40 protein-coding genes (2 of these 40 running past the window's edge) are annotated in these 57,671 nt (G+C 72.7%); 22 read left to right on the forward strand and 18 right to left on the reverse strand.

Annotated elements, in window-relative coordinates:
* Window positions 1–2,507: the 3' portion of a type VII secretion protein EccCa gene (gene eccCa / locus ACZ5DC_RS28800; RefSeq protein ID WP_468657424.1), read on the forward strand. It extends 1,528 nt beyond the left edge of the window; only the last 2,507 of its 4,035 coding nucleotides appear in the window; the start codon falls outside the window, past its left edge; the stop codon is at window positions 2,505–2,507.
* Window positions 2,508–2,770: 263 nt separating this feature from the next.
* On the opposite strand, the gene ACZ5DC_RS28805 is transcribed toward eccCa, so the two are convergent.
* Window positions 2,771–4,075, reverse strand: a complete 1,305-nt coding sequence (locus tag ACZ5DC_RS28805) for a S8 family serine peptidase (RefSeq protein WP_468657426.1) — start codon at window positions 4,073–4,075, stop codon at window positions 2,771–2,773.
* 500 nt (window positions 4,076–4,575) lie between these two features.
* On the opposite strand from ACZ5DC_RS28805, the gene ACZ5DC_RS28810 reads away from it, so the two are divergent.
* Genes ACZ5DC_RS28810 through ACZ5DC_RS28820 form a run of 3 tightly spaced genes read left to right on the forward strand, consistent with a single transcriptional unit; the run spans window position 4,576 to window position 12,785 of the window.
* Window positions 4,576–7,485 carry a hypothetical protein gene (locus ACZ5DC_RS28810; protein WP_468657428.1) on the forward strand — a complete coding sequence of 970 codons (2,910 nt, stop codon included), beginning with the start codon at window positions 4,576–4,578 and terminating at the stop codon, window positions 7,483–7,485.
* On the forward strand, window positions 7,482–9,398 hold the full coding sequence (locus tag ACZ5DC_RS28815) for a hypothetical protein (protein ID WP_468657430.1): 1,917 nt from the start codon (window positions 7,482–7,484) through the stop codon (window positions 9,396–9,398). The genes ACZ5DC_RS28810 and ACZ5DC_RS28815 overlap by 4 nt, the downstream gene beginning before the upstream one ends.
* Before the next feature lie 36 nt (window positions 9,399–9,434).
* On the forward strand, window positions 9,435–12,785 hold the full coding sequence (locus ACZ5DC_RS28820; RefSeq protein ID WP_468657432.1) for a right-handed parallel beta-helix repeat-containing protein: 3,351 nt from the start codon (window positions 9,435–9,437) through the stop codon (window positions 12,783–12,785).
* Window positions 12,786–12,911: 126 nt separating this feature from the next.
* Here ACZ5DC_RS28820 and ACZ5DC_RS28825 read toward each other — a convergent pair whose 3' ends face one another.
* On the reverse strand, window positions 12,912–13,085 hold the full coding sequence (locus ACZ5DC_RS28825; RefSeq protein WP_468657434.1) for a hypothetical protein: 174 nt from the start codon (window positions 13,083–13,085) through the stop codon (window positions 12,912–12,914).
* A complete protein-coding gene (locus tag ACZ5DC_RS28830; protein ID WP_468657676.1) occupies window positions 13,082–14,611 on the reverse strand; it encodes a hypothetical protein in 1,530 nt (509 codons plus the stop codon). Before ACZ5DC_RS28830 ends, ACZ5DC_RS28825 begins: the two co-directional genes overlap by 4 nt.
* 238 nt (window positions 14,612–14,849) lie before the next feature.
* Between ACZ5DC_RS28830 and ACZ5DC_RS28835 the strand changes: the two genes are divergently transcribed.
* Both ACZ5DC_RS28835 and ACZ5DC_RS28840 read left to right on the forward strand, forming a co-directional pair.
* On the forward strand, window positions 14,850–15,452 hold the full coding sequence (locus tag ACZ5DC_RS28835) for a VOC family protein (protein ID WP_468657436.1): 603 nt from the start codon (window positions 14,850–14,852) through the stop codon (window positions 15,450–15,452).
* Between the two features lie 146 nt (window positions 15,453–15,598).
* A complete protein-coding gene (locus ACZ5DC_RS28840; protein ID WP_468657438.1) occupies window positions 15,599–16,081 on the forward strand; it encodes an SRPBCC family protein in 483 nt (160 codons plus the stop codon).
* A gap of 99 nt (window positions 16,082–16,180) precedes the next feature.
* Here ACZ5DC_RS28840 and ACZ5DC_RS28845 read toward each other — a convergent pair whose 3' ends face one another.
* Window positions 16,181–16,957, reverse strand: coding sequence for a GNAT family N-acetyltransferase (locus tag ACZ5DC_RS28845; RefSeq protein WP_468657440.1), 777 nt, complete (start codon window positions 16,955–16,957; stop codon window positions 16,181–16,183).
* 351 nt (window positions 16,958–17,308) lie between these two features.
* Here ACZ5DC_RS28845 and ACZ5DC_RS28850 point away from each other — a divergent pair, with 351 nt between their 5' ends.
* From ACZ5DC_RS28850 to ACZ5DC_RS28860, 3 genes are read left to right on the forward strand one after another with little or no spacing between them, the layout of a single operon-like run.
* Window positions 17,309–18,934 (forward strand): PP2C family protein-serine/threonine phosphatase, encoded by a 1,626-nt coding sequence (locus ACZ5DC_RS28850; protein ID WP_468657678.1) that lies wholly within the window; start codon window positions 17,309–17,311, stop codon window positions 18,932–18,934.
* Window positions 18,935–18,983: 49 nt separating this feature from the next.
* Window positions 18,984–20,069 carry a cobalamin B12-binding domain-containing protein gene (locus ACZ5DC_RS28855; protein WP_468657442.1) on the forward strand — a complete coding sequence of 362 codons (1,086 nt, stop codon included), beginning with the start codon at window positions 18,984–18,986 and terminating at the stop codon, window positions 20,067–20,069.
* A gap of 5 nt (window positions 20,070–20,074) precedes the next feature.
* Entirely contained in the window at window positions 20,075–20,413 is a 339-nt protein-coding gene (locus tag ACZ5DC_RS28860; protein ID WP_468657444.1) for an STAS domain-containing protein, read from the forward strand.
* Between the two features lie 678 nt (window positions 20,414–21,091).
* On the opposite strand, the gene ACZ5DC_RS28865 is transcribed toward ACZ5DC_RS28860, so the two are convergent.
* The 10 genes from ACZ5DC_RS28865 to ACZ5DC_RS28910 all read right to left on the reverse strand — a co-directional run bounded on the left by ACZ5DC_RS28865 (window position 21,092) and on the right by ACZ5DC_RS28910 (window position 35,911).
* On the reverse strand, window positions 21,092–23,347 hold the full coding sequence (locus ACZ5DC_RS28865; RefSeq protein ID WP_468657446.1) for an ATP-binding protein: 2,256 nt from the start codon (window positions 23,345–23,347) through the stop codon (window positions 21,092–21,094).
* A 259-nt stretch (window positions 23,348–23,606) separates the two neighbouring features.
* Entirely contained in the window at window positions 23,607–24,476 is an 870-nt protein-coding gene (locus ACZ5DC_RS28870; RefSeq protein WP_468657448.1) for a class II glutamine amidotransferase, read from the reverse strand.
* A 54-nt stretch (window positions 24,477–24,530) separates the two neighbouring features.
* On the reverse strand, window positions 24,531–26,519 hold the full coding sequence (locus ACZ5DC_RS28875) for an NHL repeat-containing protein (protein ID WP_468657450.1): 1,989 nt from the start codon (window positions 26,517–26,519) through the stop codon (window positions 24,531–24,533).
* A 147-nt stretch (window positions 26,520–26,666) separates the two neighbouring features.
* Entirely contained in the window at window positions 26,667–27,113 is a 447-nt protein-coding gene (locus ACZ5DC_RS28880) for a hypothetical protein (RefSeq protein WP_468657452.1), read from the reverse strand.
* Between the two features lie 765 nt (window positions 27,114–27,878).
* Window positions 27,879–28,712, reverse strand: a complete 834-nt coding sequence (locus ACZ5DC_RS28885) for an SDR family NAD(P)-dependent oxidoreductase (protein ID WP_468657454.1) — start codon at window positions 28,710–28,712, stop codon at window positions 27,879–27,881.
* A gap of 70 nt (window positions 28,713–28,782) precedes the next feature.
* On the reverse strand, window positions 28,783–31,716 hold the full coding sequence (locus tag ACZ5DC_RS28890) for a glycoside hydrolase family 2 TIM barrel-domain containing protein (protein WP_468657456.1): 2,934 nt from the start codon (window positions 31,714–31,716) through the stop codon (window positions 28,783–28,785).
* Window positions 31,713–32,576 (reverse strand): carbohydrate ABC transporter permease, encoded by an 864-nt coding sequence (locus ACZ5DC_RS28895; RefSeq protein ID WP_366753332.1) that lies wholly within the window; start codon window positions 32,574–32,576, stop codon window positions 31,713–31,715. Before ACZ5DC_RS28895 ends, ACZ5DC_RS28890 begins: the two co-directional genes overlap by 4 nt.
* Window positions 32,577–32,590: 14 nt before the next feature.
* Window positions 32,591–33,547, reverse strand: a complete 957-nt coding sequence (locus ACZ5DC_RS28900; protein WP_468657458.1) for a carbohydrate ABC transporter permease — start codon at window positions 33,545–33,547, stop codon at window positions 32,591–32,593.
* Window positions 33,547–34,833, reverse strand: coding sequence for an ABC transporter substrate-binding protein (locus ACZ5DC_RS28905; RefSeq protein ID WP_468657460.1), 1,287 nt, complete (start codon window positions 34,831–34,833; stop codon window positions 33,547–33,549). The genes ACZ5DC_RS28900 and ACZ5DC_RS28905 overlap by 1 nt, the downstream gene beginning before the upstream one ends.
* 55 nt (window positions 34,834–34,888) lie before the next feature.
* Window positions 34,889–35,911 carry a carbohydrate kinase family protein gene (locus tag ACZ5DC_RS28910; protein WP_468657462.1) on the reverse strand — a complete coding sequence of 341 codons (1,023 nt, stop codon included), beginning with the start codon at window positions 35,909–35,911 and terminating at the stop codon, window positions 34,889–34,891.
* 127 nt (window positions 35,912–36,038) lie between these two features.
* Here ACZ5DC_RS28910 and ACZ5DC_RS28915 point away from each other — a divergent pair, with 127 nt between their 5' ends.
* The 4 genes from ACZ5DC_RS28915 to ACZ5DC_RS28930 all read left to right on the forward strand — a co-directional run bounded on the left by ACZ5DC_RS28915 (window position 36,039) and on the right by ACZ5DC_RS28930 (window position 42,551).
* A complete protein-coding gene (locus tag ACZ5DC_RS28915; RefSeq protein WP_366753336.1) occupies window positions 36,039–36,809 on the forward strand; it encodes a DeoR/GlpR family DNA-binding transcription regulator in 771 nt (256 codons plus the stop codon).
* Window positions 36,806–38,143, forward strand: coding sequence for a 6-phospho-beta-glucosidase (locus ACZ5DC_RS28920; RefSeq protein ID WP_468657464.1), 1,338 nt, complete (start codon window positions 36,806–36,808; stop codon window positions 38,141–38,143). Before ACZ5DC_RS28915 ends, ACZ5DC_RS28920 begins: the two co-directional genes overlap by 4 nt.
* A gap of 106 nt (window positions 38,144–38,249) precedes the next feature.
* Window positions 38,250–41,297 carry an alpha-mannosidase gene (locus tag ACZ5DC_RS28925; protein ID WP_468657466.1) on the forward strand — a complete coding sequence of 1,016 codons (3,048 nt, stop codon included), beginning with the start codon at window positions 38,250–38,252 and terminating at the stop codon, window positions 41,295–41,297.
* A 3-nt stretch (window positions 41,298–41,300) separates the two neighbouring features.
* On the forward strand, window positions 41,301–42,551 hold the full coding sequence (locus tag ACZ5DC_RS28930) for an alpha-L-fucosidase (RefSeq protein ID WP_468657468.1): 1,251 nt from the start codon (window positions 41,301–41,303) through the stop codon (window positions 42,549–42,551).
* Window positions 42,552–42,590: 39 nt separating this feature from the next.
* Here the strand turns inward: ACZ5DC_RS28930 and ACZ5DC_RS28935 are convergent, their stop codons facing one another.
* Entirely contained in the window at window positions 42,591–43,277 is a 687-nt protein-coding gene (locus ACZ5DC_RS28935) for an SDR family oxidoreductase (protein WP_468657470.1), read from the reverse strand.
* Window positions 43,278–43,808: 531 nt separating this feature from the next.
* Here ACZ5DC_RS28935 and ACZ5DC_RS28940 point away from each other — a divergent pair.
* A complete protein-coding gene (locus tag ACZ5DC_RS28940) occupies window positions 43,809–44,075 on the forward strand; it encodes a hypothetical protein (RefSeq protein ID WP_468657472.1) in 267 nt (88 codons plus the stop codon).
* Between the two features lie 320 nt (window positions 44,076–44,395).
* Here the strand turns inward: ACZ5DC_RS28940 and ACZ5DC_RS28945 are convergent, their stop codons facing one another.
* On the reverse strand, window positions 44,396–45,421 hold the full coding sequence (locus tag ACZ5DC_RS28945; RefSeq protein ID WP_468657474.1) for an SLAC1 family transporter: 1,026 nt from the start codon (window positions 45,419–45,421) through the stop codon (window positions 44,396–44,398).
* Window positions 45,422–45,731: 310 nt separating this feature from the next.
* Here ACZ5DC_RS28945 and ACZ5DC_RS28950 point away from each other — a divergent pair, with 310 nt between their 5' ends.
* Entirely contained in the window at window positions 45,732–47,843 is a 2,112-nt protein-coding gene (locus ACZ5DC_RS28950; protein WP_468657680.1) for a LamG domain-containing protein, read from the forward strand.
* Between the two features lie 292 nt (window positions 47,844–48,135).
* Here ACZ5DC_RS28950 and ACZ5DC_RS28955 read toward each other — a convergent pair whose 3' ends face one another.
* A complete protein-coding gene (locus ACZ5DC_RS28955; RefSeq protein ID WP_468657476.1) occupies window positions 48,136–49,077 on the reverse strand; it encodes a ScbA/BarX family gamma-butyrolactone biosynthesis protein in 942 nt (313 codons plus the stop codon).
* A gap of 115 nt (window positions 49,078–49,192) precedes the next feature.
* On the opposite strand from ACZ5DC_RS28955, the gene ACZ5DC_RS28960 reads away from it, so the two are divergent.
* On the forward strand, window positions 49,193–49,837 hold the full coding sequence (locus ACZ5DC_RS28960) for a ScbR family autoregulator-binding transcription factor (protein ID WP_468657682.1): 645 nt from the start codon (window positions 49,193–49,195) through the stop codon (window positions 49,835–49,837).
* A gap of 178 nt (window positions 49,838–50,015) precedes the next feature.
* A complete protein-coding gene (locus ACZ5DC_RS28965) occupies window positions 50,016–50,768 on the forward strand; it encodes an SDR family NAD(P)-dependent oxidoreductase (RefSeq protein WP_366753365.1) in 753 nt (250 codons plus the stop codon).
* 83 nt (window positions 50,769–50,851) lie between these two features.
* Here the strand turns inward: ACZ5DC_RS28965 and ACZ5DC_RS28970 are convergent, their stop codons facing one another.
* On the reverse strand, window positions 50,852–52,036 hold the full coding sequence (locus ACZ5DC_RS28970; protein ID WP_468657479.1) for an IS701 family transposase: 1,185 nt from the start codon (window positions 52,034–52,036) through the stop codon (window positions 50,852–50,854).
* 359 nt (window positions 52,037–52,395) lie between these two features.
* Between ACZ5DC_RS28970 and ACZ5DC_RS28975 the strand changes: the two genes are divergently transcribed.
* The 5 genes from ACZ5DC_RS28975 to panD form a co-directional block, all read left to right on the forward strand.
* Window positions 52,396–52,974 (forward strand): ScbR family autoregulator-binding transcription factor, encoded by a 579-nt coding sequence (locus ACZ5DC_RS28975; protein ID WP_468657481.1) that lies wholly within the window; start codon window positions 52,396–52,398, stop codon window positions 52,972–52,974.
* Window positions 52,975–54,337: 1,363 nt separating this feature from the next.
* Window positions 54,338–55,582, forward strand: a complete 1,245-nt coding sequence (locus ACZ5DC_RS28980; RefSeq protein WP_468657483.1) for an FAD-dependent oxidoreductase — start codon at window positions 54,338–54,340, stop codon at window positions 55,580–55,582.
* A 43-nt stretch (window positions 55,583–55,625) separates the two neighbouring features.
* Window positions 55,626–55,964, forward strand: a complete 339-nt coding sequence (locus tag ACZ5DC_RS28985; RefSeq protein ID WP_468657485.1) for a cupin domain-containing protein — start codon at window positions 55,626–55,628, stop codon at window positions 55,962–55,964.
* 14 nt (window positions 55,965–55,978) lie between these two features.
* Window positions 55,979–57,550 (forward strand): class I tRNA ligase family protein, encoded by a 1,572-nt coding sequence (locus ACZ5DC_RS28990; RefSeq protein WP_468657487.1) that lies wholly within the window; start codon window positions 55,979–55,981, stop codon window positions 57,548–57,550.
* Between the two features lie 98 nt (window positions 57,551–57,648).
* On the forward strand, window positions 57,649–57,671 hold the 5' portion of the coding sequence (gene panD / locus ACZ5DC_RS28995) for an aspartate 1-decarboxylase (RefSeq protein WP_366753371.1). The gene runs 355 nt beyond the window's last position; 23 of the gene's 378 nt are visible here — the first part of the coding sequence; it begins with the start codon at window positions 57,649–57,651; its stop codon lies off the right edge, out of view.

The following is a 57,671-nucleotide window of genomic DNA, read 5'->3' on the forward strand; positions in this document are numbered from 1 at the left end:
TGGGGCTCGCCCTGGCCCACTCGTCCGAGACGCTGAACTTCGTCCTCGTCGACTTCAAGGGCGGCGCGACCTTCCTCGGCTTCGACGCCCTCCCGCACACCTCCGCGGTCATCACCAACCTCGCCGACGAGGCCGCGCTGGTGGACCGCATGCAGGACGCGCTGCGCGGCGAGATGCAGCGGCGCCAGGAACTGCTGCGCGCCGCGGGCAACTACACCTCCGCCCTGGACTACGAGAAGGCGCGCGCCGCCGGAGCGGACCTGGAGCCGCTGCCCAGCCTGCTGGTGGTCGTCGACGAGTTCAGCGAACTGCTCTCGGCGCACCGCGAGTTCATGGACCTGTTCGTGGCCATCGGCCGGCTCGGCCGCTCGCTGGGCGTCCATCTGCTGCTCGCCTCGCAGCGTCTGGACGAGGGCCGTATGCACCAGCTGGAGAGCCATCTGTCGTACCGGATCGGCCTGCGCACGTTCTCCGCGATGGAGAGCCGGGGTGTGCTCGGCGTGCCGGACGCCTACGAACTGCCCTCCCAGCCGGGCGCCGGATACCTCAAGAGCGGCGTGGAACCGCTCACCCGCTTCCGTGCCGCCTATGTGTCGGGACCGTACCGGCAGCGGGTCGGCGCGCTCGCCCAGGAGAAGATCGCCGGCCAGGTGATGCCCTGGACCGGGGACTGGGTGAACGCGCGGGAGGAACCGGCGGCCGAGGAGCCGGAGAAGGCCGCCGGCGCGCAGGGGGACGACGAGGACGACACCAGCCTGATGGCGGTGGCCATCGACAAGCTGCGTGACGCGGGACCGCCGGCCTACCAGGTGTGGCTGCCGCCGCTCGGCGCACCGCCCACCCTCGACGCGCTGCTGCCGCCGCTGGTCCCGGACCCCGCACTGGGGCTCACCACCGCCGACTGGGAGGGCCGCGGCAAGCTGCGGGTTCCGCTCGGCATCGTGGACAAGCCGTTCGAGCAGGTGCGTGAGCCGATGATGGTGGACCTCAGCGGTTCCGGCGGCCACGTGGCCATCGGCGGCGGGCCGCAGAGCGGCAAGTCCACCCTCGTACGCGACCTGATCACCGCGCTGGCGCTCACCCACACCCCGCGCGAAGTGCAGTTTTACTGCCTGGACTTCGGCGGTGGCTCGCTCGCCTCGCTGGCCGGCCTGCCGCACGTCGGCGGCGTCGCCGGCCGGCTGGAGGGTGAGCGCGTGGGACGGACCCTGGCCGAGATGATGACGCTGCTCGCCCACCGCGAGCGGCTCTTCCTGGAGCACGGCATCGACTCGATGGCCACGCTGCGCCGCCGCCGGGCGGCGGGCGATTTCCCCGAGGAGCGGCACGGCGACGTGTTCCTGGTCGTCGACGGATGGCAGACCGTCCGGCAGGACTTCCAGGACCACGTCCAGGTGATCGGCCAGCTCGCCACGACCGGCCTCAACTACGGCATCCACGTGGTGACCACCACCACCCGCTGGGTGGAACTGACCGCCGCGATCCGCGACCAGTCGGCCACCAAGCTGGAGCTGCGGATGGGCGACCCGCTGGACTCCATGATCGACATCCGGCAGGCCAAGAGCATCCCGCGCATTCCCGGCCGGGGCCTGACGGTCGACTCGAAGCTGCACTTCCTCACCGCGCTGCCGCGCATCGACGGCGTCGACGACCCCGCCGACCTCGGCGACGGTGTCGCCGACCTGGTCCAGGCCGTGACCGAGAGCTGGCAGGGTCCCACGGCGCCCCCCGTGCGGATGCTCCCGACGCTCTTCGACGCCCGCGACCTCGCCCCCGCGCCCGAGGGGCGGCCCTTGCGGATCGCGCTCGGTATCGAGGAGAACCAACTGGCGCCCGCCTGGCACAACTTCGCGGAGACCCCGCACCTGGTGGCCTTCGGCGACACCGAGTCGGGCAAGACGAACCTGCTGCGCGTGGTCGCCAAGGCGGTGACCGAGCGGTTCACCCCGGCCGAGGCACGGATCCTCGCGGTCGACTTCCGCCGCGAACTCGTCGAGTCGGTCCCCGAGGCGTACCGGCTGGGACACGCGGTGTCGGTGGACCAGCTGGAGGAGTACGTGCAGGGTGTGGCACGGGCCCTGAAGACCCGTACGCCCGGTCCGGAGATCACACCTGCCCGGATGCGGCTGGCCGACTGGTGGGCGGGGCCCCGGCTGTTCATCCTCGTGGACGACTACGACCTGGTCGCCGCCCCCATGCGGACCGTCTTCGAGCCGTTGCTGGAACACCTTCCCCTGGGCTACGAAGTGGGTCTGCACATGGTCGTCACCCGGTCCGCGGCGGGCGCGGTGCGCGGCGTCAACGACCCGCTCGTGCGGCGCATGCTGGAGGTGAACGCCCCGGGCCTGCTGCTGTCCTGCCCGCCCAGCGAGGGATACGTGTTCGGCAACGTCAAGCCGCGCGTACTGCCGCCGGGCCGCGGCAACTACATCACGCGCCGCAGCGTGACGCAGATCCAGACGGCGTTCCTGGAGGACGGGACGGCGGAGGCGCCGACGGGCCGCTGACCACGGCGGCCCCCACCCGGGTGTCGAGGTGGGGGCCGGGCCGCCGGGGGAGGGACCGCGATGGCCGGGGTGCGGTCGTGTGCCCGGTGGGCAGGGCGCGGAGGCGGAGGCCGCCGAAGGGTGGATGCCGGAGCCGGGCGGGGTGAAGGGTCGGGTGTCGGACGGTCCTCGGTGGCGGTTTCGGCACCAGTGGCGGGGGCGCGCAGGGGCCGGGTTCGGCGGGAAGCGTCCGGCCCGGCCCCCGCGTCGCCGGCCCCGGTGGCTCAGGCCCGTCGTTGCCCGGCCGTCCGCCGGGACAGGCGGACCCGGGCCACCGTTATGGCCCCGGCCGCCAGGACGCCCAGCAGCAGGCACGCTCCCGCCAGCGCCCAGGCCCGGGGGACGACACCGCTCGTCGGCGCCGCCTCGGGCAGGTGCAGCGCGGCGTCCGGCTCGCTGGACGGTGCCGCCCCCGTGGGCAGCACCGTGCTCAGCGCGCCGGAGGGATCGAGCAGCGGCACCTCGGCGTGCGCTGCGGTGGCCTTGAGCCGGGCAGCGGTCTGGGCCGCGGTGAGGTGCGGCAGATGGGCCCGCACCAGGGCGGCGGTCCCGGCCGCGAAGGCGGTGGCCACGGACGCGCCGCTCGCGACGTAGTTCCCGGTGCCCTTCGGGCCGATCCCGGTGATGCCGACGCCGGGCGCGGCCAGGTCCGCGTGTTCCGGCTGCGGTGTTCCGTCGGGGCGTTGACCGTTGACGTCCACGTCCATGACCGAGAGCACACCGTCCGAGGCGGCCGGCCAGTAGGAGGCGGGCGGGGGAGCCGAGGACTGTCCGGAACCGGTCCGCGGCGCGGTGTCGGGTGCGGCCGGAGCCACCACGAGGACGTCCGCGGCGGCGGCGTGCTTGACGGCGGCCCGCAGCCGGGCGGTGTTCGCGGGCAGGGCCGCCGAGACGTCCACCACCTTCGCGCCGGCCGCGATGCCCGCCTCGATGCCGTCGGCGACCATGTCGGCGCTCGGCCGGCCCCACTGGTCCGTGCCCCGTTCCGCGACGATACGGGCCTTGGGCGCGACGCCCGCGAAACCGCTCCCGGGCACCGCCGAGCCGGCGATCACCCCGGCCAGGAACGTGCCGTGACCCACGCAGTCCTGAGCGGCGGCACCGTCCGCCCGCACGCGCCCGGCGAGCCCGGCGGCCTGCGGAGCCACACCCGTGTCCACCACGGCGACCAGAACGCCGCCGCCCTGGGTATAACGGTTGGCCTGCGCCAGGTTCAGGCTCAGCTGCGCCCAGGGTGTGGCGGCCACCTGGGTCGGCGAGGCCTTGGTGCAGGTGCCGGACTCCGGGTCGAGCGAAGGGGGTATCAACCGCAGTTCGGGCCCGGCCGACGCCGAGGCGACCGGCGTCGGCGTGGCGTCGCCGGCGGCCTCGGCGCTCACCGCCGGGACCACGGCGAGTGCCGCGCCGAGCAGCGGGGCCAGCACCGACAGACGCGGCGCACCGGGCCCGCGTCCCGGCCGGACCACCCGGACGTCTCGTCTCCGGGTTCCGTGTGTGAGACGGTGCGGGGACAGGCTGTCGTCGGTCATGTCATCGAATTCCCTGGCCCTGGCGACCGGTTGGCATGCCACCGGCCGCGGCTGAGGTGTCCCGCTGGATGTGGGCATGAGGACATGCTAGTCAGCTCGCGGTGCGGGCTCGGAACACATGTGACGATCGCGTCCCAGACACGGTGCCTGGCCCGACCGTTGCCGACAGCGGGTAAGCTGCCCATGAGAAACACGTGTGGCAGTGGGCCGACGCCGACCAGCCGTATGTGGCCTCGCAAGGGGCGAACCGTAGAACACCGTTTCTTCGTTCGGTTTCGGCTCGGCACCGGCCGGCCGTCATCGACGGGTCACTTCCCGCGCCGGGCGGCTGCGATGCCACCCCTGCCGGATGTGACCGCGGACTGTGAGGACCGCGTGGCCGCCGTCCTCGTGAGGAGTGTGTGATGATCCGGCGCGGCACCGGTAGGCGAGGCGGGCAGGCCGACCGGCACCCGGCCCCCCGCCTGACAGTGTCGCGCGCCGGTGAACGGGTGCACCTGGTGCACACGGGCAGCGCACCGCCACGGCGGCTCGCGGACATCGCCGACTGGCTCGGGCCCGCCCGCCCCGAGGAGGCCGCGGTGCTCGTCGGCGCCCCTCTCGGCGAGGACGGTGTCGAGGGACTGTGCGACCTGCTCGCCCCGGTGCTCCAGCGGTTCAAGGACGACGACGTACGGCTGCTGCGGCTGGTGATGTCGGCGGGAGCCGACGAGGCGGAAGGCCGCTCCTCCACGGCCAGGCTCATCTGCGAGCGGTGGGAACTCGACGTACTGGCGACCGCCGGGCCCGCGGTCGTCGTCCCGGACGGCACGCTCTTCTCACCCGACCTCCCCGATGCCCCCGGCGGCTGGTGGCACTTCTCCTTCCGCGAGGTACCGCGGCCCGTCGGCAGCCGGCTGCCCATCCCCGACTGGGAAGCCGGGCTGCGGCGGATGGACCGGAGCCTGGTCGCCGACCACGTCGTCGAGCCGGTACCGGCCGGCCTGCTGATCCGGCACGCGGGCGTGGCCCCCGCCGCCGTGCACACCCTGCCGTACGCCGTGCCTCCGGACCCCGACCGGCCGCACCTGCTCGTCGACGCGGCGGACGTGCCCGCCGCGGGACTGGCGACCGTGATCGCCGCGCTGCCGGGACGGGTGCGCAAGGACATCCGGCTGCTGTCCCTGGACGGACGCTCCCTGCTGGAGACCGGGCAGCAGGTGGCGGACCTGCTCGGCACCGACGTGCACGTGGCCAACGGGATACCCGTGGTGGTCGACGCTGACGACCCGGAGACGGACGAGGCGGGCGGGGCATCGACGGAGCTGTACATGGTCGACGCCGACGGCACGCCTGCCTGGCGGCCGTTCGCGCAGACGCTCACCTGCGCGCCGGCGGCGGACGGCCGCGGGGGGCGCGCCCGGGTCAGTTCCTGGCACAGCCCGGCTCCGCTGCTCAAGGGTGCCCGGCCCGACGCCCTGCCCTTCGACCCGACCTGGAAGGTGGCGCTCACCCCCGCCGGTCTGTGGGCCGGCCCGCGCAGCAGCGAGCCCCCGCTCACCGCGGTGACCCGTACGGCGGACGCCGACACCGTGGCCATCGAGCTCGGTGCCCCGCGCCGGGCCCTCGACGACGCGCTGTGGCCGAGCCTCGATCGCCTGTTCGGGGAGCTCGACCCCGAGGTGCGGGAACGGGCCGTCGTCCACGTCCACGGTGTCCTCGGCAGCAAGGGCATGGAGCACCTGCGGCGGCTGACGGTCCGGCACAACTTCTCCCTGATGCCACTGGCACGGGAGGAGGCCGATGCCGGAGGGGCGGCGGCGTCCGTGCCGTCCATCGCCGAGCCCTTCCCGTCCTCCGGCCCGACATCCGATTCGGAGCGGGAGGAGGAAGCCCCCGAGACGGAAGAGACCGAAGAGACCGAGTTTCCCGAGAGCGGGAGCCGGGCCGAGACGCCGGGGGTTCCTCGGGAGCTTCCCACGCAGACCGGGTCCACGAGCGCGGTGCGCGCCCCCGGGCCGTCCCCGGCACGGGCACGGGTGCGTCCGCAGGAGCAGACGCAGCCGTCGGCCACGGTCCGTCCGCCGTCCGGCTCCTCCCCGGAGCCCGCGGCCGGCGCACCCGCGGCGTCGACCGGCGCCACCGCCGCGTCCGCCCCCTCGGCGCCGTCCGGTCCGCGTACGACGGCGGCGGGGGATGTCTCCGCGTCCGGCACCGGCACGCCGGGGAAGCCGCCGAACACGTCCCCGACGCCGGCAGGCACCCCTTCCGCGCCCGCCGCAGGCACTCGTTCCGTCCCCGCGCCGGGCATCCCTTCCGCGCCGCCTGCCTCGGGCACCCCTTCCGCACCTGCCCCGGGCAGTCCTTCTGTCCCCGCCCCGGGCATCGCTTCCGCGCCGCCTGCCTCGGGCATCGCTTCCGCACCTGCCCCGGGCAGTCCTCCTGTCCCCGCGCCGGGCATCGCTTCCGCGCCGCCCGCCGCAGGCGCGTCGGCGCGGGAGGCCGCCGTACCGCCTCAGGTGGGGGAGAGCCCGGCCGGGCCGTCGGCGCCGCAGCCCCCGTCCGCGGGCGTCGGTTCCCCCTCCGAGCCGTCGCGTCGTGCGACCGGCCGCGCCGGCGTGCCGGACACGTCACCGGAGCGCGGCGCCTCGGACAGCGACCACAAGAAGCTCCGCGCCTATCTCGGCCCCTTCTGGAAGCAGCACCGCACGGCCGCCTCACAGATCGTCGAGCGCCTGTTCCCCGCTTCCTCGCGTGAGCAGTCGGACGCCCTGATCGCGGAACTGGTCGCCGTCCACGTCTATATGACGGCGGTGGACGACGCGCAGCTGCGCGTCGCGCTCGCGCAGGGCGACGACCAGAGCCGGACCCTGCTGCGCTGTCTGCGGTCCGGCATGCGCCGACTGCCCTCGTACCGGGGCGCCGCGGTGAGCACCGCCGAGGAATTCGTCGCGCGCCTCGCTCCGGAGGCCGTCGGCGACGAGTGGGAGGGGAAGCTGCCGGTCCGCGCGGTCTCGGTCGGGCGCACCTATCCGGGGCCGTCCACCGATCACCTCCTCATCTGGTCGGTCACCGGGCGCCGCAGCGGAACCCGCGCCGGCGACGACGGCCAGGACGTCCTCTTCGCCCGGGAATCACGCTTCCGCGTCCTGGGGGTCGCCCGCCGTGGCCCGGCCACCGTCGGGCTCCTGCAAGAGGTGCCGCGACACGCGCACGCCTCGCTGCCGCACCTGGACGCGGCCCTCCTCAACCGCCTGCGGACCGTACTCGACCTCCCCTCCGCGGCGCCCGAGCGGTACACCGGACCACCCGCCCCGCCCGCCGGGACGTCGCCCGTCCCCGACACGGGTGACCTGGCGACCGGTCCCGCGGACAGCAGTCTCTCCCGACCAGCCCCCACCTCCAGCGTCCCGCCCCGAGGAGCGTCATGACCCCCAGAACGCCGAGGCCCGCCGCCGAACCGATCGCCACGAGCGGCAGTGCGTCCGCCGACCGGCGGATCCGTCGCGCCGCGGCGCTGCCCATGCCCGACGGAGCGAGCATGAGCCCCCTCGCACCGGCGGATCCGCTGGGTGCCGGACCGGACGAGAGCACGCTGCGGTCCCTGGCCTCGGCGCTGGCCGCGTCCCGCACGGCGCAGGACGAGCCCGAGACGGACCCGGCCGCATGGCGCCCGCGCGGCACGGAGGAGGCCGGCCAGGAGGCCGCGGCCACCGGCGCCGACGGCGCGGCGACCGCCCCGGCGGGCTCGCCGCCGCGCCGTGCGGGCGGTGGCCGGCTGACGTCGAAGGTGGCCGAGCGGCCGTTCCTGGTCGCCGCCGCCCTGGCCGGGGCGGTCGTCGCGGCCACCCCGTTCATGACGTCCAACGGCAAGGGCCACACGACGACGTACGAGGGCCTCGGGCAGGCGGACCCGGTGGCGGTGGGGTCCGGGGGCACCTCCGACCGGCACCCCGACGCCTATCCCAGCCAGGTACCGTTGCAGGACCCGGGTACCGGTGGGGGGACGACGTCCGCGGACAACCTGCTGGACCCCGACGTCGGTGCCTGGCACGGCTCGACGGACACCTCCGCGGAGGGTGGCTCGCCGACGGGGCAGTCGCCGGTGGTGCCCGGCGTGCTGGCGGCGGACACCCCCGGCGCCCATAAGCCCACGCCCTCCACCGGCACCACGGTGGCCGCCGCGCGGCCGGCGCAGGACGCCGACGCACCGGGTCCGGTGGTGGTCGCCGCGTCCTCGAAGAACGCCGCCGCCCACGGCACCGGCGCGTCCAAGCCCGCGGCGACGGGTTCGAAACCGGCGCGGACGACTGCCGCCGACGCTCCCGCCAAGGCCGCGACCACGACGGCGGCGGCCCGAACCGCGGGCACGGCGGCCACCGGCACCGCCGTGAAGTCCGGCGGCGCGGCCGGTACGGCCGTTGCCGCGCGGACCGCCTCGCCGGCGTCCACCGGTGCCGCCACCACGACGAAGGCCGCAGACACGAAGGCCGCGGACACGAAGGCTGCGGACACCGGCGCGGCGGATACCAAGGCCGCTGATGCGAAGGCCCCGGACACGAAGGCCGCTGACACCAAGCCCACGGACACCGGTGCGACGGACACGAAGGCCACGGACGCCAAGCCCACGGACACCGGTGCGACGGACACCAAGGCCGCTGATGCGAAGGCCCCGGACACGAAGGCCGCTGACGCCAAGCCCACGGACACCGGCGCGACGGACACCAAGACCGCTGACACCAAGCCCACGGACACCGGTGCGACGGACACGAAGGCCGCTGACACCAAGCCCACCGACACCAAGCCCACCGACATCAAGCCCACGGACACGAAGGCCGCCGACGCCACGCCCACCGGTACGACGGACACCAAGGCCGCGGACAGCACCCCGGCGTCCGACCCTCAGCAGGCGACGTCCACCCAGGCGGCCGGCACCTCGGCCGACACCCCCGCCGACCAGGCCGCCGATCCGTCACCCGCTCCGGCCGAGGCGGCCCCCGCACCGCAGTGGAGCACCAAGGTCTTCACCTCCACGCTGACCCTGCGCCCCGGCGAGTCGGTGCACTCCAACCGGATGCGCATCACCATGCGTGCCGGCGGCGACCTCGTCATCTCCGACGAGAACGGCGCCGTCCGCTGGTCGTCGGGCACCACCGGACAGAACAACTACGCCACCTTCAAGGCGGACGGCGAACTCGTCGTCCGGTCCGCCTACCAGCACACCCTGTGGTCCTCCCGGACGGGTGGTCACACCGGCGCCAAGCTGGTCATCCAGAACGACGGCAACGTCACGATCCTGAGCTCCGGCGATCAGACCCTCTGGGCCGCCGGCACCCAGCACTGAGCCCACCGCGAACACCGCGAACACGAAGGAGCAGGCGTGGCCCGCCATCTGATCACCGTCGGCCAGGAGAACGGGTGCGACCACACCACCATCGGCGCGGCACTCGCCAACGCCCGGCCGGGAGCCGTCATCAGCGTCCGGCCGGGCAGCTACCGGGAGACCCTGGTGGTGAACAACCGGGTGACCATCGTCGCCGACGGCCCGCGCGGCAGCGTCGAGATCGCCCCGGACAAGGGCGCCGCCGTCACGCTCGCCGCCGACGCCGTGATGCTCACCGACCTGCTCCTGCGCGGAGGCGCGGGCGAGCTGCCGGTGATCGACGCGGTCCGCGGCCAGGTCGCCCTGGACGGCTGCGAGGTCCTCGGAGCGGGCTGGACGGCCCTGCTCAGCCGCGGTAGCGGCTCCCTCGCCATACGGTCCTGCCGGATCACCAACCCCGTCGGAGCGGGCGTGGTGGAGGCCGGCACGACCGGCAGCGTCATCGCGGACTGCCTGATCGAGAACCTGGGCACCTCCGGTGTGGTGATCAGCGAGCAGGGCCGCGCCGATGTGCGCAACTGCCGTATCCGGGACGCGCGTGGCAACGGCGTGCTGGCCAACGGCCAGTCCCGGGGCGTCGTGGAGGACTGCGAGATCACCGCCGTGGAGAAGCCCGGACTCGCCCTGGAGGGCGGTACGTCGCTGCGGGTGGTGCGCACGACGCTGCGCGAGTGCTCGGTGGGCGTGCATCTCGCGAGTTCCGTGCGCACCGAGCTGTCCCATGTGCAGGTGTACGACTCCGGCAGTCACGGCTTCGTGGTCGCGGAGCGCTCCGACCCGCAGCTGTCGTACTGCGAGACCGCCCGCACCCGGGGCAGTGGCCTGTACGTCACCGGCCGCTCCCGCGGTTACTTCGTGAACTGCGCGTTCGACGCCGCCGAAGAGGCCGCCGTGTACGTCGACGAGTCCAGCACCCCGTCCCTGACCGGGACCCGGGTGACGAACAGCAAGACGGTGGGCGTGCTGCTGGAGGGCGAGTCCGCCGCGGAGTTCGACCAGCTGGACGTCGTACGCGCCGGCGGCAACGGGGTGTCGCTGTCGACCGGTGCCAATCCGCTGCTGCGCCGGGCCCGGATCACGGAGGCGCGCGGCGCGGGCATCCTGGTCGCCGGGAACGGCCGCGGCCGGTTCGAGGACTGCGAGGTGGGCGACTGCGCCGGGCACGCCCTGCGCGTCGAGGGCGGCGGCAATCCGCACATGGGAACCTCCGCCCTGCGCGGTGCGGGCCGGTCCGGGGTCTGTGTCGGGGCCAACGGGCGGGTCACGCTGCGGGACTGCGAGATCTCCGGCTGCTCCGCCTCGGGAGCCGCGGTCGAGGAGGACGGCGACCTGTCGCTCGTGCGCACCCGGGTGCTGGGCAGCGGCGGCCACGGTGCCCTCGTCGGCACGGGCGGCCGGGTCGCGCTGAAGTCCTGTGAGTTCAGCGGGAACGCCGGGGACGGCATCCGGATCGACACCGACCGCTCCGTCGAGGTCACCGACTGCACCGTACGCTCCAACCGTGGCGCCGGCATCAAACGCGCGCCGTCCCGGGGCGAGTTCGCGCTCTCCGGTCTCACCAGCGTCGACAACAAGTCGCCGGACGAGGGCACCGACCCGGCCGCCGATCCGGTCGTACCCGAGCACACCGGAACCGGTGCCGCCGGCGGCACGGAGGGCGGGGCGCCGGAGAACGCCCTGGTCGCCGAGTTGAACGACCTCGTCGGTCTCACCAATGTCAAGGAGCAGGTCGACATGCTCGTCAGCCTGGGCAAGCTGGCCCAGCGACGGGCCCGGCTGGGCATCCCCGCCCCGCCGATGAGCCGTCACCTGGTCTTCGCGGGCCCGCCCGGCACCGGCAAGACCACGGTGGCCCGGCTCTACGGCGGCATCCTGGCGAGCCTCGGGATGCTGTCGTCCGGGCATATCGTCGAGGTGGCCCGCGCCGACCTGGTCGCCCAGGTGATCGGCGGCACCGCGATCAAGACCACCGAGGTGTTCGAACAGGCGCAGGGCGGTGTCCTGTTCATCGACGAGGCGTACACCCTGCTCTCCGACAGCAAGGGTTCCAGCGTCGACTTCGGCCAGGAGGCCATCGACACCCTGGTGAAGCTGATCGAGGACCACCGCGACGACACCGTCGTGATCGTCGCGGGCTATCCGAAGGAGATGGAGGAGTTCCTCGCCGCCAACCCGGGCCTGGCCTCGCGTTTCACCCGGACCATCGAGTTCGAGAACTACTCGGTGGACGAACTCGTCACCATCACCGAGTCCATGTGCGCGGGCCACCGCTATGTACTGGACCCGCTGACCAGGCAGGCGCTGGGGCTGCGGTTCTCCCGGATGCGACGGGACGCGACCTTCGGCAACGGCCGGGCCGCCCGCCAGGTCTTCGAGGAGATGGTCGACCGGCAGTCGCTGCGGCTGGCCACCCTGCCCGAGGCCAGCGAGGCGGACCTGATGCTGATGCTGCCCGAGGACGTCGGCGCCGACCTCGCCGAGGAACTGCGCACGGAGGTCAAGAAGAAGGAGCCCGGCGAGTCCGACGTGCTGGCCCGGCTGCGCGCCATGACCGGTCTGGGGGCGGTCAAGCGGGAGGTCGGCGGCATCGTGAACCTGCTCACCAACTACCAGCAGCGTGCCGCGCTGGGACTGCCGACCCCCTCCGTCAGCCACCACGCGGTGTTCTCCGGCCCGCCCGGCACCGGCAAGACCACCGTGGCCCGGCTCTACGCCGACCTGCTCAAGTCCTTCGGGGTGCTCTCCCGGGGCCAGCTCGTCGAGGTCGCCCGCGCCGACCTGGTCGGACGCTACATCGGTCACACCGCGCAGCTCACCAGCGAGAAGTTCGAGGAGGCCGTCGGCGGTGTGCTCTTCATCGACGAGGCGTACACGCTGACGCCCGAGAACTCGCCGCAGGACTTCGGCCGTGAGGCCGTGGACACCCTGCTGAAGCTGATGGAGGACCGGCGCGACGAGGTCGTGGTGATCGTCGCCGGCTACCCGGCGGAGATGGACCGGTTCCTGGAGTCCAACCCGGGCCTGGCCTCCCGTTTCTCCCGGCACGTCACCTTCGAGGACTACTCCACCGACGAACTGCTGTCGATCATGGAGGAGCAGGCGTCGACGGCGGGATACGTGTGCGCGCCGCAGACCAGGGAGGCCCTGCGCCTCCACCTCGACGGCCTGCCGCGCACCAAGAGCTTCGGCAACGCGCGTCTCGCCCGCCAGCTGCTGGAGGCCATGATGACCCGGCAGGCGGGCCGGCTGGCGTCCCTGCCCGCACCCGACCTGGAGGCGCTCACCACCCTCCTCCCGCAGGACCTGCCCGAGGCAGCGCTCGCGGCGCTGCCGGGCGGGGAAGGATGAGGTGCGGTGACACCGTGGCGGGCGGCGCCGGCCGGGCGCGGTGACTTCGCTCTCCGCCGCGGCCGCTTCGGATGGGATCGGGTACAGGTGTACGCCGTCGGTACGGTGCGAGAGGAACAGCCGCCGCTATGCGATCCGCCTGTCGGTCAGCCCGGTCACGGCCGGCTCCGTGGCCCACGGCCTCCGCGGAACCTGGAAGCCGTCGCCGTGACCGGGCCACGGGGCCGCGCTGTCCGTGTCGAACGGCTTCACGGCGAGCAGGACCCAGCGCACCGGGCTCAGATCGCTCGGGTCGGTCACGACCCGCACCCGGAAGCGCTCGACCCGTGCGCCGTCGAACCGCACGCCGGCAGTGGGGTGCGCTGCCGGGACCGGCCGGAGCCGGAGGCGGGTTCAGGTGCGATGCCAGGGCGTCCCGCGGGCTCCGACGGGGGCGACGTCACCGGGTCGGCGCGCCGCAGTCCGTGACGGACCGTCAGCCTGTGCAGCAGCTCACCGTCCCCTGCGTCGAGAACGCCGTGGACGTGCACCACGGCCCGGACACAGACCTCGGGCTCCAACTGCCCGAACAGCCTCTCCAGCGCCGGCCACAGGGATGCGTCGAGCGGCCGGTGCGAATCCCAGGGCCCGAGGTCGAGTGCGACGGTGTCGGCGCGGGCGGGGCGGGCCGTGGCGAGCGGCGGTGGTGCGGCGTCACGCGGTCCGATCCACAGACCCGACGGGGTCACCCCCGCCTTCCAGTCCCGGCCCAGCGACAGCGCGTCGGGCCCGGTGCCCGCGCTCAGCACCGCGGGGACCCGCCATTGCGTGACGCGCGCCGGCCGGCTGCCCTCGCTCGTCGCCGGCCCGTGGGCGAGGGTCCGGGCGAAGGGCCGCCAGGCGGGCCGGCCCTCCTCGTCGAGCAGGTACTGGTCCGCGTCGGCGTCGCCTGCCGAGACGCCCTGCGGGACGGCCCTGCCGTTCATGACGGGCACACCCAGCGCCACGCCGACCTCGCGGCCCAGGAGGTCCGACACCTCCTGAGCGGTCCGTGACATCGGCCGACCCGCCAGCGAAACCAGCCGCAGCGAGCCGCGGACCCGCTCGGGGAGCGTCCCCATGACCACCGCGAGGACGGTGGCGGGAGTCCGCGGCGAGGTGATGATCAGCTGCGGCCGGCCGTCCTCCGGCGGTACGGCGTGCAGCCGGGCGTGGGTGGCGGGCGACACCGGTCCCGCGGGCCGCACGGCCAGCCCGGCCGGCACGGGTTCGACGGTGTGCCCGGCCAGTGTCTGGCGGCCCACCCGACGCACCGCGATCTCCCAGTCCGGGATGGGCAGATGACTGCTCACGTGCCGGGCGGCCGTGCCGGGCGAGAAGTGCCACCAGCCGCCGGGTCCCCCCGGGTGGCCGGGCGCGAAGAGACGACCCGCCGCCGTCACGAGCGCGGACCCGGCGGTGGCCAGGACGTCCACTCCCCACCGTTCGCTGATCAGCCGGGCCGCCGACGGGCTGTCGCCGGCGTCGTGGGCGCCCTCGGACATCACCAGTGTCAGCAGGCGCACCCGCGCGTCCCGGCCCGCCTCCAGCGCGGGCGCCAGCAGCCGGCCCAGCCCCTCCGCGCCGCCCTCGACCGAGGGCACGCCGACCACGACGAACGCCTCGTTCGGCCGGGTGGGGCCGAGCCGGCCGGCGAGCCGGGTGAGCCACACCGGCGGTCTGCTCCCCGAGTGCACCAGATGCAGGTGCTCGCCGGCGGAGGTGACCGTCGACGCCGTCGCCGTGTCGTACCCAGCGCGGCGCGGGTCTCCCGCGGGGATGACGGTCATGCGGCCCTCACAGTCCATGGTCACGACGGAAGGAGACACACGAAGGGCATGACACGGACACGCGTCGTCGACCTCGCGGCCGGCCCCGTGCTCCCCTGTGCCCGCCGGGTCCGTTTCCGGCACACGTGTCTCCGGGCCGGAGTCTACCGGACACATGTCGGACGAAGATATGTACATGATTCGCTGGTTTCGCCCTCGATGGGGGCGTAGGTTCGTCCAGATAGGTGTGAGATACCCATGGGGAGAGGCGGACGTCATGGCGGCAGAACCGGTGCGGTTCATCTCCGACGAGCGACTGGAGGTGGTGACGATCCCCGTGTCCGACGTCGAGCGGGCGAAGGCGTTCTACCTACGGCTCGGCTGGCGACTGGACCGCACACCACCGGCGAAGGTGCAGGTCACCCCGCCGGGATCGGCGTGCTCGGTGCAGTTCGGAGCGGGCCTGACCACGGCCGAACCCGGCTCGGCCCAGAACATGTACCTGTGCGTCCCCGACATCGTCGCGGAACGGGACAGGCTGGTGGAGCTGGGGGTCGAGGTGGGCGACTACTACCACACCGGGGGGCCCGCCCCCGAGCCCGGACTGCACCCCGGGCGGGAGAGCTACCGTTCGCACTTCCCCTTCCGCGACCCGGACGGCAACGCGTGGCTGGTCCAGGAGGTCACCTCCCGCCTGCCCGGCCGTATCGGCGCCGGCCCGACGGCCTTCACCTCCGCGGACGACCTCGCCCGGGCCCTGCGCCGGGCGGCCGCGGCACACGCCGAACGACCGGAGGGCACCGGCGACGCGGATCCCGGCTGGGCCGAGTGGTACGCCGCGTACCTGGTGGCCGAGCAGACCGGAAGCGGCGGCAGCTGACGCGCCGGGCCGGCGCGCGGCCAGTCAGATGACGTATGGACCCGCACGGGCGATGCCGCATCCTGGACCGGGGCAGGTCCTCCGGTACGCGTCAGGAGCGCCGCCGGGGGGCGACCGGATCCAGAAGCAGAGTGAGAGAGAGTGGGATGCACGACCCCGCAGACAGCCACCCGGACATCCACTGGCCGTCCGGCTTCTCACCTGCCGAAGCCCACGGCTTCCACCACGTCCGGGCCGTCGTGCCCGGCCCGCCCGAGCGGGTCTTCCGCGTACTCACCGACGCGGCGGACTGGACGAGCTGGGTCCCGGGGTGCGAGGAGGTCAGCACCCGGACCTTCACCCAGACCTTCGAGGTGCTCTGGTGCGGCCACCGGTTCGAGGTCTACGTGGGGGAGAACGTACCGCCCCGCCGGCTCGGCTGGATGTGCCTGGGCACCAGCGTCCGGCTGTACCAGGGGTATCTGCTGACCGAGGTCGGGGAGGACACGGAGATCGTCGTCGAGAGCGCCGTCCGCGCCTTCCTCCCGAAGGCGTTCGACACGTTGTCGCCCGCCTGGGTGGAACGCCTGGACGAACTGTGGCAGGCCCAGCTCGCCCGGCTGTCGGACGGTCCGCCGCCGGGCGTGTGAGCCGTTCCCCCGCCGTCGGGCAGCCTCCGGTGACACGCGGGCCGGGTGTGGGCCCGGCCCGGCGGCCCACCGGCCGGCTGGGCCGCCGTCACCCGCACGTCAGGCCGTGAAAGCCGTCCACGACTCCTCGGTGCGGAAACCTGCCTGCTCGAAGAGCGGCAGCGCCTCCTCGCTGGAGTGCAGGTACGCCGTGTGCGCCCCGGCGGCCCGGCCGTCCCGCAGGATCGCCTCGGTCACCGCGCGGCCCACACCCCGCCGCCGGTGCTCGTGCAGGGTGCCGATGTTGGCGAGCCCGACATGCCGTTCGGTGAGGACCGCCAGACCCGCTCCGGCCGGCACCCCGTCCACCTCGGCGACGTAAGCCTGCACGAAGGACTGCCCGAGCACGCGGGGCGTGTACAGACTGCTGATGATCATCGGGGGAGCCCCGAAGGCGGCGCCTAGCACGGTGGCGAAGGTCTCGTCCTCGTCGTCGCGGAGCGGACGCACGGTCACCGGCCCGTGGCCGGACTCCCGGCTGTCGCGGTCCTCGTCCAGCGACAGCAGCATGAAGGGCTGCCGGGTCACTGTGCGCAGCCCGTGAGCGGCCGCGATGCCGACGATCTCGGCACCGGGCTCGCCCCGCAGCCGGATGCTCCAGGGCAGCTGTGCGACATGCGGTGCGGCCTTCTCGCAGAGCAGCTCGATCTCCGCCGCGTCCGGCACGTCGGCCACACTCATGATGCTGTTGAGCAGGGGGATCAGCGAGCGGGTGACGGCCAGCAGGGCGCCGCCCGGACCGCGCTCGTGCAGGCCGTCCGGGAGGGCGTCGGCGAGCCGCTCCGTAGCCGTCTGGAAAGCCGCCGCGGCCTCGGAAACCACCTCGTTATTGGTCATACGTGTGAGTGTATCCCGAATCACATGTGGGTCGCGGCCTCGGTGAGTGTGTGACATGTGTGTACCGCGGCCGGCCTGACCCGTGGACACATGTGCTGCCCCGCGGTCACGGGCGGCGGCGGGCACGCTTGACAGGCCGCTGCCAGGACCCGGCTGCCCGACCTTGGATGAAATACCACCTTATGACCAGATTGTGCGTAGTGGCTGCGTGCTGCGCGACGGGCTGATTCGTGGTGTTCGCGTGCGCCTTTCGCGGGAGGCTTGCAATGGCCGGGGCCGTGCGGGACGGTTGCCGGAGGAAATCTGTTCCCGTATGGCAGAAAGGTGGTGAGGTGCGCACCGTGCGTGCCTCTGTTTGTGACTGCTTCTCGCAGCTGTTCCGCCCCTCGACCCGAGGCCGGCCGGCAGACGGGCCCGGCGTGGACTGAGGCTCCCTATCCTGTGCTGGTCTCCGACCGGCACGGCCGTCTCGTGCGCCTGAACGACGCCGCCCGGCTGGTACTGCCGGACGCGGTGAACGGCGCCCGGCTCTCCGCGCAGGTGCCGGCCTGGCTCGCCGACGCCCATCAGCGGGCCGTCTTCCCCTTCCCTCCGGGCACTGCCGCCGAGGTCCCGCACGGAGCCATCGGCGACCGCTACTTCGAGGCGCACCCCACCGTCAGCGAGGGTGAGGTGGTGTGGTGGCTGGTCGACGCCACCGACCGCCGCCGGGCCGAACGGGCGCTCAGCGACGCGCGGCGCCGCTCCGAGGTGTTGTCGCAGGCGTCCAGCACACTGCTGTCCACGCTGAACGTGCCGCGGTGCATGGAGGTGGCCGCTTCCCTGGCCGCCGAGCACCTCGCCGACGCCGCCGTCCTGATCGCGCCGCCCCAGGGACGGCGCTGCTCCCTCGCCCACGCCCGCCGGGGCGGCCCCGCCGTCCGGACCAGCCGGCAGGTCGACATCGCCGGTGTGCCCGGGCTCACGGAGGCGCTGCAGGGGTACCCGCCGGTCCCGGCCCGCTGGATCAACCCCGACGACATCCCCGACTGGGCGATCCCGGACGGCTTCACCGGCCCGGTCGGCTCCGTCATCGTGGCCCCGCTGCCCGGGCACGGCGTCCCGGCCGGCGCGCTCATCCTGCTGCGCTCGAGCACCGAGCGGGCCTTCACCGAGGGCGAGGAAGGCTTCGCGCGCCTGTTCGCCGCACGCGCCGGCGCCGCCCTGTCCGCCGCCCGCCTCTACACCGAGCAGGCCACGATCACCGCCACGCTGATGCAGGACCTGCTGCCGCCCACGCTGCGCACGGTGCACGGCGTGGAGTACGCCGGCAGCTACCGGCCCGCCAAGGACCACGAGCGGATCGGCGGTGACTTCTACGACGTCCACCCCGGCGCCGGCCCGGCCGAGGAGACGCTGGTCGTCCTCGGTGACGTGGCGGGCAAGGGCCTGGACGCGGCGGTCCTCACCGGCAAGATCCGCAACACCCTGCACGCCCTGCTGCCCCTGGCCGAGGACCACCAGCAGATCCTCAACCTGCTCAACAGCGCCCTTCTCACCTCCCGCCACACCCGCTTCGCCACCCTCGCGCTGGCCTCCGTACACCGCCGCGACGGCCGGGTGCGGCTTCGGCTGACCAGTGCCGGACACATGCCGCCCCTCATCGTCCGCACCGACGGCACCGTGGAGGAGGCCGGCACCCGCGGCACTCTGGTCGGCGCCCTGCCGACCGTCACCGCGCGCACCGTCGAGACGGTCCTCGCGCCCGGGGAGACCTGCCTGCTGTACACCGACGGGATCACCGAGGCCCGCGGCGGCCCGCTCGGTGACGAGCTCTTCGGGGAGGACCGTCTGAGGCGGGCGCTCGCCGACTGCGTGGGCATGCCGGCGGAAGCGGTGGTGGAGCGGGTGCGGATGCTGGCCGCGCAATGGCTGGGCACCGGCCGCCACGACGACATGGCCGTCATGGCCGTCACCGCCCCGAAACCGGCGCGCTGAGCACCGTGGACGGCCGTGCGAGCGGTGGACCGACCAGGAGGAGCAGGCAGTGAGTGAGCCCACCGCGACAGCCGGTGCGGTGCAGCGGCTGTGGGAGGCCGTGATCGACGGTGACGAGCACCGTGCCGCGGCGATCGTCCACGACGCCCTCGCGCAGGGGGTGAGCCAGGAGACGCTCCTGCTCCGGGTCATCGCGCCCGTGCAGGAGAGAGTCGGCATCGCATGGGCGGCGGACCGTATCAGCGTCGCCCAGGAGCACGCCGCCACCGCCATCAACGAGCGGGTCATCGCCTCCCTCGCCCACCACCCCGGCGCCGGCCGGCCCGCGCCTGACCGCGGCCGGGTGACGGTGGCCTGCGTGGACGGGGAATGGCACGCGCTGCCCGCCCGCCTGGTCGCCGAGGTCCTCGCCCTGCACGGCTGGCGGGTGGACTACCTCGGCGCCCAGACACCCACCCCGCACCTGGTCGCCCACCTGCATCTGACCGACCCCGACGCGGTCCTGCTGTCCGGATCGATACCCACCCACCTGCCGACCGCGCACGCGGCCATCACCGCCTGCCAGGCCATCGGTGTCCCCGTCCTGGCCGGCGGCCGCGCCTTCGGGCCCCGGGGGCGCTACGCCACCGCTCTGGGCGCCGACCGGTGGGCGGCCGACGCGCGGGCCGCGGTCGCCGTCCTGGCGGCAGGCGTACCGCGGCCGGACGCCTCGGCGATCCGGCACACGGTGGACGACCTGCCGCACCTGGCCGACCAGGAGTACACCCTGGTCGCCCGGTCCCGGCCCCAGGTCGTCAAGCAGACCCTGGCCGACCTGGACCACCGCTTCCCCGCCATGCGCGCCTACAGCGGCGCCCAGCGCGAACGCACCGCCGAGGACATCGCCCACATCGTCGACTTCCTGGCCGCCGCCCTCTACGTCGACGACCCCGACCTGTTCACGACCTTCCTCACCTGGACCGCCGGCATCCTCATGGCCAGGGGCGTCCCCGTCCACTCGCTGCCGGCGGGCCTCGACGCCCTGGCCGGCCAACTCCACGACTTCCCCCGCGCCCTGAAGATGCTCGACCACGGCAGGACCGCCCTGGCCGAGGTCATCGCCCGTCCCGCCCCCGGCCCCGGCCCACACGCATGACGCACATGCGACCCGGCGAATTCACCCTGACCGTCCGCCGCGAGTCCGGCACGCTGACCGTCCTGGTCGGCGGCGAACTCGACTACGACACCAGCGACGACCTCCTCGACGAGGTCAGCCGGAGACTCACGGCCGGCGGCCCACCGCCGGCCGATGTCCGGCTCGACTTCCGTGAGCTGGCGTACATCGACTCCTCCGGGCTGACGGCCCTGCTCATGATCCACCGCCGCACCAGCGCCCTCGGAGCCACCCTCCACCTGGACAACCGGCCGGCCCACCTCGAACGCATGCTGCACGTCACCGCCGTCCTCGGCCACCTCACCGCACCACCCACCCCCATCTGACCCCGCCAGGCCACCGCCCGCCGAGCGAGCCGCCCGGCGGGGGAGTCGTCGCCGCGCTCGGCCGCCCCGGGGCCGAGCGGGAGCCGGCTGCTGCCGCCCGGCTGCCCGATCGTCGTTGCCTGGCCGCTGCCGCGCGGCGGCCCGGCCGCCGTTGTCCGGCTGTCCGATCGCCGTCGTCCGGCTGCTGCCGCCTGGCTGCCCGATCGTTGTTGCCTGGCCGCTGCCGCCTGGCGGCCCGGCCGCCGTTGTCCGGCTGTCCGATCGTCGTTGCCTGGCCGCTGCCGCCTGGCTGCCCGATCGTTGTTGCCTGGCCGCTGCCGCCCGGCTGCCCGATCGCCGTTGCCCGGCCGCTGCCGCCTGGCTGCCCGGCCGCCGCTGCCCAGCCGCCGTTGTCCGGCTGCCCGATCGTCGTTGCCTGGCCGCTGCCGCCCGGCTGCCCGATCGCCGTTGCCCGACCGCTGTTGCCCGGCTGCCCGACCGCCGCTGTCCGGCCCGCTGGCGCCCGGCCGCCGACGCCCGGCTGCCCGATCGCCGTTGCCCGGCTGCCCGGCCGCCGCTGTTCGGCCCGCTGGCGCCCGACCGCTGCCGCCGGGCCGCCCCACCGCCGTTGCCCGGCCGCTGCCGCCGATCGCCGTCGCCCGGCCGCCCGTTGCCGTCCGGCCGCCGTCGCCTTGCCGGCTAGGCGCCCGGTGCGGGCGTCGGTGCGTCGGTGAGTGCCTCCGCCTTGGCGCGCATCTCCGCGGCGCGCGCGACCCGCAACGAAGCGAAGAGGTCGGCCGACCGGAGCAGGTTCGCCCGTGCCTCTTCCCTCTCCCCGCGCTCCACCTGGGCGGAGGCCAGGTCGTCGAGCACTTCCGCCTGCTTGTACTCGTCGAGGACCTCCTCGTAGAGCCGCAGCGACGCACGGTACTCGGCGATCGCGCCGTCCAGGTCGCCCAGGCGCTGCCGGATGTAGCCGATGTTGCCCCGGACACCGGCCTCGTCGTGACGGTTGCCGGTCGCCCGCAGCAGGGGGAGCGCTTCCTCGCACGTGGCGAGGGCGTCCTGGTACTCGCCGAGGGCGGCGAGGAACCAGCCCATGATGGCGATCGAGCGCGCGATCTCCCACTGCCCGCCCAGCGACCGGGCGATCGCCAGGCTCCTGCGCGCGTACTCCAGGCCCTCGGCGTAGCGCTGCTGGAAACTGCGCACACGGCTGGCGTACCGTTCGGCGAGCATCCGCTCCTTCGCGGGCAGCCGGTCCAGCTGACCGAGCATCAGGCCGATCGGCTCGTCGGCCCCGGCGACGTCACCCGTCTCGACCATGGCGATCGACAGGTTCGTACTGGTCCGGGCCACGGCCACCGGGTCGTCGAGGATCAGGGCCGCGTCGAGCCCGATGCGCGAGGCCGTCAGCTCCTCCGCCCAGCGGCCCGCCACCGAGTTGTACGCGGCCCACTCCCGGGTCAGCGCGATGCGGTGGCGCAGCAGCCGGGGGTCGTCGAAGGCGCGCACCGCGGCGGCGGCGGCCGACTCCTCCTGGCGGTACCAGTCCAGTCCCTCGTCGCGGTCGTCGATCGTCACGAGCACCACTCCCGGCGCCGGATCACCGATCGGCTCGTCCGGGAAACGGGACACGAAGGTGTTCGCGGTGTGGGCGTTGTGGCACAGGTAGTCCAGCAGACGTATCTCGGCGCCGGAACGGTCGTCCTCCTCCTGCCCGGCCAGTTCGGCGCCGTACGCGCGTACCAGGTCGTGCAGGACGTAACGGCCGGCGGCGTCGCGGGAGAGCAGGCTGGCCGTGGTCAGTTCGCGCAGGTGACGCCGGGCGGCCGGCATCGGGACACCCGCCAGCGAGGCGGCGGCCTGCGCGGACACCGCAGGGCCCGGGTGAACCGCCAGATACCGGAAGAACCGGGCGGCTTCCGGGGTGAGTGCCCGGTAGGACCAGGAGAAGACGGCGCGGACGTCGGCCCGCCGGTCGTCGCCCGCGAGGGCGTCCAGCCGGGGTATGGCCTGCCGCAGCTCACGCACGCCCAGCCGCAACGGCATCCGGGGTGCCGCGCTCAGCTGGGCACCGACGACGGCGACCGCCAGCGGCAGGTACCCGCACAGCTCGACCAGCTCGGCGGCGGCCTCCGGTTCCGCCCGGCACCGCTCCTGTCCGATCCGCGCGGCCAGCGCGGCCAGCGCCTCCGGCGGCGTCCAGACGTCGAGGCTGATGAGGCGGGCCCCTTCGGCAACGGCCAGACCGGTGAGCTGACTTCGAGAGGTGACGATGGTCAGGCACCCCGCCGAGGCGGGCAGCAACGGCCTGACCTGGTCCGGGTCCCGTGCGTTGTCCAGGACGACGATCAGCCGCAGGGACGCGGTCCGCTCCCGGAACACGGCGGCGCGCTCCTCCGTGCCCGGCGGCATCTCGCTGCTCGGCACTCCGAGTGCGCGGAGGAACCCGCCGAGGGCCACTCCCGGATCGAGGGGGTCGTCGGTCTCCTCGAAGCCGCGCAGGTTCACGTACAACTGGCCGTCCGGAAAGCGGTCGGCCACCTGGTGCGCCCAGTGCACGGCCAGCGCCGTCTTGCCCACTCCCGCCAGGCCGCCGATCGCCGAGATCACGACATGGCCGCCCTGCGCCGCCACCTGCGAGGTGATGCGGTGGACGGTGGCCAGGGCCTCTTCGCGTCCGCGGAACGCCGCGAGGTCCGGCGGCAGCTGCCGTGGCACCCGTCCGGCACGCCGTACCGACGCCTGCACGAGGTGGCGCCGTTCCTCCTCGCTCAGTTCCAGGGCGTCCAGCAACTCGTTCAGCGTGGCCTGCCGGGGCAGGCTCCTGCCTCGTTCCATGTCGCTGATGGCCCGGACACTCACGCCGGAAGCCTCGGCGAGGCTCTCCAGGGTCAGCAGGGCCCGCTGTCGTGCCGCACGCAGCAGCCGGCCGAACGTCGCCTCGTCCATCCCACACCCTCTCCCGGAACCGCCGGCCCACGGGCCGAGGGCGCGACCGGCCAGACGCTAACAGTTCCGGAACGGGCGTCATCGGTGCGACGGGGGTCCGCGGGACCCACGCGCGGCCCGGTACGGACAGGCAGGGACCGAAGGGGCCGGGATCTCGGAAACGCCATCGGATACGTCGAAGGCCGGACCCGGCCACCCCCGGCCCGGCACCCCCGGCCCGGCACGCCGGCGCCGGGCGGAGCAGGCCGTGCGGGCAGCCTCACGCGGCCTGCTGCGAGGCGGCCGCGTCCGGGTGGAGGTCGTCCAGGGTGAGCCGGTGCGCCGGGGGATCGGGGAGGACGACCTGGTGGGTGAGGCGGAGGTCGGGGCCGGCGTGGAGCAGTTCGCCGGGCTCCATCTCGCGCCAGTGCGGGCTGTCGTCCATGCGCTCGCTGGCGACGACGACGGCGGGGAACTCGGCGAGGTTCGACGAGTGGACGCGCATGCGGCCGTGGGTGCCGCTGTGGTCGAGGTGCCGGCTGCCGTGCTGGCCGCCCGCCCGGCGCTGGAGGACGAAGAGGTCGTGGGTGTCCGGGTAGCGCAGCGCCCACAGTTCCTCCGGGGTGACGAGGACCAGGTTGACGGCGTAGACGGGCAGGTGGGCGGCGATCCAGTGGGCGGCGTGCCGGATGCCCTCGGTGACGTCACCGCCGTGCAGCCGGGTCTCCCGGGTGATCAGGGCGAAGAACCGCTCGGAGTCGGTGTCGCCCGCCACGAGTGACCGGTCCGCGCCCAGGTGGTCGTCGAGCTCGTCCAGGCCCTCGACGACCCCGTTGTGGGCGAAGAGCCGCCCGTCCTGCTCGAAGGGATGGGTGTTGCGGACGTCCAGGCTGCCGGTGGAGGCGAAGCGGACGTGGGCGATGAACGTCGCCGACTCGACCTCGCGGGCCTCCTCGGCGAAGGCGAGGTCGCGGTAGGCGGCGGTGGGGGCCTTGTCGACGCGCGGGGTGCCGTCGGCGGCGAAGTGGCCGAGACCGGTGCCGTCGGGGTCCCGGTGGCTCTGCCGGCTGAGGCTGTCGGGGGCGTCCAGGAGCCAGAAGGTGGCGCGGGTACGGCGCGGGGCGCTGCTGAGGCCGAAGAGACGGCACACGGCGTTCCTCCAGGGGGCTGGCCGGGGCGTGGGGGTCAGGACAAGTCGCCGAAATCACCGGTTCCCGCTGCTGTGCTGGAGCGCGCACGGGGTGGGGCCGGTGGACGCCGGGCGGGACGGCAGCGGCTGAAGCGGTGTGCAGACGGGTGTGGCGGCGCCGATGAGTTCGACCAGGCCGTCACCACCGGTGGGCGGGGCCGGCCTGGACCAGTTGTTGGCCAGCCAGACGTTGCCGGACTGGTCGAGCTGGACGGCGGTGAGGTGCTGGATGGACTCGCTGCGGAAGCCGCCGGGCGGTGACAGTACGGAGCCCGTGGTAGAGCCGGGCGGGCAGGCGCCGGTGTTCGCGCCGCACAGGACGGAGACGGACGGGGTGCCGAAGCCGGCCACCCACACCCGGTCGGAACCGTCGACGGCCACGGACCAGGGGGCGATGCGCCGGGCCAGCTTGTGCACCCCGACGACCTTGCCGTCCGGCCCGATCTCGGTGACCGAGTCGCTGAAGAAGCTGGGCACCCAGACGTTGTTCCGGGAGTCGACGGCGAGGCCGAGGGGCCAGTCGAGCGAGGCGTCCTTGACGGGCGAGAACGAGGTCGGCTTGAAGTCGGGCCCGATCACGGTGACGCTGCCGCCCGCGTGACCGTCGAGAGGGCGCTTGTCCATCAGCCTGGCGCCGTTGAGGCGGGCGTTGGAGACCCAGGCCCGTCCGTAGCCGTCGATCTGGAGGGAGAACGGGTGGTCGAGGCCACCGCCGGTGATGGTGATGGCCCTGGAGGGGTCACCGTGCGGGTACACGACCACGTCGCCCTTGCCGCGGTTGCCCTTCAGGCCGTAGAAGTTCGCTATCCAGACGTTGCCCCGCTGGTCGACGGCGGTGCCCTGCGGGTGGTCCAGGCCGCCGTCCTTGAACCCCGTCGCGGGTGACAGCGGCTTCCCGGCCGACGAGTACGTCGACATGGCGTCACCGCCGTAGCTCGGCACCCAGACGGAACCCTGGTGGTCGATGGCGATGCCCCAGGCCCCGGCCTTCATGCCGCCGCCGCTGATGGGGCTGTTCAGCACGGGGTTGCCCACCGGGTCCTGAACGGTGACGAAGGAACTGGGGTTCCGCGTGCCGGGCAGCCAGTTGACGGAGGACCAGACGTTCCCCTTGGCGTCCACGGCCATGCGTCCGGGCGCGTAGACGTCGGGAGGGGTGTAGTGCAGGGCCAGCACCCAGGCCGTGGGCGCGGAGGTCAGGGCGGGGCGGTAGGTGTGCGCCCGTCCGGCCAGCGCGTACAGCTCGCCGGTGGCCCGCCTCGGGTCGTGGGCGAGGTTGGACACGGCCTGCGCGGTGTCCTGCGGGGCGGCGGCCCGCGCGGGCGCCGTCCGGCGCAGCATGTCCCGGCATCGTCCGGTGTCCGCCCCCGGAGCGCACAGGGAGACCAGGTTGGCCAGGGTGCCCAGGGTGGCGAGGGTGGCGTTCTTGTCACCGTTGTTGTGGTCCGTGACGACCTTCCCGGGCCTGCCCGTGGCCGGGTCGGCCAGGTTGTACGACGTGGCCGCGGCGTTCTCCAGGCCGGGGCTGGGGCCGAAGATGCCGTGCCGGCCGGTGAACCGGGCCAGGGCGTAGCCGGTGGCGACGGTGGTCAACTCGTTGACGGTGACGGCGGATTCCCTGCGCTGCGGCACAGCGCCGCCCGGGCCGACACCCGCGACGGAACGCAGCCGCAGGGCCTTGTTCCCCGCGGCGACCGCTTCGACGTACTGCACGGAGCCCCCGCGCTGCACGGGGCGGAGCCGGAAGGAGCCGTGCGCGTCGGTGGTGGCGCGGCCCAGTTGCCGGACGCCGTGCCGGTCTCCCGCGAAGAGCCTGACGGTGGCGTGGGACAGCGGCTTCCCCGCGCTGGTGACCGTCCCGCGCAGGACGCCCGCCGTGCCGGGCGGTGTTGTCGCGGGCAGCGCCGTGAGGGTGAGGGCCAGGGTGGCGGACGCGGCCAGGGCGGTGCCGCGCAGGGCGGGGCGGGACGGGGACTTCCGAGCGGCGCCCGGGTTCCGGGGCACCGCTGCGCGGATGCGTGTGACGGGGAACAAGGTGGGGGCCTTTCGTCAGGGCGGCACGGTGCGGGCCCTCGCACGGCGCCGGGCCCGGCCTGCCGACGGGTCCGGTGCCGGACGGCCGGGGGAGGCGGTTCGGGCGGGACGGGCGTTCTAGTCCCGCACGCTGCCGGGGTCGCGCAGGGTGAACCAGCCGATCTTGTGGCCGGCCAGCCAGATCAGCCCCAGGTACAGGTCCGGGTCGACCTGGCGGAGTTCGTCCCGTACGGCCCCGAACACCGTGGACGTGCGGGAGTAGTCGATGACGATGCACTCGCGGTCGTCCAGGCGGCTGGGTCCGGGCCCGACCATGGCGACGATGGACAGGATGTCCAGCGCGGTCAGCCGGTTGCTGAGGTAACCCTCCGGGCTGAAGACCTTGCCCCGCCAGCAGAACCGGTTCACCAGGCCGGCGAGCACCCGTGCCCCCGTGCGCCCGGCCCCCGGGATGATGGCCACGCCCTCCATCGGGCCCCGGGGGACCCCGCCCGCCGGAATCTTGCGGAACAGCTCCTCGATCTGCTTGTCGTCGCTCCTGAGCAACTCGGTCTCGGTAGGCATCGCGATCTTCCTTCCGACCGTCGCCGCCGCCCCGCGCGGCACCCGCGGCCACGGTGCGCGACCGGAGACGGGCGAGCGCGCATGGGCACGTGGAGAGGGAGGCCCGTCGCGGCCGGACAGCCGGGTCGCATGTCCGCGGTGACCAGTCGAGCGCTGTGATCGTTCGTGGCTTCGTGCGCCGCTCCCTCCATCGTGAACCCACCGGGAGCGGCCCACCACCGCTGGGCGAGGCGGTTGGGAACCGGAGCGAGGACCGTTCGGGTGCCCGACGCGCGGCCTGGGCGGGCGCGGGCGCGGCAGCGGTGCGAGCGTGGAAGCACAGGGGCCGAGTACGGGCGCTGGACGGCACGGGACGGAGCACGGTCATGGCTCGGCGATCTGGTCAGGGGTGAGCACCTTCGGGCTCGTCACCGTCCCCGTCGGCCTCTACACGGCGACCGAGGACCACACCGTCCACTTTCACCGGGTGCAGCGGGGCACCTCGGAGGACCCCTTTCGTCGTCGGGCGCGTCGGCGAAGGCGCCGGCGCGGAAGGCTCCGCCGAAGAAGGCCGGGGCGGCGCGGGCCGGCGGCCGCGGTGCCGGAGGCAAGCGGGAGCTGGAGAAGCTGAGCAAGGCGGAGCTGTACCGGCGGGCGACCGAACAGGACGTCCCCGGCCGGTCGAAGATGAGCCGCGAGGAGCTCGTCGACGGCCTCGCTTCCCGTGGCCGCCGCCGCGGGGAGACCGCCGCCTGACCGCTCCCGGACCGCGCGTGCCGCCCGTCGTCACAGGTACCTCTTGGCGAGCGTGCCGGTGGCCGAGGCGCGCAGCGCCGCTTCCGCCGCGGCGAGGCGGTCCACCGCCTCGCCGTCGACCAGGCCGGGCACGCACACGACCTCGCCGGTTTCCAGGGCCTTCAGTGAAGCGGTCACCACGTCCTCGGCGGGCATGCCTCCGTCGTCGTGTACGCGTGCCACCTCACCGGCCACCGGATCCCGGCCCTGGGTGAGGTGGAACTCGGTCGCCGTCAGTCCGGGGCACAGCACCTGGACACGGACCGGCGTCCCGTCCAGCTCGGCGGCGAGGGTGCGGCTGAAGTTGACGACGTAGCCCTTGGTCCCCGCATACACCGCCCGCACCGGCAGCGGGCCCGGCGGGAGCGAACCGGCGAAGGCGAGGGTGGAAGCCACGTTCACCACGGCGCCGCGGCCGCGTGCCAGCATGCCCGGCACGGCCGCACGGGCGAGCCGGGTGAGCGCCACCACGTTCACGGCCGTCACCTTCTCCAGCAGCGCCGCGTCGGTCTCGGCGAAGGAGCCGTAGCCGTTGATGCCCGCGTTGTTCACCAGCAGCCCGACGTCGTCCCCGGCCGCTCGCCGGGCGACCCGGTCCAGGTCGCCGGCCTCGCTGAGATCCGCGACGACGGTGTCCACGCGTACGTCGTGCCGCCCGGTCAGCTCCGCGGCGAGGGCGCGGAGACGCTCCCCGCGACGCGCCACCAGCACCAGATCGTGCCCCTCGGCGGCGAGCCGACGCGCGTAGGCCGCGCCGATGCCCGAGGAGGCGCCGGTCACGACGGCTGTTCCCCCGGCGGGAAGGGGTTCGGGACGGTTGGACATGACTCCTCCTCGTATGCGTCGAGAGCACGACACGCCGGTACCCGTCGATCCGCCCCGGCACGCGGGGGGCTCATGCCGTGCGCAGGGTCCAGCTCCAGCGGTGCACCCCCGGTGCGACGAGGTAGGAGGGGAAGGTGTCGGGGCCGCAGGAGGCCGTGCCGAGGCCCCGGTGCGCGGCGTCGATGTGGACCACACAGCCGGCCCGCGGTGTCAGCTCGTCGTGGTGCGCGGCGGCGGCGAGGTCCTCGGCGCGGTAGCGGGTGACGGAGACCTGGCGGGGCTCGTCCAGCTCGACCGCGAGTCCGCCGGCGCCGGCGCCGGCGGACGACAGCGTGAACCGCCTCACGCCGTGCCGGCCGCCGCTTTCCTGGGGGCGCAGGTACGGGGTGAACAGGTCGTCGACGGGCAGTGCGTGGTGGCCGACCGGCGCCCCGGCGGCCCGGTCCGGGTACGACTCCCAGGGACCCTGTCCGAACCACTCCAGCAGATCGAACCCGGCCACCGTCTCGAAGACCGAGCCGATCCGGGCGACGTCGTGGAACTCCCCGGGCAGCTCGGCCGACTCCTCGACCAGGACGCCGCCCTCGACGGGCGTGAACGTCTGCCGGTGCCGTACCTCGCCGAGGGTGCAGGCGTACGCGGCCTCCACGGTCACCCGTTGGCCGTCCCGGTGGACGGAGAGCACCCTGCGCACCAGCCGGTCCAGGCCCCAGGCGCGCCAGCGCGCCGCCATCCCGCCGAGCTCGTCGTTGTCGGTGGGCGCCCGCCACAGCGACAGCGTCGGGGCGGCGGTCAGCAGCGGGTGGCGCAGCAGCCCCTCGGGATCCACGTCGACGGCCGGCCCGGCCACGACCGGCGGCCTCGGCGCGTCCGCCGCCCGCAACCGGATCCGGGGCGCGCACACCTCCGTACCGGCCGGCGCCCACGGCTGGTCCCCGGCCGTCGTCACCCGCAGCGTCAGCCACGCCTCGCCGCCGTCGGCCGGCACCGCGAAGGGCAGCGGTACGGCCGCGGTCTCACCCGGCCGCAGACCGGGCAGCTCGGCCGGGGCGGTCAGGGTACGGCCGTCGGCCAGCGCCAGCTCCCAGGTGCCGGTCAGCCAGTCCAGGCCGCGGAAGTGCTGGTGGTTGGCGAGGACGACGCCCTCGTGCCGGAAGGACCGGATGCGGACCGGTGCCGCGATCTCCCGGTGCTCGTACATCACGGGCTTGGGGGTGCGGTCGGGGAAGACGATCCCGTCCGCGACGAACGCCCCGTCGTGCAGGGCCTCGCCGAAGTCTCCGCCGTACGCCCAGCGGTGGCCGGGCGCGGTGACACCGTTGCCGTACAGTCCGGCGCCCGCGCGCCCGACCGGCCTGCCGTCGCTCACGCGCTGGAGGATTCCGTGGTCCCGGAACTCCCAGATGAACCCGCCCTGAAGGCCCGCGGTGGCCTCGATGGCGGCCCAGTGGTCGGCCAGCGTGCCGTTGCTGTTGCCCATCGCGTGCGAGTACTCGCACTGGATCAGCGGCTTGGTCTGCCGCCCGGACAGCGCGTGGGCCAGGCAGTCCTCCAGCGGGGCGTACATGGGGCAGGCGATGTCGGAGGCCACGTCCGGGTCCGCCCAGCCGCGCTTGGCGGCGCCCTCGTACTGGATCGGCCGGGTGGGATCGTGCCGGCGCACCCAGCCGGCCGCCGCGTCGTGGTTGGCGCCGTAGTCGGACTCGTTGCCCAGCGACCAGACGATGACCGAGGGGTGGTTCCTGTCGCGCAGCACCATGCGCGCGACGCGGTCCACGAAGGCGTTGAGGTAGCGCGGGTCGTCGGCGATCTCATGCGCGTGGTCGTGGGACTCGATGTCGGCCTCGTCGACGACGTAGAAGCCCAGTTCGTCGGCGAGGTCGTACAGCCACGGGTCGTTCGGGTAGTGGGAGGTGCGGATGGCGTTGAACCCGAACCGCTTCAGCAGCACCAGGTCCGCGCGCATGTCGTCGTACGACACCGTGCGCCCGGTCAGCGGGTGGAAGTCGTGCCGGTTGACGCCGCGGATGAAGACCCGTTCGCCGTTGACCAGCAGGTCCCGGCCGACGACGCCGACGTCCCGGAAGCCGATGCGGTGGTGCGAGGAGTCGGCGACCGTGCCGTCCGCGCGGTGCAGCCGGACGGTCAGCCCGTACAGCTCGGGCTGCTCCGCGTTCCAGGTGCGCACCCCGGGCACCACGGCGTGGATACGGGCCTCGCCCAGGAAGTCGGAGACCCGCTCGTCCTCGGCGTTGAGCCGGTCGAACTCGGCGTCCTGGGCGAGGAGGCCGCCGTCCAGGTCACCGGTGACGTACCAGCCCTCGGGCAGCGCCCGGTCGCCCGCCGCGTTGCGCACCAGGCAGTCCACGCGCAGGTCGCCGTCCTGGCGTGCCCGTACGGTCACGTCCGCGAGGTGCAGGGGATCGGTCGGGTAGAGCAGCACGGACCGGGTGATCCCGCCGTGCCACCACTGGTCCTGGTCCTCGATGTGCGAGGCGTCGGACCACTTGACCACCGTCAGCCGTACGACCGAGGGCTCACCGGGGCGTACGACGCCGGTCAGGTCGAACTCGGCGGCCAGGTGGGAGTCCTTGGAGATCCCGACGGGCCGTCCGTCGACGTGCACCAGCAGCACGCTCTCGGCGGCCCCGACCTGAAGGACGATCCGGCGGCCGGCCCAGTCGGCCGGGACGTCCACGTGCCGTTCGTACACACCGGTGGGGTTGGCGGCGGGCGCCTGCGGAGGGAACTCCGCGTACGGCATGCGGACGTTCGTGTACTGCGGCAGGTCGTCGGTGTCCTGCATGGTCCACGCGCCCGGGACGTGTGCCGTCGACCAGGTGCCGTGGACCGTCGCCTCCGGCGTCGGCAGCAGCTGGAAGCGCCATGGGCCGTCCAGGAGGAGCGCGCCGGAGCGCCGGTCGACGGCGTGCATGGGCAGCCGCCCCCAGGAGGTCACCTCGGGTGCCTGCCAGGGGCGCAGTGCCAGGAGTGGGTCCGTCAACGGATGGCTCCCTTGCCGAGGTCACCGATGATCTGCCTGGCGCCGATCGCGAAGACGATCAGCAGCGGGATGAGGGCGAGGAGCGCGCCGGTCACGACGATGCCGTAGTCGGTGGTGCCGTGCGTGCCGTTGAGCTGGGACAGGGCCACCTGGAGGGTGACGTTGTCGGGGTTGGTGAGGGCGATCAGGGGCCAGGCGTAGTCGTTCCACTGGCCCATGAAGGTGAAGATGCCGAGGAAGGCCAGGCCGGGCCGGACCACCGGCAGGGCCACGTGCCAGTACTGGCGCAGGAAGTTCGCGCCGTCGATGCGGGAGGCGTCGAGGAGTTCGTCGTGGATGGCGCCCCTCATGTACTGGCGCATCCAGAAGATGCCGAACGCGTTGGCCGCGGCGGGCACGATCAGCGAGGTCATCGTGCCGATCCAGCCCAGCTTCGCCATGATCACGAACTGCGGGATGGCGGACAGCTGCGCCGGCACCGTGAAGATGAGCATCAGCAGCGCGAACAGCGCGTTCTTGCCGGGAAAGTCGAACTTGGCGAAGACGAAGGCCGCCAGCGAGTCGAAGAACAGGACCAGGAACGTCACCGAGCCCGCCACCAGCAGCGAGTTCCACATCGAGCCGAAGAAGGCGACGCTGTGGAAGAGGTTGCGGACGTTCTGGAGGAAGTGCGAGCCCGGCAGCAGCTTCGGCGGGTAGGCGAAGATCTCCGACGACGTGTGCGTCGACATGATGACGGCCCAGTAGAACGGGAATGCCGACAGCAGCAGGCCGACGACGAGCACGGCGTGCAGGGCGATGCCCCGGGTGCGGGTTCCCCGGATGCGCCCGGACCCGCGGGTTCCTTGGATGGATGCCATGGTGAGGGGCCTTCCTAGTCTTCGCCCCGGCGCTGCACCAGGCGCCAGTTGATGATCGAGAAGAGGATGACGACGAGGAAGACGCCCCACGCCACGGCGGCTCCGTAGCCGAAGTCGTTGTTGTCGAAGGTCTGCTGGAAGAAGTAGAGGACCATCGTCCGGCCCGCGTGGCCGGGGCCGCCGGAGAACGTGGACTCGTTGGCGGTGTTCTGCAGCAGCACCTGCGGTTCGGAGAAGCTCTGCAGGCCGGTGACCGTGGACACGACGAGCACGAACAGCAGCACCGGCCGCAGCATCGGCAGCGTGATCCGGAAGAAGGTCTGCACGGGACCGGCGCCGTCCATGCGGGCCGCCTCGTACAGCTCGCTCGGGACGGTCTGCAGTCCGGCCAGGAAGATGATCGCGTTGTAGCCGGTCCACTGCCAGGTCATCAGCGTGGCGATGGCGATCTTGATGCCCCACGGCGTGTTCAGCCACGCCACCTGATCGAGGCCGACCGCCTGCAAGAGGGCGTTGACCAGGCCGAAGTTGGTGGAGAAGACCGAGCCGAAGACGATCGCGACGGCCACCACCGAGGTGACGTTCGGCAGGAAGTAGGCGAAGCGGTAGACGTTCTTGAAGCGGACCGCCGAGTTCAGCATCACGGCCGTCACCATCGCCAGGAAGATCATGGGGAAGGTGGCCAGCGCCCAGATGACGATCGTGTTCCCGACCGACTGCCAGAAGTCGCCGTCGCCGAGCAGGTACTGGTACTGCGACAGGCCCGCCCACTCCATCGGGCCGAGGCCGTCCCAGCGGTGCAGGGAGACGTAGAGCGAGAAGCCGACCGGTATCAGGCCGAAGCAGAGGAAGAGGAGGTAGAACGGGGAGATCGCGGCGTAGAGGTGCCAGTACCGGCGCAGACCCGTGCGGGGGCGGCCGGCCGGGAGGCTCGCCGCGGTCGGTGCGGGCTTGTCGAGTGCGGTGGCCATCAGTGGCTCACCCCCAGGTGCTCGGCGATCCGGCGGCACTTGCTCATGGCGTCGCTCCAGGCCTTGTCCGGGTCCTTGCCGAGGACGCCGACGTTCTTGATCTCGTCGAGGATGGGCTGCGAGAGCGCCACGTCGTACGGGCTGTTGTAGGCGACCGCGATCCTCTGCGCGGCGGGCCCGAAGACGTCGGTGGTGACCTGACCGCCGAAGAAGGGGTCCGGCTCCCGCAGTTGCCTCATCTCGTACGTGGCGGGGGTGGAGGGGAACAGACCCGCGTCGACGTACCCCTGGGCCTGGTTGGCGGCGTCCAGGATCCAGGTGATGATCTGGAACGCCCGCTCGGGCTCCCGGCACGCCCTGGTGATCGACAGGAACGATCCACCGCTGTTGGAGGGCCGGACCGGCATCTGCGCCACGCGCCACCTGCCCTTGGTCCTCGGCACCCCGCTCTTGAGGTCGTACGTCGCCCAGGAGGCGCCGAGCTGGCTGGGCAGCTTGCCGTCCTGCACGGCCGACAGCTGGTCCGGTGTGCCGGTGACCAGGTCGGACACGATCTTCCGCTGCTTGGCCTCCACGGCCAGCGCCCAGGCGTCGCGCACATGTGCCTGGTCGCCGATGAAGTGCCGGTCCTTGTCGACGTACCGCTTGCCGCCCTGCTGCACCGCGTTGGTGAAGACGGACGTGATGTCGGTGAGCAGGCAGGTCCCCGGGATCCGCTTCCTCAGCCGCTCGCCGGCCGCGAAGAACTTCTCCCAGGTGTTCAGCTCCCGGGAGACGTCGTCGGGTTCGTAGGGCAGCCCGGCCTTCCGGAACACGGTGTACTGGTAGAAGTGCGCGACCGGACCGCAGTCGATCGGGAACCCGACCATCGTGCCGTCGTCGGCGAGACCCTGCTCCCACTTCCACGGCAGGTACCGGCTCCTGTACGTGTCGGCGCCCAGGGTCCTGAGGTCGACGAACTGGTCGGCGTCGGGCAGGTAGGACGCCATGTCCTCGCCCTTGAGGCCCGCGATGTCGGGGATGTGGGCGCGGCCGGCCATGGTGGTGAGCAGTTTCGACCGGTAGTAGCCGCCGATCTTGATGGCCTGGAGGTCGACGTTCGCGCCGTAGCGGGCCTTCGCCTTCCGCACGACCGTGTCGCCGAGCCCGCCGTCCCAGTACCACAGGACCATGTTCCGGCCGGTGGAACCGGTCGGGACGGCGCAGCCGGACGCCAGGCCGCCGAGCGCCGTGGCGGCCGTGCCGGCCAGGCCCGCGCGCAGCAGGCCCCTACGTGAGAGCCGCACTGCTCCCACCGCCTTTCGGATCTGTTCGTGACGTCGCATGAGCGTGGGGGTGTGGTCAGCCGTGCGGTGCGGGGGGAGTGACGGGCGCGTACCGCACCGGTGGTCCGGGGTCGGCCGGCAGCCGGTCCGCGAGGAAGCCGTAGGCGCTCGCGAGGCCGGGGTCGGTCAGCGCGCGGCGCCACCAGCGGTCGACGCCGTACCAGCCGGGGGCGGCGAGTGCGCCGCCGTGGTGCCGTACGGACAGTCCGGCGGCGAGGACGGCGAACCGCAGCCGTTCCGCCAGCGGCCAGCCGCCCAGCGAGGCGGCGACGAAGCTCGCCCCGAACACGTCCCCTGCGCCCGTCGCGTCGAGGACCTCCACGTCGAGGGCCGGGACCTCCGCGTACTCGCCGGTCGTCTGGTCGACGGCCACCGCGCCGTCGCCGCCGCGCGTGACGACCGCCACCGGGACCAGCTCCGCGAGGGCGCGCAGCGCGGCGGCCGCGGTGTCGGTGCGGGTGTAGGCCATGGCCTCGCGCTCGTTGGGGAGGAAGGCGTGGCACAGCGCGAGCTGGTCGAGGAGGCCGCGGGACCACTGCCGGGTGGGGTCCCAGCCGACGTCCGCGTAGACGCGGGTGCCGTTCGCGGCCGCCTCGGCGATCCACTCGCGGGGCTCGGCCTCCAGGTGCACCAGGGCGGTGCGCGCTCCGGGCGGGTCGCCCATCAGCGCGTCCTGCGAGTACGGCGGCTCCTGGCCGTGGGTGACGAGGGCGCGGTCGCCGCCGTGGGCGAGGGAGACGGTGACCGGGGTGGGCCAGCCGTCCGCGGTGCGGGAGAGCGAGAGGTCGACGCCCTCCTGGTCGCGCAGCACCTCCCGGCAGTGCGCGCCGTAGAAGTCGTCGCCGAAGACCGTGGCCAGCGAGGTGCGCAGACCGAACCGGGAAGCGGTCACGGCGAGGTTCGCGATCCCGCCGGGGCCGCAGCCCATGCCGGCCGTCCAGATCTCCTCGCCCGGTGCCGGCGGCTTCGCGAGCCCCGTGAGGACGAGGTCGTAGAAGAGCAGACCGGTCAGCAGCACATCGGGCCTGTCGTCGTCCACACGCCACCCTCTCGTCAGAACCCGTCAATTTCGATGACCGGAATCGTGCGCCGCTCGTCGAGATTGGTCAATAGTCGAGCAGAAGTGAGCATAGATTTGATTGAAGATGAAGAGTAGTGTTCAGCGCGTGCTGGCAGAACGACGACATCAACTCATCCTGCGGGCCCTGCGCTCGGGTGGCCCCGCCGCCGTGACCGATCTCTCCGAGCAGCTGGGCGTGAGCCCCGCCACGGTCCGGCGCGACCTGGTCAAGCTGGAGGAGGACGGGCTGCTCACGCGAGTGCACGGCGGCGCGGTCGTGGAGGAGGGCGACCAGCCCTTCGCCGAGGTCGCCGAGGTGCGCGTGGCCGAGAAGGACGCCATAGCGGAGCGCGCCGCGGCCATGGTCGCCGACGGCCAGTCGGTGCTGCTCGACATCGGCACCACCGCCTACCGGCTGGCCCGCCGGCTGCACGGCCGCCGCCTCACGGTCATCACCAGCAACCTGGTGGTCTACGAGGAGCTCGCCGACGACGAGGGCATCGAACTGGTGCTGCTCGGCGGCATGGTCCGGCGCGAGTACCGGTCCCTGGTCGGCTTCCTCACCGAGGACAACCTGCGCCAGCTGCACGCCGACTGGCTGTTCCTCGGCACCAGCGGGGTCCGGCCGGGCGGACAGGTGATGGACACGACGGTCGTGGAGGTGCCGGTCAAGCGGGCCATGATCGACGCGAGCGACAAGGTCGTGCTGCTCGCCGACGCGGCCAAGTTCCCGGGCACGGGCATGGCGAAGGTGTGCGGTCCCGAGCACCTGGACATGGTGGTGACCGACGCCCCCATCGACCCGGCGACCCGGTCCTCCCTCGAGGAGGCCGGCGTCGAGGTGGTCATGACAGGAGCAGGAAAGGTGCGGACGTGAAACTGACGATCCTGGGGGGCGGCGGATTCCGGGTGCCCCTGGTGTACGGGGCACTGCTGGCGGACCGCGGCGAAGGGCGGGTGACGGAGGTCGTCCTGCACGACCTCGACGACGGCCGGCTGCGGGCGGTCGCCCGTGTGCTGGCCGAACAGGCGTCGGCCGTGGCCGACGCCCCGGCCGTGACCGTCAGCACGTCCCTGGACGAGGCCCTGCGCGGTGCCGACTTCGTCTTCTCCGCGATCCGCGTCGGCGGCCTGGAGGGCCGCGCCGACGACGAGCGGGTCGCGCTGGCCGAGGGCGTCCTCGGCCAGGAGACGGTCGGCGCGGGCGGCATCGCCTACGGCCTGCGGACGGTCCCCGTCGCCGTCGACATCGCCCGGCGGGTGGCCCGCCTCGCCCCCGACGCCTGGGTCATCAACTTCACCAACCCCGCCGGACTGGTCACCGAGGCCATGTCCCGCCACCTCGGGGACCGCGTCATCGGCATCTGCGACTCCCCGGTCGGCCTCGGCCGCCGCATCGCCCGGGTCCTCGGCGCCGATCCGCACACGGCCTGGATCGACTACGTCGGCCTCAACCACCTCGGCTGGGTGCGCGGCCTGCGCGTCGCGGGCCGGGACGAACTGCCGCGCCTGCTCGCCGACCCCGCCCTGCTCGGCTCCTTCGAGGAGGGCAAGCTCTTCGGCGCCGACTGGCTGCGGTCCCTCGGCGCGATCCCCAACGAGTACCTGCACTACTACTACTTCAACCGCGAGGCCGTCCGCGCCTACCAGCAGGCGGAGAAGACCCGCGGCGCCTTCCTGCGCGACCAGCAGGCCCGCTTCTACCAGCAGGTAAGGGACCCGGACCGGAAGGCCCTCGACGTCTGGAACCGCACCCGCGCCGAGCGCGAGGCGACCTACATGGCCGAGAACCGCGAGACCGCGGGCGCCGGCGAACGCGACGCCGACGACCTCTCCGGCGGCTACGAGAAGGTCGCCCTCGCCCTGATGCGCGCCATCGCCCGCGACGAGCGCACCACCCTGATCCTCAACGTCCGCAACCGCGGCACCCTGTCGGTGCTCGACGACGAGGCCGTCATCGAGGTGCCCTGCTTCGTCGACGCCAACGGCGCCCACCCGGTCGCCGTCGACCCGCTGCCCGGCCACGCCACCGGGCTGGTCTGCGCGGTGAAGGCCGTCGAGCGCGAGGTGCTCGCGGCCGCCGAGTCCGGCTCCCGCGCGACGGCCGTCAAGGCGTTCGCGCTGCACCCGCTGGTCGACTCGGTCACCATCGCCCGCCGGCTGGTCGAGGGCTACACCGCGGTCCATCCCGGCCTGGCCTACCTCGCCTAAGGGCCTGTCGTCCGGCTCATGCCGGGCTCTGATCCGGACTGACCCGGACGGAAGACCCCCAGTCAGCCGCTGAGCAAGCGCTTCCCGCCCTCTTCTGGAGACCTCCATGCACGACGAACGCCGCCGGATCGAGGAGCGCGCGGAGCGCCTCCACACCCAGCGCGTCAAGCCCGCGGTCCACGCGGCCACCGTCCCCTTCGAGGTGGCGGCCTGGCAGGCCCCCGGGGAGCCGGTGCCCTTCGAGGAAGCCGCGGCCGCCCCGTACGAGCCGTTCGCCACGGACACCCCCTGGGGGCCGCCCTGGGGCACCACCTGGTTCCGGCTGCGCGGCCGGGTGCCCGCCGAGTTCGCGGGCCGCCGCGTCGAGGCCGTCATCGACCTCGGCTTCGTGGGCGACTGGCCCGGCAACCAGGCCGAAGCCCTGGTCCACCTCACCGACGGGACCCCGCTGAAGGCGGTCAACCCGCTCAACCAGTACGTGCCGATCGCCCACCCCGCGACCGGCGGCGAGGTGGTCGAGTACCTGCTGGAGGCCGCCTCCAACCCGGACATCCTCGCGGGCGACTTCGCGGCCCCGACCCCGCTCGGCGACGTCCTGACGGCCGGCGACAAACCGCTCTACACCTTCAGGCGCGCCGACATCGCCGTCCTCGACGAAGAGGTCTGGCACCTCGACCTGGACCTTCAGGTGCTCCGCGAGCTGATGCCGGAGCTGGGCGAGCACGACCCGCGCCGGCACGAGATCGCGCACGCCCTCGACCACGCGCTGGACCTGCTCGACCTGGACGACGTCTCCGGTTCGGCGGCGGCCGTCCGCGAGGCCCTGAAGCCGGTGCTGTCGAAACCGGCGCACGCGAGCGCCCACCGCATCTCCGGCGTGGGCCACGCGCACATCGACTCGGCCTGGCTGTGGCCGATCCGCGAGACCAAGCGCAAGACCTCCCGGACCTTCTCCAACGTCACCTCGCTGGCGGACGAGTACGAGGAGTTCGTCTTCGCCTGCTCGCAGGCCCAGCAGTACGAGTGGGTGCGCGACAATCACCCGCGCGTGTGGGCCCGCATCCAGGAGTCCGTCAAGAAGGGCCAGTGGGCGCCGGTCGGCGGCATGTGGGTGGAGGCCGACGGCAACCTGCCCGGCGGCGAGGCGGTCGCCCGCCAGTTCGTGCACGGCAAGCGGTTCTTCATCGAGCACTTCGGCATCGAGACCAAGGGCGTCTGGCTGCCCGACTCCTTCGGCTACAACGCGGCCTACCCGCAGCTCGCCAAGCTGGCCGGCAACGAGTGGTTCCTCACCCAGAAGATCTCCTGGAACCAGACCAACAAGTTCCCCCACCACACCTTCTGGTGGGAGGGCATCGACGGCACCCGCATCTTCACCCACTTCCCGCCGGTCGACACCTACAACGCCTGCTTCAGCGGCGAGGAGATGTCCCGCGCCGTGCGCAACTACGCCGAGAAGGGCGCCGCGACCCGGTCGCTGGCCCCGTTCGGCTGGGGCGACGGCGGGGGCGGCCCCACCCGCGAGATCATGGAGCGCGCCCGGCGCCTGCGGAACCTGGAGGGCTCCCCGCGGGTCGAGATCGAGCACCCGGACGCCTTCTTCGCCAAGGCCCGTGCCGAGTACGAGGACGCGCCGGTCTGGGTCGGCGAGCTCTACCTGGAGCTGCACCGCGCCACCTACACCTCCCAGGCCCGCACCAAGCAGGGCAACCGGCGCAGCGAACACAAGCTGCGCGAGGCCGAGTTGTGGGCCACGACCGCCGCCCTGCACGCGCCCGGCTACCGGTACCCGCACGACGAGCTCGACCGGCTCTGGAAGACCGTCCTGCTCCACCAGTTCCACGACATCCTGCCGGGCTCCTCGATCGCCTGGGTGCACCGCGAGGCCGAGGCCGAGTACGCGCGCGTCGCCGGGGAACTGGAGGCGCTGACCGCCGAGGCGATCGCCGCGCTGGGCACCGGCACCGCCCGGGTCTTCAACACCAGCCCCTACGCCCGCGCCGAGGTCGTCCGCGACGGCGCGGGAACGCCGGTGTACGTCGAGGTCCCGGCGAGCGGCAGCGCGCCCCTGGCGAGCGGCGCCGAGGCTCCGCGGCCGGTGACGGTCGACGGCGGCCGGGTCCTCGACAACGGCCTGGTGCGCGTGCGGATCGCGGACGACGGCACCCTGTCCTCCGTGTACGACCTGCGGGCCGACCGCGAGGTCCTCGCCGGCCAGGGCAACCTGCTGCGCCTGCACACCGACCTGCCGAACTACTGGGACGCCTGGGACGTCGACAAGCACTACAGGAACCGCTACACGGACCTGCTGGAGCCCTCGGAGATCACGGTCGTCGAGCAGGACCCGCTCCTCGGCGCGATCCGGGTCAGCCGCTCCTTCGGCAACGGCTCGACGATCACCCAGACGATCACGCTCCGGGCCGGCAGCCCCCGGATCGACTTCGAGACGGACATCGACTGGCACGAGGCCGAGAAGTTCCTCAAGGCCGGCTTCCCGGTGGACATCCGCGCCCCGCACTCCTCCGCCGAGATCCAGTTCGGCCACGTCCAACGGCCCACCCACACCAACACCAGCTGGGAGGCGGCCCGTTTCGAGGTCTCCGGCCACCGCTGGCTGCACGTCGCGGAGCCCGGCTACGGCGTCGCCGTCATCAACGACTCGACGTACGGCCACGACGTCTCCCGCACGGTCCGCGAGGACGGCGGTACGACCACCACCGTCCGCCTCTCCCTGGTCCGCGCCCCGCGCATCCCGGACCCCGGGGCCGACCAGGGCCGGCACCGCCTGACCTACTCCCTGCTGCCCGGCGCGAGCATCGCGGACGCGGTCGCCGAGGGCTACGCCCTCAACCTGCCGCTGCGGGTCGCCGAGGCCGCGGGCGAGCCGCGGCCCGTGGTCTCGGTCGACGGCGAGGGAGTGACCGTCGAGGCGGTCAAGCTCGCCGACGACTCCTCCGGCGATGTCGTGGTCCGCCTCTACGAGTCCCGCGGCGGGCGCGCCCGGGGCATCCTGCGCACCGGCTTCCCCCTGGCCGCCGCCCAGGTCACCGACCTGCTCGAGCGCCCCCTGGAGGACGCCGCCACGGACGGCGACACCGTGGCCGTCGAGCTGCGCCCCTTCCAGATCCTCACCCTCCGCCTGCGCAGGAGCTGACCGATGGCGATGCAACCCTGGTTCACCGACGCCAAGCTGGGAATCTTCGTGCACTGGGGCATCTACGCCGTCGACGGGGTCCAGGAGTCCTGGTCCTTCTACGACGACATCGTGCCGCACGACCGGTACATGTCCCAGCTCGAGCGCTTCACCGGCGCCCGCTACGACCCCCGGGCATGGGCGGACCTGTTCGCCCGCGCGGGCGCCGGGTACGCCGTCCTGACCAGCCGCCACCACGACGGCGTCGCCCTGTGGGACACCGCGTACGGCGACCTGAACCTCGGCAGGGACTACGTCGGCCCCTACGCCGACGCCCTGCGCGAGAGGGGCCTGAAGGTCGGCCTGTACTACTCGCACTCCGACTGGAACCACCCCGACTACGCCAGCACCCGCAAGCCGGGCCGCCCGCCGGAGCTGGCGGACAACCGCTACTCGGAAGTGGCCGCCGAGGACGAGGACCTGGACGCCTGGGAGCGGTTCATCGCCTACCGGGACGGCCAGGTACGGGAGCTGGCCTCCCGCTACCGGCCGGACCTGATGTGGTTCGACGGCGAGTGGGACCGCAGCGAGGAGCAGTGGCGCATCCCCGAACTGGCCGCGCTCATCCGCTCGTACGTCCCGCAGGTCGTCTTCAACGCGCGCATGCTCGGCGAGGGCGACTACGCCACTCCCGAGCAGGGCGCCCCCGTCGTGCCCCCGGACGGCCCCTGGGAGCTGTGCCTGACGATCAACGACTCGTGGGGCTACCAGCACCACGACCACAACCACAAGTCCCTCGCCCAGCTGATCCGCTACTTCACCGAGACCATCGGCGGCGGCGGCAACCTGCTGCTCGACGTCGGCCCCATGGAGGACGGGACCATCCCGCAGCCGCAGGTCGAGCGCCTGGAAGGGCTGGGGAAGTGGATCCGCGGACACGCGGAGGCGGTGTACGGCACCGTGCGCGGCCTGCCGGCCGGGCACCACTACGGTCCCAGCACCCTCTCTCCCGACCGGCGCACCCTCTACCTCACCGTGTTCGACGCCCCGCGCGCCGGGATCGGCGTCCGGGGCCTGGCCACCAAGGTCGACAGGGTCACCGTCCTCGGCACCGGCGCCGAACTCCGCCACCGGGTGATCGGCGGGCTCCACGAGGCGGTCGGGGTGCTGTGGATCGACCCGCCGGCCGAGTCGGACCTCGACCCGTACGCCACCGTCCTCGCCGTCGAACTGGACGGCGAACTGGAGCTGTACCGGGGGTCCGGCCGGTTCTGACCCCGGTGCCGCCTCCCGGACGACGCCGCACGGGACCCCTCACCGTTCGAGCGGTTGCGACAGGGCGCGCTTGACCTGCCGGGTCCGTTCGTCGGTGAGGACCTCGACCCGGTCGTTCGCCAGAGCGTCCATGGTCTGCCCCGCGACGTCCTCCACGCTGATCTTCGACGCGTCCGTGAAGGAGCTGAGATCCGTCTCCACGAAACCGGCGTGGACCCCGATCACGAGGGTCCCCTGCTCGCGCAGGCCCTCCCGCAGCGCACCCGTCAAGGACCACTGGGCCGCTTTGGAGGCCGCGTACCCGGGATAGTCCGGCCGGGAGGCCCACGACGCCGTCGACAGCATGTTGATCAGTGCGCCGCCGCCGTTGCGGGCCAGGACCGGGGCGAAGGCGCGGGAGACGGCCCAGGTGCCGAAGTAGTTGATCTCCATCGCCTCGCGCGCGCCGTCGAAGGAGCCGGTCAGCAGCTTGGTGTCAAAGCCTCCGACGCCCGCGTTGTTGATCACGATGGTGACGTCGTCGGCGGTGGCGGCCGCCGCGGCGACCTCCTCCGGCACGGTGACGTCCAGACGGAGCGCGATCAGGTCCGCGTCGCTCACGCTCGCCGGATCGCGGACACCGGCGTAAACCTTCGCCGCTCCCCGTGCGATCAGCGCGCGGGCGAACGCGTGGCCGATGCCGCGATTGGCCCCGGTCACCAGGGCAGTCGATCCTTCGATGTCCATCACACTTCCTTCCCGCTGCCGCCCGCCGATCACAGCCGGCACCCGGCGAGGGACCCGCTTGCGCTCCCTCACCAGGGTGCATCGAACGCCGCGGCGCCGCACGCGAGACAGCGCGCGGCGGTGCGGGCCCGATGCCGGCGTCCCCAACCGGCCACATCGCCGCCGAGCCACGGCCGGAGTCCTTGCAGACCCCAGGCACCCCGTCCGGCCGTCCGGGCCGACAGCCTGGCCGGACGGCACGCACCCGACCGAGGGCACTGAAAAGGTTGAAGCCTCATCCCTCGGGCCGGGCAACTCCAGGGCCGTCGTGCACCGGTGACGGCCGATCGGCCTGGAAGCGGCGAGCTGACCGAAAGCGGGCGGCTCCGGTTTACGCCGCGTCTCCTCTCCTGGAAGCTTCACGACCTGAACGGGAAAAGCACCCATCGAGCGCACCTGTTTCCACAGGTACACAACAAGGCGAGGAGTCAAGCAGTGCAATCCCGGATAAAAAGGGTCGCAGTCTCTGCGGCAGGCTTCACCGTATGGACCGTGTCGCTCGGCCTGTCCGCACCCGCCTTCGCGCTGGGCGAGGCGCCCCCGCCCGCCGCCCCGGCGTGCGTGGCGATGTACGAGAGCTGGCGGTACACCACCGCCGCCAACAACTGTGACGACACCGTCAGCGTCTCGGTGACCTACCAGGACGGGGCGACCGGCCCCTGCGCTACCCTCCCCCCGGGCGCCGTCACCACGGTCGGGGAGGGCTACCTCGGCCAACACGGCCACCCGGACCACCTGGCGATCTGCCGGCCGTACTGAAGTCCGACGCAGGGGCGCGACGGCGGCTGTCGGGCAGCGTCCACCAGGCGGGCTTCCTCCGCCCTCGTCGCCGTCGGCGGTCGCCGCCCGCCGGCCCGCGAGGTGAGCGGTGCCTCCGCGAGGAGCACGAACCGGCCGGCGCCGTCGTTCACCATGACCAGCCGCGCGCAGCCGCCGGACACGGTGAACGTGACGTGGCAGCTCCTGGCCTGGCTGTGCCTGATGACGTTCGCGGCCCCCTCCCTGAGCACGATGCCCAGGTCCGCCCCCCGCGCCCAGAACGCTCGCCGCCCGACTGGAGCGCTGAGCGGGCCGGCGCTTCAGCAGGTCGCCGTCGCCGGCTGCGGGGTGCGGCCGGTGTGGTGACGGCGCATCCGGTGGAAGGGGACCAGGGCCAGGGAGCGGACGGCGACGGCTGCGATGACACCGGTGGCGACGGCGACCACGACCCAGCCCAGCGGGGTGCTCCACGGTGCCCCGGTGAGGGACAGCAGCCGTATCCCGTAGGTCGCGCTCGCCGCGGTGGTGAAGGTGAGGGCCCAGAAACCGAGGCCGAAGGGCAGCCGCAGGTAGTCCTTCACCAGGAAGAGGTGGGGCAGGAGCAGGGCGGCCATCGCGCCGAGCAGGATCTCGTGGACCGTTCCGGGCCGGCCCCCGGTCATCGCCCACCAGGCGTTGCCCGCGACGGCGGGCGGCGCCGAGAAGATCGCCAGGGTCGGCAGCAGCGGCCGCGGGAGTACGGGACCGGTCGCGAAACGGGCCAGCAGCAGGCTTCCGGTCAGCAGCCAGAACAGCATGCCCGCGGCGAACAGCACCTTCGCCGCACCGGGGTGACCGATCGTCGCGACGGACTGGGCCGAGATCAGGGACGCCGCGACCGTCGGCAGCAGATGCCCGCCGTGCAGCGTCGCCGGGTCGCGCGGCACGGTCAGCAGCCTGGCGACGAACCACGCGCCGGAGCCGGCGCCGAGGGCCAGCATGACCCACACCAACGCCCTCCCCACCAGCGGGAACGACACGGCGAGCCGGGCCGACATCAGCGAGGCGGCGGCGGGCACGAGGGCGGCGAACGGGCCGAGAACGGGGTGGCGCAGATCGTCGGCGACCTCGCGCGGCCCGAGCCCGGCCGCCGCGTAGCGCAGCACGGTCACCACCCACGCGGTCGCGGCCACCACCCAGAGGACGGTCCCGATCACCCGCGGCGCCCCGAGCCCGGCGGCGGCCGTCCAGGTCCCGGCCAGCCCGGACAGGCCGAAGGCGATGCCGAAGGCGTTGAGCGGAAGCCTGCCCCGGACGCGCCGCGCGGCGCGTCCGGACCGGCCCGGACGAGGGAGGGACACGGACATCGGGACTCCAGTGGTACGGGCGGTCGACGCCCTGTTTCCGAGGACGCTCCGATCTTGCGGCGTCGCCGGGGCATGAGTCCAAGGAATGATTCTCATCGGTTCGATAGGTGGGGCGCATGGGCTGTCCGAGCACAGGAGGACCTCCAGCCCCGCGAAGACGCAGAGCACGCACGAGCGGACGGAAAACCCTTTCGGCGCTGTCGGTGCCGACTGTTAGCGTCATGCGACTCGCGTCGGACTCGAGCGCCAATCGCTCGCGAAGGAGGGCTACTTGACCAGGTTCGGAAGGACGGGCGGAAGCAGACGGACGGTGGTGGGCGGCTGCGCGGCGGCACTGCTGGCCATTGCTTCCGGTACTGCGTACGCGGTGGACAACCTGCCGCCGAAGCAACCGCTGCTCCAGGATCTCCAGACCCAGAGCAAGCCCTGCGCCACCGGTGACGCCACGCCGTACGTGTCGGCGCCGCCCAGGCTCAGTGCCCTGCTGTACGACCCGGAGGAGGACAACCGGCCCTCCGAGTCCAGCCCGGTGCAGGGCGAGTTCGAGGCCTGGTGGACGGACCCGGCAGGGGCGGAGCAACGCCGTACCTACACGACCTCCACCCTGTCGTCGGGCTCGCGGTTCTACTGGACGTTGCCGGACGACACACCCGCGAACACGGTCGTCTCCTGGCACGTCCGCGCGAACGACGGCCAGGCGAAGTCCGCATGGAGCGATGAAGGCGACGGCTCGGTCTGCTCGTTCGTGTACGACGACGCGAACCCGGAGAAGGCGGCGATCAGCTCCCCCGAATATCCCGAGCCCGAGGACGTGTTCTGGGTGGACGGGGTCGGCGTCTACGGGCACTTCACCGTGGACTCGCCCTCGGACGACGTGGTGTCGTACACGTACAGTTTCCTGGGCGGCCCGCATGGCACCGTGTCCCCCGAGCGGCCGGGCGCTGCCGTGACCATCCCCTACCTGCCGCTGACTTCGGGACCCAAGGATCTGACGGTCCGGGCGATCGACCGGTCCGGCCGCAGCAGCGGAGAGACGCTCTACCGTTTCAACGTGAAGTCCGGGCGTCCCCCCGTCGCCCGCTGGAAACTGGACGACCCGGCAGGCTCCCGGACGGCCTCCGCCGAGACGGGCGCCCCCGCCCGGGCCGGCACCGGAGTCACCTTCGGCGGCCCGGCGGCCTCGGGGACCGGGACCACCGCCGCAGTGCGCCTCGACGGCGGCGGTCACGGCTTCCTCACCCCGGACGCCGCGGTCGCCGACACCGGCAAGTCGTTCGCGGTCAGCGCCTGGGCACGCCCCGCCGCAACCAGTGGAACCATGACCGTCGCCAGCCAGGACGCGGACGTGCGGCCCGGCTTCACCCTCGGGCTGCGCACCCCGGGCAGCGGGCCCGTCTGGTCGTTCACGATCGGGGGCGCGACGGTGTCCGGCGGCGCGCCCGAGACCGGAGAGTGGGCCCATCTGGTCGGGCTGTACGACGCCGAGACGGGTCGCGCACACCTGTACGTCAACGGTCATGAGGCCGGCAGCCCGACCGAGGCGACTCCCGCCGGGACGCCCGGCGCGTTCCAGATCGGACGGGCGCAGGGTGCCACCGGGTACCGCGACCGGTGGCAGGGCGACATCGGTGACGTACAGGTGCACGACCGGGTCGTCGTGCCGGGCGAGGCGGCCGAACTGGCGCGGCGCAGGCCGGAGTCACGCGGCCACTGGTCGCTGGAGACCGAGGCGGACGGCGCGAGCCCCGAGCAGTCGGGCGGCGCACCGCTGCGGCTCGGCGGGGGAGCCTCGATCCACCGCGACTCCGGCGACGGCTGTCTCCCGGAGATGGATCCCGACTGCGCCTACGCGCCGCCGGCCCTCGTCGGCGAGGGGCATCTGCACCTGGACGGCGAATCCGGCTACGCCGCTGCCGACGGACCCGTCGTGGACACCGGGGACAGTTTCACCGTCGGTGTCGTCGTACGTCTCGCGGACTCCGCACCGGCCCACCCGATGACCGTGCTGTCGCAGGCCGGCGCACACACGGACGCGTTCAAGGTGCGTTACGAGCCGTCCACGTACACCTGGCAGCTGGTGATGCCGGAGAAGGACGAGGCCGGAGCCCGCGAGACGGTGGTGTCCCAGATCGAGGGCGCGGACGGCGGCGAGGGGCCGGGTCACCGTCTCGCCGTGACCTACGACGACGGAACCGACACGATCAGGCTCTACCTCGACGGTCGGACGAACGCCGAGGCGACCGCGAGCCTGCCCGACGGCTGGCACAGCACCGGTGCCCTCCAGATCGGTCGGGGCAGAACCGGCGACGGCTGGGGCGAGTACCTCCACGGTGACGTGGACGAGGTCCAGGCCTTCTCCGGCGCGCTGCGGGACACGGACGTGCTGGGCCTCGGCTCGGGGACGGATCCGTGCCTGTGCTGATCCGTCCGTGCTGAGCCCGGAGCCCTCCAAGGAACTCGGCAGCGGGAAGGCGGCACTTCCGGCTTGCGCCGCGGTAGCCGCGGCGGCCCTGCTTCTCACCTCTTGCAGCCGAGGCTCCGAGGGCCCGACACGCGAGTCCCCAGCGTCCACCGGCGCGGGGCGCGTGGGGGCCGCGACAGCCCACTCGCCGGAGGCGCGATGCCGCCTCCGGCGTACGTCCGTCCTCGTCGCGCTGTCGAACGTTCAGCCCCTGCCGGCACGGCAGCCGTTGGCGCCGCCGGGGGCTCCGGCGTCACGCCAGGGCGAGGGCCGGGTGGAGCGGGGCGGGGCGGAGCTGGACGGTGACGCTGGACGTGAACGCCTCGTGGCCGTCCTGTACGCCGGTGACGTCGACGGTGTCGGGGCTGCCTTCGGCGGTGCCGCGGCGGGTCGTGGTGACGAGGCAGGGCTTGTCGAGTTCGACGTAGCGCAGGAACGTGGTGTCGAAGCGGGTGGGCACGGCGCGCAGCGGATGGACGGTGGCGATGGCGGCCTGGCTGCACGCCTCGAGGAGGACCATGCCGGGCACGTGATCGTGCGGATGGTCGAACAGCACCGGGTGGGTCGTGTCGACCCGCAGCAGCCAGGAGCGGGGAGCCTGGGTGGCGGTGAGGACGACGTCGCCGGCTCGGCGGCTTCCCGTCAGGATGGGCGCCGGTGCGGAGGGCGGGAGCGCACGCGAAGTCGCCTTGCAGGGGTCGGCGTACGCGCCGCGCAGTCGGTCGTAGATCGCTGGGGGGTGCGCGCTGTAGGCCACGTGGGCTGATCCGAGGTGGTGACCGTCGCGGGTCGCCTCGACGGACGCGGTGAGGCGCACGGACCCCCGCTTGCGCGGTGTGACGTGGGAGTGGGTGACCGTCAGGCGTATGTCCGGGTCGCCCTCCTCGCTGTACAACCGGCTCGCCGCCACCGCTAAGTTGAAGGTCTGCCAGCCCATGCGGCTGGACAGCGGGACTCCGAAGGCCGTCCTGGAGATGAGCGCCAGGGCCTGCCTGATGCTCTCGGTGAGTATGTGAGGGTCGTAGCCGCTCGGGTCGGAGGTGTAGTAGCGGTGGGTCCGGGGCCATTGGGCGGTGACGACGTGCGTGTCGTCGGTCTTCGCGGCCAGTGCGCGGACGAGCACCTCGCTCACGTCTGTCTTGCCGACGTAGCGGTGCAGGTCAGGCGGTAGGGAAGCCATGCTGCTGTGAGACATGTGATCCTTTCCGGAACATCATCGTTCGAGCCGCGTCTCCGCCGGGAAACATTCGAAGATAAAAATAGATACGGTTATGTTTCTTGTCGAGAGGGTGACTGGAGACGTGGGACAGATGACGGGTAGAAGGTCGGCGCCGCAGCAGGCGAGGGCGCAGCGGACGCGCGCCGAACTCCTGCGAGCCGCGGCCGAGGTCTTCGCCGAGCAGGGCTTTTTCGCGACGACCTTGACGAAGATCACGGATCGCGCCGGGGTGACGCTGGGAGCTATGTACTTCCATTTCAGGAACAAGGAGGAACTCGCGCGGGAAATCGTCCAGCTACAACCGGAACGACTGAGGCCGGTTCTTGACGACCTGGAGTCGGAGGGACTCCAATTCTCCGTCGACGTCACGCTCAGCTGGGCTCACCAGATGGTGGACGACGTCTTCCTGCTGGCGGGCGCGCGCCTGGTGATGGACCAGGAGTTCTTCATGAACGGGGAACAGAACTCGCATCAGCAGTGGACGGGGGTGCTGGTGGAGAGCCTCAGGGAGGCCCAGCGCCGGCGTGAGGTGCGGGCGGCGGCGGAAGTCGAGGCGGTGGCGCGGTTGATCGTCAACGCCTGCACGGGCGCGCAGATGCACGCGCATCTGGAGACGGAACGCCAGGACCTGCCACTGCGCGTCCGCGACATGTGGCGGTGCCTGCTTCCCGCCGTCGCCACGCCGTCCGCGGCAGGCAAGGTCGCGATGGACGAACAGCGTTACCTGTCCCGTTAGTCACCGTGGGGCGCGATCCGGGAGTGAGCCCGGGGGCAGTGGTCGCTTCGAACGTCTCGAACCCGGCCAACTCGGCAGCGGATTGGCGGAGTTCGGAGCGGACGGCGGTGGTCTCGTGCCACTGTGTGCGCAGTGATGTCGCTGTCGGTTCGTCCACGCTCACTTCACGGGGGGTCGCGTGCTCGCGGGAAAGACGATCATGATATCGGGTGCTTCCAGCGGTATCGGGGCGGCGGCTGCTCGCCTCTTCGCCCGCAGGGGAGCCCAGCTCGTGCTGATGGCGCGCCGGGCGGAGTCGCTGCGGAAACTCGCCGAGGAACTCGCCGCTGACGGAGCCCGGGCTCGCGCCGTCGTCGGGGACGTGACGTCGGTGGAGGACGTCAAGTGCGCCGTCGACGAGGCCGTCCGGCACTTCGGCCGTCTCGACGCCGCGTTCAACAACGCCGGCTGGGGCACGGCGGGCCCCGCCCTTCACGAGGTTCCCGACGCGATGTACGACCAGATCATGGACGTCAATGTCCGTGGGGTCTTCAACTGTCTACGCGAGCAGATACCGGTCATGCTCGAGCAGGGCGAGGGTGGGGCGATCGTCAACACCTCCTCGACGGCGGGACAGGTGGCCACCGGCGCGGTGGCGCCCTACGTCGCCGCCAAGCATGCGGTGATCGGTCTGACGAAAGCGGCGGCGGCGGACTACGGCGGCCGGGGGATCCGCGTCAACGCGCTGGTCGTCGGGAGCACCAGGACAGCGCTGATGGAGGCCGCGATGCGCTTCATGCCGTCGGAGGAGGCCGCTTACACGCGGGCGATCCAGCGGCGACTCGCCCTCCCGGAGGAGGTGGCCGAGGCCGCCGCGTGGCTGTGCAGCGATCAGGCTTCGTTCGTGACCGGGGCCGCGATGGCCGTGGACGGCGGAGTCGGCGCGGTCTGACCGACCGCCCTCGGCGACTCGTGCCCTCCAGCGCGGCGCCGCCGGTGCCCGAGCTGCCGCGCTCCGGCACGCGAAGCGGACGCTCAGGCCGGTACGCCGCGCAGCGCCCGGCCGGAACGCAGGGGAGTGCCTGCCAGCCGGCGGTAGGCGTGGGCCGCCGACATCAGCGTCATGAAGTGGTGCCAGCCCGGGTAGGAGCGGCCTTCGAAGTCCAGCAGCCCGAAGTCCTCCTCCAGTTCACGGACGCACGCGGTCGTGGGGACGAGGTGCTCGGTGAGGAGGCGCAGTTCGCTCAGGCGGCGGCGGACCATGTTGGTCAGCCAGATCCGCTCGGGCTGATGCGGGTCGGTGAACAGCCGCAGGACGCCGTGCCGCCACGCGCCCGCCGTGGGCACGGGCAGGCGGGCCAGGCAGGTGAGTCCGCGTCCCGCGCGCTGACCGTGCCGCAGGGCGCTGCGGGCGTGGAGGACGGTACTGGCGGGAGGGGACAGCATCAGCGTGCGCCGGCCGTCCGAGGAGGGCAGCTGTGCCAGCCCCGCGGCGGACGGGTCGATGGCCATGACGGGCAGGGCGGGCGGCACGGCGATCACGAACTCGTTGCGCTGGCGCAGCAGTGCGCACGCCAGGTCGGCGGTCGGCCGCGCGCCGCTCATGTCGGCCACGAGCGGGGCCGGTGTCAGACCGTGGCACCGCCTGAGCCTGTCCGCCATCTCCAAGGCGTCGGCCCACGGCGGTAAGGACCGGGCGTCGCCGGGAATCCGCGCCCGCCGGCGCAGGTGGGGGTGCATCCAGCGTTCGGGGAGGTGCAGACGCCAGTCCACGGGCACCGCCGCCGTGCCGTCCGACATGAAGAGCCCGACCGACATCTGGCCGTTGACGTGCTGGCCGAGATGGGGCACGAAGCGCCGGTGCACACCGCAGGAGTGATCGCCCCGCTTGGCCGCGACCGTCGTGGAGACGGTCCACGCACGTGGGGACAGGCGTGCGTCGCTCCAGCGCGCCAACTCGTCCCGCACCGGCTCCCACTCCCACGGACTGGAGTTGACGAACTGCTGAAGCGACTGGAACGCCGTCGGGGACGCCGTGGAGGCCGCGGCCAGGCGCCGGACGGTCTTCTTGCCCGGGACCGTCAGCAGGCCCTGGAGGTAGGCGTGGCCCCAGCGCCTCTGGTCAACGCGTTGCAGATGGGCGAACACGGTGTCCGTGAACGTGGACAGGCGGTCGCCGGAGCCATGCGGGCCGACCGGGGGCGGGTAGAGCAAGGACATGACAACCCCTTCTCTCGGGAGCAGCTCATAGAATAATTGAGTCAACTATGTTTTTGGCGAGTCGGGAATCGGACATTGCGCTGGGGGACAAACCGCGAGAGTGGAAGGCCACAGGGGCGCGCGCGAGCCGAAACAGGCCATCTCGGCTCAGCGTGTGGGGAAGTTGGACTTGTGGCAACGGCCAGGTGACCGCGAGGCTTGGTGTTCCGTTGCATGATCGTTCAAGGGGATGCGGGATGCCAGCCGCTGACCGCGTCGCCGCAGTGGTGAGTCCGGTCGGCAGCCCTCGCGCAGCCCTGAGGGAGGCCCGCGCACGCGACCGTGGCCGCCAGACAACCAGATAGCGTCCCGGAGCACAGATGCAGGAAAGAGCAGCGCGTACACGGCGCGCGTTGGTGCAGGCGGCCGCGTCGGAGTTCGACCGCTACGGCTACGCCGGCACGTCCCTGGTGCAGGTGTGCAAGACGGCCGGCATCACTACCGGTGCTCTCACCTTCCACTTCCGCAGCAAGAGCGAACTGGCCGACGCCGTCCAGGCGGAAGGGTGCACGGCCATCCGGCGAGTCGTCGAGCACTTCGCCCGGGGGCACAGCCCCGCCCTCGAACGGCTGGTTGAGCTCACCCTCTCGCTGGCGCGGTTGCTGGAGGACGAGACGGCCGTACGGTCCGCGGCGCGCCTGACCCGGGAGCGGCCTGCCAACGACCTCGGCTGGGCGTCCTGCTGGCTGCCGGCCGTGGGGGAGCTGGCGTACCGCGCCCAGCGCACGGGCCAGCTGCGTGCTGGCACCCAGCCGACCGCGGTGGCCCACCTTGCGGCCTACCTCCTGGTCGGCACCGAGATGCGCGTACGGACCTCGCTGCAAGCCGCCCGCGAACCGGACGCGGTCCAGCAGCTGGAGCAGATGTGGAACCTCGCGCTGCGCGGCATCATGCCGTGAGCGACGGGCGGCGGGCGGCGGGCCGGGTGCCGTGGGCTGGGGGGCTCGGGGGCCTGTGCCGTGGGCTGGGGGGCGGTGGGGCCTGTTCTTCGGGCTTTGGGTCGTGAGTCTGAGCTGGTGGGCTGTGGGTCGTGAGCCCTGTGCCGTCAGTCGCCGGTCGTGGCTGGGGGTCGTGGGGTCTGCGCCGTGACCCCTGGTCTGTGAGCCGTGAGCTGGTGGGCTGTGGGTCGTGAGCCCTGAGCCGGGCGTCGTGGGTCCTCGGTCGGGCGCCGTGGGCGGTGGGCTGTGAGGCGTGAGCTGGTGAGTCATGGGTCGTGGCCGTGAGCCCTGGAGCCGGGTGCCGTGAGCCGTGACCCCTCGGCCGGGCGCCGTGCATCAGGCGCCGGCGCCGGCGCCGGCCGCCCCCGCCCCCTCGCGCGAAGCCTGCGGCGCACCTCCAGCCGCTCGGCGGGCACACCGCCGAGTCCGGGCACCGGCGGGCGGCCGGCCTGGGCCAGGCAACCGGGGGCGGAGATCTCGCGCGAGGACTCGCCCACGGTGCGGACGGTGAACGCTTCCCGGCACGCACGGTGCTGTCCGCAGGCACCCGGCACCCGTGCCGGGAACGGCACCCGAGGACCGCGCCGGTGCCGGCCGAACCGCACCCGCCGCCACCCGACGCCCCGCCCGTATTCGCCGCCCGCGCCACTCGCATCCGCCGTTCGCGGCCCCCGCACCTGCCGCCCGCACCACCCGCATCCGCGGCCCGCGCCGCTCGTATCCGCCTCCTGCGGCTCGCGCATCCGCCCCCCGCATCCGCGGCCCGCGCCGCTCGTATCCGCCTCCTGCGGCTCGCGCATCCGCCCCCCGCATCCGCGGCCCGCGCCACTCGTATCCGCCTCCTGCGGCTCGCGCATCCGCCCCCCGCATCCGCGGCCCGCGCCACTCGTATCCGCCTCCTGCGGCTCGCGCATCCGCCGCCTGAGGCCCCCGCACCCCCCCGCTCGCAGCCCCCGCACCCCCCCCGCCCGCGCCACCCGCATCCGCCCCCCGCCCCCGCCACAGCCCCCGTCCCACTTGAGCAAGTCGCCGTTGGCGGGCGCGGGTGCAAGGGGCAGGCTGGCCCACGTCACAGCCAGCACGGTGACGCGTCCGACGGACAGCGCAGGAAACTCCCTGCATTCGGCGCGTCAGGAAATGTTCGGGCATCGATGACGCCGGAGGACGGTCCCGCTGACCCAAACTGGACGATGAATGTCACATACACCTCTCGTGCGGGCCCGTAGGAATAGCAAGGATTAACCCGTCACCACCCGGCATAACTCGGCTGAGATTCCGGTCAGCCATGTCAGGCATGCCCTCATAACGGCGTACAGGAGGATTGATGGCGGAAACCGAGCGCTTCGACGTGGTCGTCGTCGGCGGTGGTATAGCCGGATCCGCGCTGGCAGCAGCCCTGGCCGGCGACGGGTACGAGGTGATGCTCCTCGAGCGGCAGACCTCCTACCGCGACAAAGTACGAGGCGAAGTCATCAACTGCTGGGGCGTGCAGGAACTCATCGACCTGGGCCTCGAAGAATGCATTCTGAAAGCCGGCGGAACCTACGTCGACCGTTTCATCGGTTTCGACGAGATCGTCGATCCGGAAACCGCGAAGTCGAAGGCGCTGCACCTCGACCGTATGTTGCCCGGAATTCGCGGAGTTCTCGATGTGGGACACCCGGCCGCCTGTGAAGCGTTGTCCACCGCCGCCGAGGAGGCGGGCGCCACCGTCGTGCGGGGAATCGGCGACGTCCTGGTGAGCGCAGGGGACGATCCCACGGTCCGCTACGAGCTCAATGACATGGAACACCAGGTGTCGTGCCGGCTGATCGCGGGCGCGGACGGCAGGATGTCCACGGTGCGCCGCCAGCTGGGCATCGGGCTGACGCAGACACCGCCCAACTCGCTGGGCGGCGGAATGCTGGTGGAGGACCTGCACGACTGGCCGGTCAACGTCACCTCCATCGGCACCGAGAACGACCTGCTGTACTTCGTCTTCCCACGGGAGGGGGGCCGCGCCCGCCTCTACCTCCTGCACGACGTCGGCCAGAAGGGCCGCTTCGCCGGCCCGAACCGTCATGCCGAGTTCCTCCAGGCCTTCCAGCTCGACTGCATCCCCGGCAGCGAGATGTTCGCGGCGGCGACCCCCACCGCCGTGTGCGCCTTCTACCCGATGAACGACGCATGGGCCGACACCCCCGCCGTACCCGGCGCCGTGCTGCTCGGGGACGCCGCGGGCTGGTCCGACCCGGTGATCGGACAAGGGCTGTCCATCGCCCTGCGCGACGCGCGCATGATCCGCGACTGCCTGCGCACCGCCGGCACCTGGGACGTGAAGATCTTCGAGTCCTACGCCGAGGAGCGCAAGGAGCGCATGCGCCGCCTGGAGATCTCCGGCTCGGTACGCACCACGATGAACATGACCTTCACGGCGCAGGGCAGGGCCCGGCGCTCGGCCTACGCCGAGGTGTGGCCCACCGACCCCGTCCTGGCGGGGTCCCGGCTGGCCACCTTCCAGGGGCCCTTCCACGTGCCCGCCGAATCGTTCGCACCCGACACCATCGAGCGCCTGTTCGCCCTGGGCTGAGGCAAGCACCCCGCGCGGCAGACGCCCTAACGAGAGGAACCGCATGCACGTCAAGACCAGCGCCGGCGATGAGCTGATCCGCAAGAACGGCTGTGACATCCGCGAGCTCTACCCCTGGGAGGGCGTCGTCACCCCGCCGTGGAACAGCACCCTGTGCTCCATCCGGCCCGACGAGTCCAGCACCCCGCACGGCCACGCCACCGACGAGACGTTCATCTTCGTCAGCGGCCAGGGCCGCGCCCGGGTGGGGGACGAGGAGCGGCAGGTCGTACCCGGGGACGTGATCTACATCCCGCACGGGACCGATCACATCGTCACCAACACCAGTTCGAGCGAACCGCTGACGTTCGTGTCCATCTACTGGCTCCAGCCCACCGACTGAGGGGGTCCTCCCGCATGACCGACGCCCCTTCAGGCCGGCGACGCATCAACGTCACCTTCTCTCCCCCCACCCCCAACGGCGACCTCCACCTCGGCCACCTCGCCGGCCCGGTGCTCGCCAGCGACGTCTGCGCCCGCTCCCAGAAGATCCTCGGGCACGACGTGGCCTTCGGCACCAGCACCGACGACAACCAGACCTACGTCGTCACCACGGCCGAGCGCATCGGAACCGACCCCGAGTCGCTCATCCGGCACGCCTACGACAGCATCAGCCGCACCCTGGGCCTCGCAGCCGTCGACGTCGACCTCTTCGAACGCCCGGACGGCGACTACACCGCCTTCGTGCGGGACTTCTTCACCCGCCTGTGGGAGAACGGCGCCTTCGACCGGCGCGAAGTGGACCTGCCCTACGACGCCGCCACCGGCACCTACAAGGCCGAGGCCTTCGTCACCGGGCGCTGCCCCACCTGCCTGGCCCACGCCAGGGCCGGCGTCTGCGAGGCCTGCGGCCTGTACAACCTGCCCGGCGCGCTGCTGCCCACCGGTGGAACGGGCGGCGACCTACCGCGCCGGTCCGTCTCCATCTGGGTCCTGGACCTGGAGCGCTACCGCTCCCTGCTCACCGACTGGTACGAGGACTCCGACATACGGCTGCGCCCCGACCTGGCCCGCGTGGTCGAGCAGACACTCGCCGGCCCCCTGCCGTACATCCCGATCACCTATCCGCTGACCTGGGGCATCACCGTCGACTGGGACGGCGCCGGCCAGATCGGGCAGACCATCAACGCCTGGCCCGAGATCTACGTGGGCCACGTCTACTGGCTCCGGCAGACCCGCGGCGGCCGCCGGGAGAGCGTCGACGAACTGGTCCAGTTCATCGGCATCGACAACGGCTTCTACAACGCCTTCGTCTACGTGGCGCTGTCCCTGCTCGCCGCCCGCCACGGACTGCCCGTCGAACCGACCAGGACACGCACCCTCACCAACCAGTACTACCTGCTGGAGGGCCGCAAGTTCTCCACCAGCAAGGGAGACGTCCGCTGGGCGGGGGAGTACCTGGAGAGCGTCGGCCGCGACCGCACCCGGTTCGTGCTGTCCCTGACCAGCCCCGAACTCCAGCAGTCGGAGTTCAGCGAGCCCGTGGCCGCCGCCACGATCACCACACGGTTCGACACCCCGCTGTCGAAGATCCGCGGCGCCCTCGCGGAAACCGCGACCGGCCGGCGCGTCGACACCGACCCCTCCGCGTGGTGGGCGACCGCCCTGAACGCCTCCCGGCAGCGCTTCGAGGACGCCTACCGACTGGAGTCGTTCTCCATCCGCAAGGCCGCCGAAGCGCTCGCACTGCACCTCGAGGTCCTCGCCCTGCGCTGCGAGAACCTCGACGCCGACGACCCGGCCGACGTCAGCGGCGCCCTCCAGTTCCTGTGGAGCCTGCGCACGCTCGCCTGGCCGCTCACCCCCGACCTGTGCCGGCACATCACCGCGGCCTTCGGCGCGACGGCCGAGACCGCCCCGCCGCTGCTCGCCGATCTCCACGACCGGCCCCCCGGCGCCTTCGCCGGCCTGACGGACTCCCTTCCGTAACAGGCCCGCCCGAGATCCCGGCCCCCGGCCGCGGAACGCGCCCTCACACCACCTGCTGCAACCGACCGACATCACATACCTGGAACAGGAGCCGCACCATGCTGCGCACGTTCATGCACTC

It is taken from the genome of Streptomyces sp. NPDC031445 (assembly GCF_055581365.1).

Coding starts and splice junctions, on each gene's coding strand:
- ACZ5DC_RS28805 (WP_468657426.1), bottom strand. CDS start 4,075: ATGACCGACGACAGCCTGTCCCCGCACCGTCTCACACACGGAACCCGG.
- ACZ5DC_RS28815 (WP_468657430.1), top strand. CDS start 7,482: ATGACCCCCAGAACGCCGAGGCCCGCCGCCGAACCGATCGCCACGAGC.
- ACZ5DC_RS28830 (WP_468657676.1), bottom strand. CDS start 14,611: ATGGACTGTGAGGGCCGCATGACCGTCATCCCCGCGGGAGACCCGCGC.
- ACZ5DC_RS28835 (WP_468657436.1), top strand. CDS start 14,850: ATGGCGGCAGAACCGGTGCGGTTCATCTCCGACGAGCGACTGGAGGTG.
- ACZ5DC_RS28840 (WP_468657438.1), top strand. CDS start 15,599: ATGCACGACCCCGCAGACAGCCACCCGGACATCCACTGGCCGTCCGGC.
- ACZ5DC_RS28845 (WP_468657440.1), bottom strand. CDS start 16,957: ATGACCAATAACGAGGTGGTTTCCGAGGCCGCGGCGGCTTTCCAGACG.
- ACZ5DC_RS28860 (WP_468657444.1), top strand. CDS start 20,075: ATGCGACCCGGCGAATTCACCCTGACCGTCCGCCGCGAGTCCGGCACG.
- ACZ5DC_RS28865 (WP_468657446.1), bottom strand. CDS start 23,347: ATGGACGAGGCGACGTTCGGCCGGCTGCTGCGTGCGGCACGACAGCGG.
- ACZ5DC_RS28880 (WP_468657452.1), bottom strand. CDS start 27,113: ATGCCTACCGAGACCGAGTTGCTCAGGAGCGACGACAAGCAGATCGAG.
- ACZ5DC_RS28885 (WP_468657454.1), bottom strand. CDS start 28,712: ATGTCCAACCGTCCCGAACCCCTTCCCGCCGGGGGAACAGCCGTCGTG.
- ACZ5DC_RS28895 (WP_366753332.1), bottom strand. CDS start 32,576: ATGGCATCCATCCAAGGAACCCGCGGGTCCGGGCGCATCCGGGGAACC.
- ACZ5DC_RS28900 (WP_468657458.1), bottom strand. CDS start 33,547: ATGGCCACCGCACTCGACAAGCCCGCACCGACCGCGGCGAGCCTCCCG.
- ACZ5DC_RS28925 (WP_468657466.1), top strand. CDS start 38,250: ATGCACGACGAACGCCGCCGGATCGAGGAGCGCGCGGAGCGCCTCCAC.
- ACZ5DC_RS28930 (WP_468657468.1), top strand. CDS start 41,301: ATGGCGATGCAACCCTGGTTCACCGACGCCAAGCTGGGAATCTTCGTG.
- ACZ5DC_RS28935 (WP_468657470.1), bottom strand. CDS start 43,277: ATGGACATCGAAGGATCGACTGCCCTGGTGACCGGGGCCAATCGCGGC.
- ACZ5DC_RS28945 (WP_468657474.1), bottom strand. CDS start 45,421: ATGTCCGTGTCCCTCCCTCGTCCGGGCCGGTCCGGACGCGCCGCGCGG.
- ACZ5DC_RS28955 (WP_468657476.1), bottom strand. CDS start 49,077: ATGTCTCACAGCAGCATGGCTTCCCTACCGCCTGACCTGCACCGCTAC.
- ACZ5DC_RS28960 (WP_468657682.1), top strand. CDS start 49,193: ATGACGGGTAGAAGGTCGGCGCCGCAGCAGGCGAGGGCGCAGCGGACG.
- ACZ5DC_RS28970 (WP_468657479.1), bottom strand. CDS start 52,036: ATGTCCTTGCTCTACCCGCCCCCGGTCGGCCCGCATGGCTCCGGCGAC.
- ACZ5DC_RS28975 (WP_468657481.1), top strand. CDS start 52,396: ATGCAGGAAAGAGCAGCGCGTACACGGCGCGCGTTGGTGCAGGCGGCC.
- ACZ5DC_RS28980 (WP_468657483.1), top strand. CDS start 54,338: ATGGCGGAAACCGAGCGCTTCGACGTGGTCGTCGTCGGCGGTGGTATA.
- ACZ5DC_RS28985 (WP_468657485.1), top strand. CDS start 55,626: ATGCACGTCAAGACCAGCGCCGGCGATGAGCTGATCCGCAAGAACGGC.
- ACZ5DC_RS28990 (WP_468657487.1), top strand. CDS start 55,979: ATGACCGACGCCCCTTCAGGCCGGCGACGCATCAACGTCACCTTCTCT.